A 55,545-nucleotide genomic window follows, 5' to 3' on the forward strand; every position below is an offset into this window, starting at 1 on the left:
TTCACTTCGCGGAACAGCTGCTGCTTGGCCAGCTCGTACCCGGTTGTCCGGTCGCCGCCGATGCCCACGCCAATAAAGCCCGCGCTGCAGCCCTGTCCCTGGGCCTGGTAGACTGCGTGCAGGATGCACTTGCGGATGCCGTCAAGATCGCGTCCCGCTTTGCCGAGGCCCTCAAGCTCCATCGGCAGGCTGTACTGGATGTTCTTGTTCTCGCAGCCGCCGCCCTTCAGGATGAGCTTGATCTCCACATCGTCGCGCTCCCACTGCTCGAAGTGGATGACCGGGGTGCCCGGACCGAGGTTGTCCCCGCTGTTCGCGCCGGTCAGCGAATCCACCGAGTTCGGACGCAGCTTGGCGTCCTTGGTCGCCTGGCGGATCGCCTCGAGGATCTGCTTCTTCATCACAATCTGGTTGGCGCCGACCGGCGTATGCACGACGAACGTCGGCATGCCGGTATCCTGGCAAATCGGAGATACGTTGCACTCCGCCATTTCAATATTGTCAGCGATCGTCGACAGCGACAGCGCCGCGCGCGTCCCCTGGTCTTCTTTCTCGCGCGCCAGCTTCACAGCCTCCCGCACATCATTAGGCAAATTAGTCGACGTTTCGACGATCAGTTTGTAGACACTCTCCTGAAAATGCTGCATTTTCTAGGACTCCTCTCATTGTCATTCCGCCCTTGAACCCGTATAATTAGGACGTTGCTAGCAAACATTGCTAGATTCCTCCATGGGGAGAGTCGGATTTCCACTCCTCATTATAGCATAGAACAAGCAGGACGAGGTATCCGGAAAGCTCAACCGAAAGGATCCATTATGATTCGTATTCTTATCCGCAGCGCGCTGCTGGCCGTCATCGGCCTCACGCTGCTTATCTCCACTCTCAGCGCCTTCAAGCCCAAGGAGTATTACAGCGACCAGGTGGCGGTGCTGATGTACCACCATGTACACGACACGGATGAGAGCTCGGGGACGATTACGTCCAAGCTCTTTCGCGACCAGCTGACCTATTTGACAGACAAGGGCTACAACTTTATCAGCCTGGCTGAATTCAAGCGGTTCCTCGGCGGCGCGCCCGTACCGGACAACGCCGTCCTGGTCACCTTCGACGACGGATATGAGAGCTTCTACAAGAACGCCTATCCCATCCTGAAGGAAAAAACCATTCCGGCTGTCAACTTCATCATCACCAAGGATTTGGCCGATCCGCAGGCCAGCTACATTCCTTCGCTGTCGCGAGACGAAATCCGGCAGATGACGAGCGAATTCTCCGGCATCGATGCCCAGTGCCACACGAACGACCTGCACGAGAAGACCGACGGCAAAGCCCGCATGACCAACAAGCTGAAGACGGCAAACGGCACGCTGGAGACCGACGAGGAGTATCACCAGCGCATCGTGAACGACACCAAGGCATGCGTCGGAAGCCTTGACGGCCTGTACGACGCGCCGATCGACTCGCTGGCGTATCCGTTCGGCATCTTCAACGAACAGGCCGCGCAATATGTCCAGGAAGGCGGCATCAAGTACGCCTTCACGATTCTGCCCAAGATGGTCACCCGCGGCGCCAACCCGCTCAACCTTCCGCGGATCAACGCCGGCAGTCCGTACATCACGCCCGAGAGCCTGCACAATATGATCCTGCGGCGGGTCACCGTGACGAACCATCCGTACGAGAAGGTAAGCCTGCGTGACACGCTGGAGCAGATCGGCGGCGATTTGACCAAGGACCCGGCCGACGGCCGCCTGGTCATCGAGTACAACGGCAGCAGCTGGAAGCTTGAGCCGAACAGCCGGACCGTTGAATCGAACGGCGAGACGTTCGAGATCGAGAGGCCGCTCAAGGTTTCCCACAAGCGCACACAAATTTCGCTGACCGACCTGGAACGCATTTTGGGCGTAAGGATCAGCCTCGATCCCGTTACCAAGACGTTCACGACCCAGCTGCCGACGCACAGCGAGATCGGCAGCGACAAGATGAGCCAACCCGCAAGCCGGTCCGGCCCCTAGCGCCGGCCGGTCTTTTTTTGTCCCTTACCGCCTTTTCTTGTCCCTCATCCACCGCCATAAAGGAGGCTGGCAGAATGCACGCTCATTTCTTTGCCTATATGTATCGTCTCCGTTATATCGAAAGATGGAGCCTGATGCGCAATACCGTCCGGGAAAGCGTGGCGGAGCATTCGTTCCACGTCGCTCTGCTTACCCATGCGCTCTGCACGATCGGCAACGAGGTGTTCGGCCGGTCGCTGCCCGTGGACCGCGCCGTCTCGATGGCGCTGTTCCATGACGCCACGGAGGTGTTCACCGGCGACATTCCGACCCCGGTCAAGCACCAGAACGCCGACATTCTGTCTGCGTTCCGGGAGATCGAGCGGCTTGCCGGGGACAGGCTGCAGGGGACGCTGCCCCCCGCGCTCCAATCGGCCTACGCTCCGCTTCTCTCGGACGCGGACCCGGCCGATGCCGAGCTGCGGCGGATGATCAAGGCGGCCGATCTGCTCGACGCCTACATCAAATGCGCGACCGAGCTGTCGGCGGGCAATCGCGAGTTCGCCGTCGCCAAGACGCAGATCGGGCAGTCGCTCGCAGCGCTGGAATCGGACGAGGTCCGCTACTTTCTGGAGCATCTCGCTCCGAGCCTCGAGAAAACGCTGGACGAGCTGTCCGATTAGCGAGACAGGGCAGCAATAAAAAGGGAAGGCCCCGGCTTCGCGGGTCCTTCCCTTTGCAATATCTCGAACGGCTGTTACGAGCGAGCCTCCCAGGGAAAAGCTTGGGTTCGATAAAGTCTTACTAAACGTTGTCTGTTCTTCCTTCCAGGTTCTGTCGGCGCCAAGCTCCTCTTCCTATTGGCAGCTAGACCAGCTCGGTCCGCGTCGGCTCCACCGCCGCTGCCGATGCCTGCCGCCATTCGGCAAACTGCACTTGGAGCTTGTCCCAATCGCTCATATTCACGGGCTGTCCCAGCTCGGCCTGCGCCTTCCGGAATGCCTCCCATTCCTGCAGGTCGGCCGAGAGGGTGCTCCCCGTGCGACCGGATCGGCAGGATACTATCAAAGCCATAGCCTTTCACCTCATCGTTCGTGGTCTCCCGCTCAGCCGCTTTTGCAAGCCAGCCAGCTGGAGGGAGTTAAGTAATCTTTACCCCTTTACGGTTCCCCGTGAAACGAGCCGGCAACAAAAAAAGCTTCCCGTCCGAAAACGGGAAGCTTTTCGCTTATGAGGGGAACACAGCCGCGCTCCTCAGTCGAACGCGTTAGCCTTGCACCACTTTGATGACTTGGCGAACCGATTCCGCCGATTTGTCGAGAGCGGCCTTCTCTTCGCCGGTCAGCTCGAGCTCGAACACCTTCTCGATGCCGCCGCCGCCGAGCAGCGTCGGGACGCCCATGAAGAGGTTGTCGTAGCCGTACTCGCCTTCGAGAAGGGCGATGGCGGGGAGAACCCGCTTCTTGTCCTTCACGATCGCTTCGGTCATCTGGACGAGCGAAGCCGCCGGCGCGTAGTAGGCCGAGCCGTTGCCGAGCAGGTTGACGATCTCGCCGCCGCCCGTGCGCGTGCGCTGAACGATAGCCTCGATGCGGTCGGCCGGGATAAGCTTCTCGATCGGGATGCCGCCGACGTTGGAGTAACGGACGAGCGGAACCATGTCGTCGCCGTGGCCGCCGAGCACGAAGCCGCGGACGTCTTCTACCGAGACGTTCAGCTCCTGCGCGATGAAGGTGCAGTAGCGGGCGGTATCGAGCACGCCGGACTGGCCGATGACACGGTTTTTCGGGAAGCCGAGCGTCTGGTAGGCCACGTAGGTCATCGCGTCAACCGGGTTGCTGAGGATGAGGACGATGGCCTCCGGCGCTACCTGCTTCACGTTCTCGCAGACGCTCTTCATGATACCGGCGTTGGTGTTCACGAGGTCGTCGCGGCTCATGCCGGGCTTGCGGGCGATCCCTGCGGTGATGATGACGATGTCCGAATCTTTGGCGTCTTCATAGCTGGAGGTGCCGATGATGGTGGCATCGAAGCCCTGAACCGGGCTTGCCTCCATCATGTCTAACGCTTTGCCCTTTGTAGGGTTTTCGAGCTGCGGAATGTCGATCAGCACGACGTCCCCGAGCTCTTTTTGAGCGAGCATAAGAGCGGTGGTTGCTCCGGTGAAGCCTGCACCGACGACCGTCAACTTTTTACGACGAATAGCCATGATTGAACTTCCTCCTTGTATGTGTAGGTAGCCCGCATGCCGGTCGGCAATGGTACGAAGGACACTGCCCGATGGGCAGCGTCCTTCTCACATAGCAGCGTCCGTTTACAGGTGCTTAATGATTTCGTCGGCGAATTCGGAGCACTTCACTTGAGTGGCCCCTTCCATCAGACGGGCGAAATCGTAAGTAACTGTTTTGTTGTTGATCGCAGTGCTCATCCCTTTGTAGATGAGGTCAGCCGCTTCCTGCCAGCCGAGGTGCTCGAGCATCATGACGCCGGACAGAATAACGGAGCCCGGGTTCACGACGTCCTTGTCCGCATACTTCGGAGCAGTACCGTGCGTAGCTTCGAAGATCGCGTGGCCGGTCACGTAGTTGATGTTGGCACCAGGTGCGATGCCGATGCCGCCGACTTGGGCAGCCAGTGCGTCGGACAGGTAGTCGCCGTTCAGGTTCAGCGTCGCGATGACGTCGAAGTCCGTCGGGCGCGTCAGCACTTGCTGCAGCGCGATGTCGGCGATGGCGTCCTTCACGATGATCTTGCCTGCGTCTTCGGCAACCTTTTGCGCTTGGTTCGCCGCATCGGCTCCTTGCTCTTCCTTGATGCGGTCGTATTGCGCCCAAGTGAAGACCTTGTCGCCGAACTCTTGCTCGGCCAGCTCATAGCCCCAGTTTTTGAACGCACCCTCGGTGTATTTCATGATGTTGCCCTTGTGCACGAGCGTTACGCTCTTGCGTCCATGCTTGATCGCGTATTCGATCGCTGCACGGATCAGGCGGGTCGAGCCTTCGCGGGAAACCGGCTTGATGCCGATACCGGACGTTTCCGGGAAGCGGATTTTGTTCACGCCCATTTCGTTCTGCAGGAACTCGATCACTTTCTTCACTTCCGCAGAACCTTCCTGGTACTCGATGCCGGCATAGATGTCCTCTGTGTTCTCACGGAAGATAACCATGTCGACGAGCTCCGGACGCTTAACCGGCGACGGAACGCCGTCGAAGTAGCGAACCGGACGCAGGCAGGTGTACAGGTCGAGCTCCTGGCGAAGCGCCACGTTCAGGGAACGGATGCCGCCGCCTACCGGAGTGGTCAGCGGGCCTTTGATGGCGACGATGTACTCGCGGATGGCGGTCAGCGTGTCGCTCGGCAGCCAGTTGTTGAATTTATTGAAGGCTTTTTCGCCTGCGAACACTTCGTACCAGGCGATTTTCTTTTCGCCGTTGTAAGCTTTCTCGACAGCAGCATCCAGAACGCGCTTGGATGCCTTCCAGATATCGCGGCCGGTGCCGTCGCCTTCGATGAACGGAATCACCGGGTTGTTAGGAACCTGAAGCGCGCTGTCCTTAATCGTAATGCGCTCTCCCTCGGTCGGTTGTGCATATTGTTCGAATTGAGCCATGAATGAATCCTCCTCAATAGGGATTGGGATGCGGAAACCCGCATCGAATGCTATATGGATCCGCGCAAGAGCAAACGGGAAGCCGGAAGACCGGACCCGTTTGGCGGCTGGGCGGCAGGCGGAGCCTCGTCCGGCGGCCGGGTGATACTCGGGCCGGACAGAGGGACGCGTATGGGCCGGGTTGTCCGGCAGCCGGATTAACGCTTCTCGATCGGCACGTATGGAGCAGTAGCCGGACCGGTGTATTCGGCGCGAGGACGGATGAGACGGTTATTCTCATACTGCTCGAGAATATGGGCGGTCCATCCGGACATCCGGCTGATCGCGAAGATCGGTGTGAACAGGTCGCGCGGGATGCGGAGCGAAGTGTAGACGGAAGCGGAATAGAAGTCGACGTTCGGCTTCAGTCCCTTCTTGCTCGTCACGAGCTCTTCGATCTGGGTGGACATGTTGAACCAGTTCATGTTGCCCGTGATCTTGCCGAGCTCCTCGGACATCTTCATCAGATGCTTCGCGCGCGGGTCGCCGTTCTTGTAGACACGGTGGCCGAAGCCCATCAGCTTCTCCTTATTCTCGAGCTTGCGGTTGACGTAAGACTCGACATTGTCGGCCGTGCCGATTTCTTCGAGCATGGCCATAACCGCTTCGTTCGCGCCGCCGTGCAGCGGTCCCTTCAGGGCGCCGATGGCGGAAGTGATTCCCGAGTAAATGTCGGACAACGTCGCAACGGTTACGCGGGCCGCGAACGTAGAGGCGTTCAGCTCATGGTCGGCATGAAGCACGAGAGCCTTGTTCAATGCTTCTACCGCGATGTCCTCCGGCTGCTCGCCGGTCAGCATATAAAGGAAGTTATGGGCAAGAGATACGCCGCTCTTCGGAGCGATCGGCTCTTTGCCTTCGCGAATGCGCGCAAAGGCAGCTACGATCGTGCCGACCTGCGCCTGCAGACGGATCGCTTTGCGCACGTTCGCCTCCCTGCTCATCTCGTTAGCTTCCTTGTCGTACAGCGCCAGGCTCGAAATAGCGGTACGGAGTGCTGCCATCGAGTTGACGCCCTTCGGATACATCTTGAGCTGTTCGAGGATCTGGGAAGGAACTGCCGCGTTCTCCACGAGGTCCTTGTTCAGCTGATCGAGCTCGGATTGGGTCGGCAGCTTGCCGAACCACAGCAGGTAGACCACTTCTTCGAAGCTTGCCTGCTCCGCCAGATCATCGATGTTGATGCCGCGATATGTGAGTACACCGTCGATGATCGAGCTGATCGAGGACGTTGTGGCGACGATTCCTTCCAAACCTTTGGTTGCCGTCATCCTTCATCTCTCCTTTAACCTATAGTAAGCGAATTATAAATAACATTTATCACTTTCCTCTGTTAATCTTAAAGGATTTTGTCGAAGAAGTGAACTCCGCTCTCATAAAACTTCATTATCGGCTCATAAAGCATTTTTCGCACCAGAGGGGACTAGCGTATGTATCGACGCCGCCCCCCTAGAAGGTTTTGCCAAAGGGACGAAATTATTCTGGATTTCTGCAAATTTCCCCCAGAAAGGGAGCTTACACGCATCCTGTTGCTCTCGTCCCTTCACAAACTTGTCCGGCTTTCATCGGGCTCGTCCCTTCACAGACTTGTCCGGCAGGTCGGCGGTTCTATCTCGAAGCTAGTTCGGTACGGAAGACCCTGCGTCCGTTTTCGACGCCCGCCTTAGCGGCGGATGAAGATTCTCGCCTGGCCGCGCTCGAACAGCCTGCGCAGCAGAAGCAGCAGCCAAGCTTTGGCCAGCGGCCGCGTAAAGGGCAGAACAAGGAAGAGACCGATCAGGTCGCTTAGGAAGCCCGGCACGATGAGCAGCACGCCTCCCGCGAACAGGCACATGCCGTCCAGCAAAGCCTGTCCCGGCATCTGCCCGCTCGCCCATTGGAGCTTCGCGAACTGCCAGGCTTTGCGGGCTTCCCGTTTCACGAGCAGCGCTCCGGCAAGGGCCGATACGAGCAGCAGCACCAAGGTCGGCCATCCGCCGATCCAGCGGCCGACCAGGTACAGCACGACGAGCTCAAGCGCCGGAAAGAGCAGAAGCAGCAGGGGCAGCCGTCCAATGCGCCTCATTGGACTCCCTCGCTTCCGCTCAGTTTGCCGAGCAGGCCGAAGAGCTCCGGCTCCCGCTTATCCAGGCGAACCGGCTTCCACTCTGCGTTCACCCAGATATGCCGCGTTCGTCCGCTCACCAAGAGCTCACCCGCCGGCTCGTCTACCGGCTCGGAACGAAGCAAAGTGCCCGGCGTTTCCCCGGTTGCCCCTGCCGGATCGCCGGCACCGGTCTCGAGGCGAACCTGGGATTCAAATTCAAGCATCCGTCCGGTTGCCGCCGCCACCCGCGTATACAGGCTGACAATGTCGTCGTACCGGGCAGGCTTCCGAAACGCCTGCTCCGCCTCGATGAGCGGCAGCAGGAGTCCTCGCTCCTCAAACGTCCGGTACGGAACGCCCGCCGCCCGAATCAGCTCCGTTCTTCCGATCTCGAACCATGTCAGATAATTCGCGTGGTAGACGACGCCCATCTGGTCCGTCTCCTCATAACGCACCCGAATTTGGTGCTTGAACCACATTGCTCGCTCCTCCTTGCTGCCCTGTATCCTTTCCTAGCATACCATACATTGCCGGAAAGAAGAAAATGCTGGCGGACCGCCGCCGTCCTTCGCTAGGGTTCGTCAATAGCCCAAGAGTTATCCAGCCTCTTCTCTCCCCTAGCATGTCAGGTTATCTACGTTCCACAGAGGTGGCGGAAGGACCCGCAACCCGGATCGCTGTCCCGGCGGCTTCTTCTCGACTTGACGGCCGGCATTGGCTCCCTCCCGGGCGCCCCTGGACCAACCAAAAAACCGCCCCTACGGCGGCGCCTCCAAAGGTAGCTCGTGGCTAACGGTTGGGCCTCCGTTCCGATCGGGACGGTTCTCTATGCGGAATTTGATGAAAGGCCGGGAAGACGAAGCTCCCGCAGCCGGATTCCCTTACAAGACGTTCGCTTTGCCGGAATAGATGACCCCTTGCTCGGCGTAAACAGTCGCTTCCATACCGTCGGACAGCTTCTCGGTCGCCTTGTCGACGCCGATGACCACCGGGATGCCCAGGCTGAGGCAGACGACTGCCGCATGCGAAGTGATGCCGCCGGTCTCGGTGATGACCGCCGACGCCTTCTCGATCGCCGGCATGTATTCACGGTCCGTCGACACGGTGACGAGAATATCGCCCTGCTCCGTCTTCTCGACCGCTTCCTCCGGCGAATGGGCAACCACAACCTTGCCTGTCGCGCTCAGCGAGCCGATGCCCTGGCCTTGTGCGATGAGCTTGCCGACATGGTGGACCTTGATCAGGTTGGTAGCGCCCGACTGGCCGACCGGCACGCCGGCGGTCAGGATGACGAGGTCTCCGAGGCGGAACAAGTCCTGCCGGGTCCCTGCCTCAACTGCCATCTCGATCATTTCGTCGGTTGTCTTCGCTTCCTCGCCCTTCACCGGAATAACGCCCCATACCAGAGCCATCCGGCGCATAATCCGCTCGGAGCGGGTGTAGGCGATGATTGGTGCAGCAGGCCGATACTTGGAGACCATCCGGGCCGTATAGCCGCTCTCCGTCGGTGTGACAATCGCTTTGGCATGCAGGTCGAGCGCCGCGTTCGCTACCGCCTGGCTGATCGCTTCGGTAACGGTCGTCTGCTGGGCGTAGCTCTGCTTCAGGAAGATCTCCCGGTGCTGCAGCGCGGATTCCGCCCGCTCGGCGATGCGTGCCATCGTCTCTACCGATTCGACCGGGTATTTGCCCGCAGCCGTCTCGCCGGACAGCATGATCGCGTCGGTGCCGTCGAAGATCGCGTTGGCGACGTCGTTCGCTTCGGCGCGGGTCGGACGCGGATTGCGCTGCATCGAATCCAGCATTTGCGTAGCCGTGATAACCGGCTTGCCGAAATGGTTGCACTTGCTGATGATCGTCTTCTGAACGAGCGGCACTTCCTCCGCCGGAATCTCGACGCCGAGGTCGCCGCGGGCGACCATGAGGCCGTCGGAGACTTCGAGAATCTCGTCGAGGTTGTCCACGCCCTCTTGGTTCTCGATCTTGGAGATGATCTGGATGTGCGTCGCGTCATGCTTTTCGAGCAGCTCGCGGATCTCCAGAACGTCGCTAGCCTTGCGCACGAAGGAAGCGGCGATGAAATCGACGCCCTGCTCGATACCGAACACAATGTCGCTGGCGTCCTTCTCGGTAATCCCAGGAAGCGAGATCTTTACGCCCGGGACGTTGACACCCTTCTTGCTCTTGATCTGGCCGCCGTTTACGACGCGGCATTCGATCTCGGTGCCCTCCACCTTCAGCACCTTGAGGCCGATCAGGCCGTCATCGATCAGAATCGTCGAACCGGGCTCTACATCGCCCGGCAGTTCTTTATAGGTGACGGAGATGCGGGAACGGTCGCCCAGAATCTCTTCGGTCGTAAGAACGATCGTCTCGTCCTGGATGAGCTCGATCGGCTCTTGCTTCAGCTTGCCGGTCCGGATCTCCGGGCCTTTGGTGTCGAGCAGCAGCGCGATCGGCTTGTTCATCTCCTGGGACGCCTCTCGGATATTCCGGATGCGGCCGCCGTGCTCCTCATAGTCGCCGTGGGAAAAATTGAGGCGGGCGACGTTCATGCCCGCCTTCATCAGCTTGCGGAGCATGTCGGGCGATTCGCTGGCGGGCCCGATGGTACAGACAATCTTGGATTTGCGCATGGTTAGTCCTCCTGTATAGTCAAGCCGCGGAGGCCCGGGAACGAGCGGCCGCGGTTGGTCTTCCCTTTCTAGTTAAAACCAAATCAAGGCCGGTCAAACGTATAGGCGCCAATTGACCGGAATTTTTGGTACCGCTGCTCCTGCAGCTCGTCTCCACACAGGCCGAGCAGCTCCTGCAGATGCGTCCAAAGCGCGTCCTTGATAAAGGCCGCCTGCTCCTCCAGGCTCCGGTGCGAGCCGCCCCGCGGTTCCGGGATGATGCCGTCGATGACGCCGAGCTCCAGAATGTCTCTAGCCGTGATCTTCATCGTCTGCGCCGCCTGGAGAGACTTGCTCGCATCCTTGAACAGGATGGAGGCGGCCCCTTCCGGCGAGATAACGGAGTAGATCGCATTCTCAAGCATGAGGACGCGGTTCCCGACGCCGAGCGCGAGAGCGCCGCCGCTGCCGCCTTCGCCGATAATGACGCAGATAACCGGCACGCGGAAGCCCGCCATCTCAAGCAGGTTGCGGGCGATCGCCTCCGCCTGTCCCCGCTCCTCGGCAGAGCCGCCCGGGTAAGCGCCGGACGTGTCAATAAAGGTGACGATCGGCCGGTGGAACTTGTCCGCCTGCTTCATGAGACGCAGCGCCTTGCGGAAGCCCTCCGGGTGCGGCATCCCAAAGTTACGCGCGATGTTATCTTTGGTATCCTTGCCCTTCTGATGGCCGACGACAGTCACGGGGACGCCGTTCAGCCGCGCAATGCCGCCGACGATCGCGAGATCGTCTCCGTAGAGGCGGTCACCGTGCAGCTCAAGAAAGTCCGTGAAGACCGCCTGGATATAATCGAGCGTCGTAGGCCGCTGCGGAAACCGGGCGATCTGCATCCGGTGCTGCACCGTCAAATTGTCGTAGATCTCCTCTTCGAGCTTCTGGTACCTCTCCTCGAGCCGGAGAATCTCGTCCGCGAAGTCGATGTTCTTCTCGTTCCCGAACCGGCGAAGCTCCTCGATCTTGGCCCGCAGCTCGGCAAGAGGCTGTTCAAATGGCAAATCACCTGCCATCGGAGGCAACCCCCTTTACTGTGTGCATGTCTAAAATCCGGGTAAGCGTCGACCGCATCTCCTTGCGGTGTACCACCCGGTCCAACTGGCCGTGCGCCAAGTTAAACTCCGCCGTCTGGAAGTTGTCCGGCAGCTTCTGCCGGATGGTTTGTTCGATGACGCGCCGTCCCGCAAAGCCGATAATCGTCCCCGGTTCGGCCAGTATGTAGTCGCCGAGCATGGCGAAGCTTGCGCTGACGCCTCCGAGAGTCGGGTCCGTCAGCACGGAGATGTACAGCCCGCCGTTCTCCTGAAAGCGCCCCAAAACGGCGCTCGTTTTGGCCATCTGCATCAGGGCGAGGATGCTCTCCTGCATTCTCGCGCCGCCCGATGTCGAGAAGATGATGACTGGGTACTTCTTCTGCATAGCCACTTCGACGGCGCGGGCGATTTTCTCGCCGACCACGCTGCCGAGCGATCCGGTGAAAAATTCGAAGCTCATGACGCATACGACGACGGGGAAGCCGCCAATGGTGCCTTCTCCTGTCAGAACCGCGTCATTACTCCCGGTTTTCTCGCGCATTTTCTTGATTTTCTCGGGATAGCCGGGGAAGCCGAGCGGGTCGGCCGAGATCATGTCACTGTCGAATTCGAACAGCCGGCCGTCGTCCAGCGTCATGCGGACCCGTTCCAACCCGTTTAAAATAAAATGATACCCGCAGGAGGAACAAACCTTAAGGTTTTTGTCCAATTCCATGCTGAATTGGATCGTTCCGCACCGTGGGCATTTATTGGCAATCCCTTCGGGAATATCGCGCTTCGTCTTCTCAGACGGGATCGTGGCGTACTTCTTCTTCTTCTGGAAAATATCTTTAAGCACGTTTCCACCTCACAAGGCGTCAGTTAGCAGGCATTATCGATGAAGAATGGTATTTAACACTTCCTGGACCTCTTCCAGCTCCCCCTCGGGAACGAGGATCTCGAACTGGTTCTTCGTCATGCTGATCGCCCTTGTCTGCACAAGGAACCCTTCCTCTGTCAATGTTTGCTTGATGCGATCGGCAATCTTGACGGTCGGGGCAATGTAAATAACCGTCCACATGATAAGAACCCTCCTACCTGCTTCAAATGCCCATACAATGGAATAATGATAACACATGTCCACTTTTTATCGCAACACAGCATAGGGCTGCAGAATCAGGAAGAACCCGGTTCGCCAGAGCGAACCGGGTTCCGTCTACTTGACGCGCACGCATCCCCGGCCCAGCAGCTCCTCGATTTGCCGGAACAAATCGGGGGACGGCTTGACTCGGTACTGCTCGCTCAGCATGATCGTGCGCTGGTCTTTTTCGTAAAAGAGCACGACGGGCAGCGGTCCTCCGCTTCCTTTGAGGATCGCCTGCAGCTCGGACAGCGTGCCGCTGTTCTCGTGCTGCGCGTCCACCTTCACGTAGACGCGCTGCGCCGGTGCGCTCCCGCCGCGGGCTGCCGAGCTTGCGCTGCCGCTCCCGCGCTGCGCTGGTGCGCCTTCGCTGCGAGCCGCCGGGTTCGCGCCTCCGCTGCCGCGCTGCGCCGGTGCGCCTCTGCCGCGGGCCGCGGGCGGCCCGGCGTAGCCGCCGGCCGGGCGGCCGGAGCGGCGCTGCGCGGCGTGCCGGGCGGCCTCGCGCCAGCCCGCGTCGTCGCCGAGCGCATAGACTTGGCCGGCCAGCAGCTTGGCGCCATCCTCGTCCTGGTGCTGGAGGCGCGCCTTGACCAGCAGCAGCTTGCCTTTGTCGACCAGGCTGCCGTACTGCTTCCACGCCTCCGGGAACAAGACGACTTCGACCTTGTCGATGCGGTCCTCAAGCTCGGCGAATGCCATCTGCTGGCCCTTCTTGGTGACGATAAGCCGAACCGAGACGACCATGCCCGCGACGACTACCTCGGCGTTCTCCGGCAGCTCGGCCAGCTCGTGCAGTTGCTCCGTCTCCGCTTCCTTGAGTCGGTCCTCGTACGTGTCGAGCGGATGGCCGGACAGGTAGAGACCGAGCAGTTCCCGCTCCAGCTCAAGCAGCTGCATGCCGGAGAAGGGGCGGATCTCGGGATAGTCGATCGTCCAGTTGACCTCCTCGGTGAACCCGAACAGATGGAGCTGCAGATCCTCCCGCTCCTTCTTCCACTTCACGGCCGCCTCCACGGTCTCGTCGAGCACCGCGAGCAGCTGCGCCCGGTGCCCGCGCAGCGAGCCGAAGGCACCCGCCTGGATAAGCGATTCGATAACGCGTTTGTTGCAGACGCGCAGATCGACCCGGCGGCAAAAGTCGAGCAGATTATCGAACGGTCCTGCTTCCCTCGCCTTCAGAATCGCCTCGATCGCCTGCGTGCCGACGTTCTTGATCGCGGCCAGTCCAAAGCGGATGCTGCCGGGGGACGACGGCTCGGCCGTCCCCTCTTTTCCCGGTTTGCGCGCCGACGGCTCCCCGGTCCGACCCTCCGGATCAAGCAGGCTCGTACCGCCGGGGGACGTTCCGGTCGCCCCCTCTTCGGCATCTTCCGGTCGGGCCTCCCCGCCGGCAGATCCGACCGCAACCGGCGTGAAGTAGACGCCGCTCTCGTTGACGTCCGGCGGCAGGACGGCGATCCCGGTGCGCCGGCACTCGTCGACATATTCGGCCACCTTGCGATGGTTGCCCATGACGGAAGCGAGCATCGATGCCATGAACGGAACCGGGTAGTGGGCTTTGAGGTAGGCGGTCTGGTACGCCAGAACGCCGTAGGCCGTCGCATGGGCGCGCGGGAAGCCATAGTCGGCGAACCGGACGATCATATCGTAGACGCGGTTCGCTTCTTCCTCGGTATAGCCCTGCTTCAAGCTTCCCCCGACAAAATGGGCCCGCTGCTCGTCCAATACTTCCCGCTTCTTCTTGCTGACCGCTCTTCGCAGCAGGTCGGCCTCGCCGAGGCTGAAGCCGGCCATCGCGGCCGCGATTTGCATGATCTGCTCCTGGTAGACGATGATGCCGTACGTATCCTCCAGAATCGGCACGAGCGAGGGATGGGGGTATTCGACCTCGACCTGCCCGTGCTTGCCCTGGATATACTTGGGGATGAATTCCATCGGTCCCGGACGGTACAGCGCCACTACCGAGATGACGTCCTCGAACTGGCTCGGCTTCAGCTCCTTCAGCACACGCCGCATGCCGGCCGACTCGAGCTGAAAAATACCGGTCGTGTCGCCGCGGCTCATCAGCTCGTAAGTCTTAAGATCGTCGTATTCGGCGTTTTCGAACGCGATCTCCACGCCGTACTGCTCCTTCACCGACCGGATCGTCCGCTCGATAATGGAGAGCGTGCGCAAGCCGAGGAAGTCCATCTTCAGCAGCCCGATCGCTTCCAGATGCTCCATCGCGTATTGGGTGAGCGGCGTTCCCTCCGCCCCCTCCTGCAGCGGCACATAGTGGGTCAGCGGTTCCCGGGAGATGACGACCCCGGCGGCATGCGTCGAGGCGTGCCGAGGCATGCCCTCGACCTTGCGGGCCATCTCGAGCAGCTCGGCCGTCTTCGGATGCCCGGCGGCCAGCTTCTTGAGCTCGGGACTCGTCTCGATCGCCCGGTCGAGCGAGATGCCGAGCGCATGCGGGATCAGCTTGGCCGCCCGGTCCACCTCGTAGTACGGCATGTTCAGCACGCGCCCGACGTCCCGGACGGCCCCGCGGGCGGCCATCGTGCCGAAGGTGATGATCTGGGCGACCCGGTCCGCCCCGTACTTGCGGACGACGTAGTCAATTACCTCTTCGCGGCGGATGTCGCTGAAGTCGATGTCGATATCGGGCATCGTCACCCGCTCCGGATTGAGGAAGCGCTCGAACAGCAGCCGGTATCGAATCGGGTCGACGTTCGTGATGCCGAGCGTGTAGGCGACGAGACTGCCCGCCGACGAGCCCCGGCCCGGACCGACGGCAATTCCCTGCTCATGCGCGAACCGGATGAAATCCCAGACGACCAGGAAATAATCCGAGAAGCCCATGCTGTCGATCACGCCCAGCTCGTATTCGAGCCTCGCCTCCACCGTTCGCCGAAATTCACCGTCCGGCCAATCTTCGCGGGTTCCGTAGCGCCGCTTGAGCCCCTCCCCACACAATTCGCGAAGATACTCTCCAGCCGACATTCCACGCGGAATCGGCTCGAACCGAGGCAGCACCGATTCGTCAAATTTCAGTTCAAGCCGGCATTTGTCGGCAACGGCAGCCGTATTCGCGAGCGCCTCGGGCGCATGCGCGAACAGTCTCGCCATCTCCTCGCCGCTCTTCAGATAGAGCTGGTTCGTGTCCATCTTGAACCGTTCGGGGTCGTCCATCGATTTGCCGGTCCCGATGCAGAGCAGAATGTCCTGGACGGCGCTGTCCTCCGGCCGGACATAATGCACGTCGTTCGTCGCTACGAGCGGAATGCCGGTCTCCTCCGCCAGCCCCAGCATCGCATGCATGACCTTCTTCTGATCCAGCATGCCGTGGTCCTGCAGCTCCAGGTAATAATCGTCTCCGAATACGCTCCGGAACCATTCGGCGGAACGCTTCGCCTCCTCGTACCGGCCGTGAAGCAGATGCTGCGAAATTTCGCTGCCGAGACACGAGCTGAGGCAGACGAGTCCCTCGGCGTGGCGGGCGAGGTGCTCCTTGTCGATGCGGGGCCGGTAATGGAACCCCTCCAAATGCCCGATCGAGCACAGCTTCATCAGATTGCGGTAGCCCGTCTCGTTCTTGGCCAGCAGGATCAAATGGTAGATCGGCTGCTCCTGCCGCGTCCCCTTCGTATGCAGCGAGCCTTCCGTAATGTAGACCTCGCAGCCAAGGATCGGGCGGATGCCGCGCTTCACGCATGCCTTATAGAACGGGATCGCTCCGTACATGACTCCGTGATCCGTCAGGGCTAAGGACCGCATGCCGAGCTCCGCCGCCCGATCGACCAGCTCTCCGATCCGCGCCGCCCCGTCGAGCAGACTATATTCGCTGTGTACATGCAGATGGACAAACTCCGTCATCGCTCACGCTACCTCGCTTTCTTCTCCTTCCAGTTTACCATAGAACAGGCGGGCAGGCGAACCCATATTCGCCTTTTGCTCATAGGACTTCCCCTGCTTAAGGGCTTTGTGTCTCCCGCCCGGGCCCGGCAAAATCTCCTTCTAACTTGTCCGTCCCTCTCATATCCATAAGCATACAATCCTTGACGGAGGAAGGGACGCTCTATGGCGCAATTTCTGACGAAGCTATCCATCGATTTTTTCGTGGCGTTCGGCATCGTACTCGGCGGGAGTCTGCTGGGCGGCATCGGCGCCACTATCATTCTCCAGCCGCCAGCAATCTATATGGAACGGATCGCAGGCAATATCAAGATATGGGCGATGGTGGCCGCGGTCGGCGGCACGATCGACCCCCTCCGGGTCATTGAGTTCAACATAACGGAAGGCTATCTCTCCCCCGCAATCAAGCAGATTCTTTACTTCATCGGAGCCTTCATCGGGGCTCAGATGGGCTTTCATCTCGTGCAGTGGATTTGCAGAGGCAGCGGGCAGCCATGAGGGTCCCCCCGTTCGAACGCTACACCCGATGGATGGCGGGATTCGGGCTTTTCCTGTGCGGCATGATTGTTGGCAGCGCCGTCTTCATGGCCATCTTCCAGCAGACGTCCACTATTCTCTCGGTTCGGAACAAAGAGCTTAGCAAGCAGGTTGAGGAGCTGAAGACCAATCTGGATACGGTGAACAAAAACCGGACCAAGCAAGCCTATATCGGGGCGATCACGGTTCATCTCGTGCGTGAGGACGCAGCCGGGGGAGACAGCCTCGACGAGCAGACCGCCATCGAGCTGGAGAAGCGGGTCTCCCGCGACCTGAAGCCGATCAGCGGCAAGCCTGTGGCCGAGCTGCGCAAAGATCCGCTGCTGTACATGCGGCTCATTGAAGATAAGCTGTACCCCGGCGTGTTCGACCGAGACTATCAGGTACACGTCAAATCGCTCGCGATCGTCCAATCGGACCTGACCGTCTGGGTAACCGCAAGCGCCTGGAAAAGAAATTGATTTTCCCCTCCAAACTCAGTAGAGTTAAGGGGACGACCTATTCAAAAGGATGATGACCCGCCATGCTTTGGTATAACTATGTTCTCTTCGCGGCGGTTTGTGTGTCCGCCCTCTTCTCCGTCATCTACAGCTTCCGGTACAGGAGGAGAAGCGATCCTCGCCAGCGCGGCCTGGACGCTTCGCGGATGAACATCAGCATGGGCTTTATGCTCGTGCTGCTCGCCGTTACCCAAGTGTTCACGTATGAATTCTCCATCGCCCGCTCCCTCGTCGGAGCCGTGTTCTTCGTACTCGGGCTCTTCAATCTGTTCGCGGGCTACAAGAACCGCGCCATCTTCCGCAAACAGGGCTGACGAGAAGCACGCAAGCCAAACAGCCTGCCCCGGATGGGACAGGCTGCCGGATCCCGCAAGGGATCTTTTTTTATGAGGAGATTGCTAGAGTTGAATGCCGGTAACGCTATATTTAATAGAAGCAACAGGTTGACCGGTGGTGTCAGGATTCCCCCAACGCCTGTCCGCGCTGCCGTCTCGCGGACCCCCGTACGTTCTCCTCCGCCGCTTCTTCCTCCTCTTCCGCTTCGTCCTCTGCACGCTTTACGGATTTGGCACGTTTCGGTCCCGGCACGCCGCTCTCCGTCTTCAGCGCCTTGAGCAGCGAGACGCACATGCCGACCAGAATGATTGCGAACGGAAGCGCCGCTACGATCGAGGCGGTTTGCAGCCCGTTCAGCCCACCGCTGATGAGCAGCACGACCGCGATGGCCGACTGCACGACTCCCCATGTGATCTTGACGCGGTTCGACGGGTTCAGACGGCCGTCCGAGGACAGCATGCCGAGCACGAACGTAGCCGAATCGGCGGACGTGACGAAGAACATAACGATGAGCAGGGTCGCCAGCGCCGCGATGATCGTACCAAGCGGCAGCTGTTCCAGCGTCAGGAACAGAGCCGAGGTGACATCCTGCTGAACCGCCTCCGCGAGAGGGAGCTGGTCCAGAATCTGGAGCTTGAGGCCGGTGCCGCCGAAGATGGCGAACCAGAGGAACCCGAACAGGCTCGGGACGAGCAATACGCCGAGCACGAATTCCTTGATCGTCCGGCCTCTCGACACGCGGGCGATGAACGTGCCGACGAACGGCGCCCAGGCGATCCACCATGCCCAGTAGAACAGCGTCCATGCGCCGATCCAGCTTCCCTGCGAGAACGGAGTCAGCCGCAGGCTCATCTGAATGATATTCTGCAGATAGCCCCCGACCGTAACCGTGAACGTATCCAGAATGAAGGACGTCGGTCCCATCACGAACACGAACAGCATAAGGATAACCGCGATGACAAGGTTCGTATTGCTGAGCAGCTTGATCCCTTTGTCGAGCCCCGTCGTAGCGGACACGATGAACAGCACCGTCACGACGGCGATGATGACTACCTGCGAGCTGTTTCCGGCGGGAATGCCGAACAGATGGGTCAGCCCCCCGTTGATCTGCAGCGCCCCCAGTCCGAGCGAGGTCGCTACCCCGAACACCGTCGCGATAATGGCCAGAATGTCGATCGCCTTGCCGATCGGTCCGTTGACGCGGTCTCCGAGCAGCGGAACGAACGTGGCGCTGATCAGGCCCTTATGGCCTTTGCGGTATTGGAAGTAGGCGAGCGCCAGCGCGATGACCGTATAGACCGCCCACGGATGCAGCCCCCAATGGAAGAACGAGTACCGCATCGCCAGCCTGGCCGCTTCCGGCGTGCCTCCCGCCGCTCCCTCGGGCGGCGTCAAATAATGGGACAGAGGCTCGGCGACTCCCCAGAAGACGAGCCCGATGCCCATCCCCGCGCTGAAGAGCATCGCGAACCAAGTGATTCTTGAATACTTCGGCTTCTCGTCATCGGCCCCCAGCTTGATATGACCGTATTTGCTGAACGCCAGGTACAGCGAGAACAGCAGGAAGCCGAACGTCGCGAGCAGATAGAACCAGCCGAACTTCTCGATCGTGAACGCAAACAACGCATCGGCGGCAGCCGTCAGCTGTCCGGGCGCCAGCGCTCCCCACAGAACGAACAGTCCGATAATCGTCAATGAAATGATAAACACCATGCCAATGCATCTCCTCCAAATGTCAGATTAAAACGGCCGGACGATAAGAAAAGCATCCCCTTTCCTCCCCGTTCGGCATACAAAAAACGCAAAAAGGAGCTTAGCGGCAGCTCCTTTTAATTCCGAGTAGATCACTCGTACATTTTGCTATTGTAACAAAAACCGCCAGGCATTTCAAAGAAAAGCAAGAATGTTCTGAATATGGGCGGCGGCTCACGGCGCCGAACCAGCAGTAAAACCGGCCCTGCAAGCAGTGGATTCTCCCGGCAGGAAGCCGCTATTGATCGAACACTTGCGCCGTGAGCATCGCCTTGCCGGCCAGCCGGTCGCCGTCGTAAACCTCGATGTCGATCTTGCCGAATTTGCGGCTGACCTCAATAAGGCGGGGCCGGATGACAATCTCCCTCTCCATCTGTACCGGATGCAGGAAATAGGTCGTGACATTATCGATCACGAGGTCGCCCTTGCGGTAATCCTGAATGAGCCGGTAGGCCGCCTGGGTCATGAGCATGGTCAGCACACCGGAGGAGACGGAGCCGAGCCGGTTCGTCATTTGGGGCGTGACCGTTCCGCGCATGCACAGGGCGCCCGTCTCGTCGCGGCACTCCTCGAAGCCGGACCAGATCAAATCCTCGAACGTCTCGCCGATCTGGGGCTGCCGGGAGATATACTGCATGACCTTCAGCACGTCCTTGCGGCTGATGACGCCAATCATCTTGCGATTCTGGTCGACGACAGGCAACAGCTCAATGCCCTCCCACACCATCAAATGCGCGGCCGAGGCGACCGAGGCGTGCTGGTGAATCGTAATGGGGTTGCGGGTCATCAGCTTGTCGATCGTCTGCTCCTGCCGGGCATCGACCATATCCTTGGACGTCACCATGCCGACGACGCGGTTCCACTCGTCGACGACCGGGAAGCGGTTATGGCCGGTCTCCTCGATCAGCTTGCGCCAATCCTTGACCCGGCTCCCGTACTTCAGCGCGTAAACGACGCTCTCCGGCGACAGAATGTCCTGCACGAGCATGATCTTCTTCTTGATCAGCCGGTCGTAAATGGCGCGGTTGATCATCGAAGCGACCGTGAACGTGTCGTAGCTGCTCGAGATAATCGGCAGCGCCAGCTCATCCGCCAGCTTCACCACCTCGTCGCTCGCCGAGAATCCGCCCGTAATCAGGACGGCGGCTCCTTGCTCCAGCGCGCACAGATGGGCCTTGTCCCGGTTGCCCACGATTAGCAGATTGCCCGGCTCGATGTAGCGGAGCATCGCCTCCTGCTGCATTGCGCCGATAACGAATTTGCTCAGCGTCTTGTCCAATCCCTCCGACCCGCCGAGTACTTCTCCGTCAACGATATTGGCGACCTCCGCAAAGGTCAGCTTGTCTATGTTATGCCGTTCCTTCTTCTCGATCCGAACCGAGCCGATCCGTTCCTTCGTGCTGATCAGCCCCAGCGTCTCGGCTTCCTTGATGGCCCGGTAGGCGGTTCCTTCCGAGACCTCCATCTCCCGGGCGATCTGGCGGACGGAGATCTTCGTGCCGACCTTGAGCCCCTCGATATGACGAAGAATCCATTCGTGCTTCGTCAGAGCCTCGTCCTTATCTTGGATGTCCATATCCTGTCCGCTCCTTCCGCTATCTGTATCATTCTGTACTATCTCTATATTATAGAACAGAATGAACCCGAACAGCAACGTTCTCTTGGCAGCAGATAGCCTGCCCGCAGGAAACCTCCTCTCCTGTTCCCTCCCCTGCTCCCGCAGTCCCTCCCCTTCTTTTCCCCCATTGGGCATGGTATAATGAAGTGATTTGCTAATCTATCAATCTTCTGAAATGAGGACTAATCTATTGACCATCCGTATCATTACAGACGGCAGCTGCGATCTTCCTGCTTCCTTGACCGAGCGGCTCGGCATTTCCGTCGTTCCGCTCACCGTCCGTATCGATTCCGAGGAGATGGACTCGAGCGTAGATACCGAGTACTTTTACCGCCGGATGAAGGAGGCCGCCGAGCTTCCTCAAACCTCCAGCCCGAACCCGCATACGTTCCTGTCCCATTTTCGCGCCGCCGGCACCCGCGACATGCTGGTGCTCTGTCTCTCCTCCGCGCTGAGCAGCACGTATCGTCATGCGGAGATGGCCAAGGAGATGTTTGTGGAAGAGGGCTTTGAAGGCCGCATCGAGGTGCTCGACGCGAAGACGACGTCGCTCGGTCTCGGCGTGCTCGCTGTCCGCGCGGCGAAGCTGGCGCAGGAGAGGACGTCCTTCTCGGACCTGTATCAGTCCATGGTCCAGCGTATCAAGGACACGCGAACCGAGTTTACGCTCGATACGCTCGAAAACGTTATCAAAGGCGGCCGGCTGGACCGTGTCCGGGGCGCCGTCGCCAGCTTCCTGAACATCAAGCTCCTCATGCAGGCGAGCGGGGAAGGAACGATCGAGGTGGTCGACAAGGTCCGCGGCTCGCAGAATGCGATGAAGCGGCTCTTGGACAAGATCGGGGAGACGTTCCCGGCCACCGGCTCCGACCTGATCGGCATTGCCCACAGCAACTGTGAGGAAAAGGCCAAGGCCTTCGCCAAGCAAGTGCTCGATCGGTACCCGTTCCGCGATGTCGTCTTCTCGAACATGGGGCCGGTCATCGGCACCTATGCCGGTGAAGGCGGTCTGCTGGTCGCTTACTGAATGTACGGATTGCTGCATACAGAACAAGCCCGGAAGGCTTCGGCCTTCCGGGCTTTTCGTATAGCCAATCCTTCTGCTTCAGCATACCGGGCCCTTCAAGCAAGCCGCGGCTTCGCGCTTTAGTTCAGCTTGAGTGCATCCTTCGTCTTGGCGTAGATCTTCATATATTCGTCGACCCCCATCTTTTTGAGCGTCGCCTTGTAGTTGTCCCACTCGGTGAACGGCAGGTCGCCTTTGATGAATTTGGCCTGCGTCTCGGTAATATACGTGTTGATGTCGTTTTCTATGGCCCTCATCTTCTCGAGATCCTCTTCCGCATAGGTGAACGGCGGCCAGATGTCCTTGATCAGATACGGCTTGTATTTCTCGGCAGCCGCCACGGACTCCGGCAGACTTTCGGCTCCCTTGAACGTCTTTTGGCGAACGATGGACGGATACCCGCCGCCCGGCCAAGTGACGTACTTGACGAGCGCCTGCTCGAGCGTGAGCCCGTTCGGGTTTTTGGCGATCTCGTCGGTATATTCATAATTGCCGTCCGGCAGTTCCTTGTAGCTCTTGTCCTTGAACCCGAGGAAGAACATCTTGGCACCCTCTTCCCCATAGAAGTAATCGATCCAGCGGACCGTCGCCTCGGGGTTCTTGTTCTTGTCGGTAATGGCGAACGAGCCGAGCGTCGCCACCGGACTGCCGATTCCGGTAAACATCTGATCGCCTCTCGGCCCTTTGAGAACAGGCGTGCCCACGTAGGCCGTCTGCTTCATGAGCGTAACCGGACTGGAGACGGACATCGTCCCGTAGACCGTCTGGGCGCCCTTGGCGAAGAACTGGTTGTCGTTAATCGTGAAGATCTCCGGATCCAGCAGCCCTTCCTTGTAGAGCTTATTCACGAATTGCAGCTGCTCCTTGTACCGGTCGTCCGTCTTGATGAAGCGGAGCTGCTTCGTCGCCGGATCGATATCGACGTGCGCGTGGTTGCTCCCGCGCGTATTGAGGCCGAACGAGCCGTTCAAGAAGCTCAGCAGGCTCGCCACGCCCTTGGCGCCATAGCCGATCTCGTCGTTCTTGCCGTTCTTGTTGAGGTCCGTCGTTTTAACTGCTTTTAAATAAGCGTACAGCTCATCGGTCGTGGTGGGCTCCTTCATATTGAGCGCCGCCAGCCAATCCTTGTTGATCCACAGCTTGCCAACGCGGACGGAGGTAAACTCGGGATCAAAAAATTGGGGGAAGGTATAAATACCGCCGTCGGGCATCGTGATGCCTTTCTTCAAATCGGGGTACTGGTCCATCAGCTTCTTGAAGTTGGGGGCATACTTGTCGATCAGGTCGTTCAGCTTGATGAACGTGCCTTGGCTGCCGTACTTCTGCACGTCCTCCCGCGGGATGGCCGCCGTGTAGAACGCGTCCGGGTAATCGCCGCTCGCCAGCGCCAGATTGCGCTTCTCCGTCCTCGCATCGAACGGAATGAGCTGGAAGTCCACGTTGACGTTCGTCATCTTGGCGTATTCCTGCCAGAGCATCGTCTGGCTCCAATCGTTGGCGGTCGTCGCCGACTTGCCTGTGAAAAACTTCAGAGTAATCGGTTCCTTCACGATCGGAAATCCGGTCGCGTTCACATTGCCCTCCGCCTTGCCTTTTGCCTCCTTCTCGCCGCCTCCGCAGCCGGCCAAAAGCCCCCCAGCCATCGTGACGGTCATCGCTGCTGCAAACCATTTGTTCGCTTTCACATCTGCTTCCCCCTTACAGAGTTGATGGAGCTGCCGCAAACAGTCTTACAGAATTTCTATTTTTTAGAATCGAATAAATTATCTGAATTTTTGAAAGCGCTGTCAAGTTTTATTTACCAAAATTCACCGTTTTCTTTCGAACAAAAAAAGCCGTCCGGGTTTGTGCCCGGAGGCCTTTCTCGCGGCTGCGGCTTATTTGCGTGCCTGCAAAAGCGGAGAGCCGGCCAGCCGCCTGCGGATCTGGTTCCGCTTCATCCGCTGGATCCGCCGCAGCTGCTCCCGCTGCTCCTCTTTGACGCCGAGAATGTCGTGCAGGTGCGCCCCTATGATGAGCAGCGCGAACGACAGCCAGAGCGTTCCGAATACCGCCGGCGGCGTCCAGCCCCCGCCGACCGGCAGCCTCGGGACTGCATACAGCAGCATGGCCAGCGCCAAGCTGAGCCAAATGACATTCTTGAACCCTTTCATCTCCATCCGCCCCCTTCCCGCGTTGCTTGTACCTCCGCATTGTTCTTGCCTAGTACAAGATATGCGGCAGCAAGCCCCGTTAGAAGCAGCCTGTCAGAAGAAAGCTGCCCGTCCGCCGCCGCTGTCAGCCCGGGAACAGCTCTTGTCTTTTTAGCTTGGGAAAAGCTCCTGAAGCGGCTCCGCCATAATGCGCTGAATGTCCTCCACGATGACCGACAGCCTGCGCTCGGCATCGAACAGCTTACGGATGGACGCATTGAGGCTGATGACCTCGAACAGCTGCTCCATCTTCTTCAGCTCGTCCTCGGGCGGCATCTCGCCCCCCATCATCTTCTGCTGCAGCTCCATCTGGCGGCTGCGGAAGTCGTCCAGCATCCGCTTGCTTTCGGAATCGGCCTCCACCTCCTGCCTTGCGGCCATCATGTCCTTATATTCCGGGCATTCCCGAAGCGCGCGTACGAGCTCGTACGCCTTGTCATATACATTCATGCTTATCTCTCCTTTTGGGGGACTTCCTTTTCCCGGCGCTTCCCCCGAGATTCTGGCAGATGGCTTTCCCGGAAGTTGGGCGTTTCGCAAGCACCAAGAAAATTTCGTCCTCATATGATGAACTAGTCAAATGTAACGCCTACGTCAAGTAGGGCAGGAAGGGAGAACTATGGCCACGACAAAATTAGCGGTGCACGTACAATCCATCGGCCCCCTGGACAGCCATGTCATCCTGCTGCGTGACTCCTTGATGAAGCAGTGGAAGATCCCGGCGAACCGCCCCCTCTCCCTCCGGTTCGGCTCTTATCGAGCGGAGGTCCGGGTCATCGGCGGCTCCCGCAAAGCCACCCTGCGCATGAGCGAACCTCTCGCCCGCGAACTGGGCATCTCTGACGGGGCCCAGCTGGTGCTCTCGTACCGCAAGAACAGCCAGTCGCTCCAGCTCGGCCCGCTGATCGGGGTCCTGTTCAACCGCGCGGATGCCGCTTCCGCCGACCGTCCCTTCGGGGCGAACACCGGGTTTTGCCAGGAGCTGACGGCCGGCACCGGCAGTACCGGCGGCATCGTCTATTTCTTCACTCCAGCGGATCTGGACAGCGAGCCCCGCTCCGTACGCGGCTGGAGCTATGACGGAAAATGGACGCGGCGGACGTTCCCCGTTCCGGATGTCGTCTACAACCGGCTGACTAACCGGAACATTGAGAAGAACGACAAGGTCCAGACGTTCTTTCGCCAGGTCAAGGCGATGCACGGCGCTTCCGTCTTCAACGAGCGGTTTTTAAACAAGACCGAGGTGTTCCAGGCGCTGAAGCCCGTTGCGGAGGTGCAGGCCTACTTGCCGGAATCCTATCCGATGCGCAAGCTCGAGACGCTAAAGGCGATGTGCGCCAAATATGCGACCGTCTTCATCAAGCCGACGCTCGGCAGTCTAGGCAAGGGCATCATCCGCGTCAACCGGACGGAATCCGGCTATCACTGTCATTTTAACCAACCGAAGGGAACGAGTAAACAAAGTTTCTCTTCGCTTGCCAAACTGTACGCCGCCATCTCCCCCCGCGTCAAAAGAGCTCCCTACCAAATTCAGCAGGGGCTGAACCTGCTGGAGGCAGGCGGACGCCCGATGGACTTCCGCGCGGTGGTGCAGAAGAACGGCAAGGGCGAATGGAAGGTGACGTCCATCGTCGGCCGGATCGCCGGCCCCGGCAACTTCGTCTCCAATATCGCCCGCGGGGGCACGCTCGCCACCGTTCCCGACGCGATTGGCCGGTCGCGCCTGCCGGCGGGAATCCGCACCACTGTCCCGAAACGGCTGGATGAAGCCGCGACCGCGATAGCGGTGCATCTTGACCAGCAGCTGCCAGAGCACTTTGGCGAGATGGGAGTTGATCTCGCCGTAGACACGACCGGCCGCGTCTGGCTGCTCGAGGTCAACTCCAAGCCGTCGAAGGAAGACAACACGGCGCTTCAGCCCGATAAGATCCGTCCCTCGGTGCGGCGCGTGCTTCAATACGCCCAGTTCCTCACCTTCGGGGACCGGGGATCCGCATGACCGCCGCCGCCCGGCCTCTCGTCGGGATTCTTGTACTCGGCGCCGCCGGGAGTCCGCCCTTCGCGGACCGGACGTTTTACGCCCGGCTCACGACATGGGGCGCCCGCTTGGGGCTCACGGTGTGCGTGCTGCCGGCCCCGCTTGCGGCGGCCGCGGCAGGGGGCCGAGTCCAGGGCTACTCGCTGCGTCCGGATACCGGAGAATGGGAGGAAGGGAGCTTCCCCCTCCCCGACCTCGTCTATGACCGGACGTTCCCGTCCGGCCCCGGGGAGCGCCGCCTCCGCCGGCAGGCGCTGCTCGCGCTGGGCCGCTCCGGCCGCCCCGCCGCGCTGCTCGGCCGGCCCCTCCCCGGCAAGTGGGAGGTGTATCGTGCCCTCGCGGCGGAGCCCGAGCTGGCCCGATACCGGACGCCTACCGTCCGATACCGCAGCGGCCGCCAGCTGCTGCGCCTCTTGGCCCATCGGGGCGGCGCGTTCCTCAAGCCCGCCTCCGGCACCCACGGCCTCGGTGCACTTGCCATCCGCCGCGAAGCGGACGGCAAGTATGCCGCCGACGGCCGCTCGCTGGAGGGGGATCCCCTCGCGCTGCGCGGCTTGACCGCCGACGCGCTTGTTCGCTTCGCCGCCGGCTGGACCGGCGCGCGAACCTATTTGCTGCAGCCGCGGCTCGATCTCAAGAGCCGCTGCGGCGACGCCTACGACGTGCGCTCGCTTGTGCAGAAGGACGATACCGGCGGCTGGACCGTGACGGGGCTTGCGGTTCGCCGCGCCCCCGCCGGCAGCGTCACGTCCAATCTGCACGGCGGCGGCTCCGCGGAGGAGGCGGAACCGTTCCTTGCCGCCGAATTCGGCGTATCCCGCGCCGAAGAGCTGACGGCGGCCATTCGCCGGCTGTCTCTCTCCCTCGCGCCTGCGCTCGAACGAAGCTTCGGGCGGCTGGCCGAGCTGGGGCTGGACTTCGGCATCGAGCGATCCGGCAGAATCTGGCTCCTCGAGGCCAATTCCAAGCCGGGCCGGGCGGCCTTCCGCCGCATCGGCGGAGGCACGGCCCGTGCCCGGGCCGTACGCAGCCCGATGGCCTACGCCTCATATCTGCTCCGCTCCCGGCTAGGCCGGGCGGCACAAGGAACCGGCTTCCGCGACAACTCTAGGAGGGTGCTACCATGAGCTTGACAACTTGTTCGATTCTAATCTCGCAGCAGCCCGCCCGGGTCATCTCCGTCACCCGCTCCCTGGGGAGACTGCTTAATCTGCAGCCCGACCGGGCCGTGACCATCCGGCTTGGCTCCAAGGCGGTGACGCTTCCGGTCCGGCTGTTGAACCGCAAGGGCAGCTTCCTCATGCTGCCCCAGTCCGTCGCCTCGATTCTGCGCCTCCCCGTTTCCGTCAAATGCTCCGTCAAGAGCGACGGACGGGAGGTGCAGCTCGGTCCGCTGATCGGCATTCTGACCGCGACCGGACCGGATCCCAAGCTGCCGTTCGGCCCCCGCACCGGCTTCATCCGGGAGATTCTGAGCGCGGCCGGAGACCGGTCGGTCTGCTTTGCCTTCTCGCCCCGCAACGTCAACTGGGAAGAGGAGGTCGTGACCGGCTACTTCCTGGTCGAGGGGGGCCGCTGGGTCCGCCGGACCGTGCCGCTGCCCGACGTCGTCTACAACCGTCTCCCGAGCCGGACCGCGGAGAAGACCGAGTCGATGGCCCTATTCAAGGAGCGGTTCGTCCGCCGGCAGATCCCGCTGTTCAACTGGGGCTTCTTCGATAAGTCCGACATCTACGAGCTGCTAATTCCCGAGAAGGAAGCGTTCCGGCACGTTCCCGAATCGCATACGGAGCCAACCGCCGAACAAATCCGGGGAATGCTTCAGCGCCACCGGTTCGTCTATCTGAAGCCGACGGCGGGCAGCCTCGGCTTCGGCATCTACCGGATCACGTACAATCCGTCCTCCGGCTACTATGCCCGTTACCGCAAAAACGGCAGCAACATTCTGATGCGCTTCCCGAACTTCGACGGGCTGATGAAGTTTTTACGCGGGCAGCGGCTCCGCTTTTCTCATTATGTCCTCCAGCAAGGCATCCGGCTGGTTGAAATCGACGATTGCCCCATCGACTTCCGGTTCCACATGACCAAGAACGGAAGCAACGAGTGGGTGGTCTCCGGCATCGGTGCCAAAAAAGCGGGCAAGGGCAGCGTCACGACGCATATCCGGACCGGCGGCTCGCTCATGACGCCCGAGCAGGTGCTGAACCGGGTATTCGGCAGCCGCGGAGGAGCCGTGCTCAGCAGCGCCAAGGCGGTGGCGGTCCGGCTCGCGGAAGCCATCGAGCGGCAGAACCGGCATCCGCTCGGCGAGCTCGGCTTCGATCTCGGCATCGACCAGAGCGAGCATGTCTGGATGTTCGAAGCGAACGCCAAGCCCGGCCGCACGATCTTCAAACATCCTTCATTAAAAGCGCAAGGGAGGGCGTCGTTCGATAACATCGTGGAACACTGTCTGTACCTGAGCAAATTCGTGGATGAGGAGGGGTCCTAACGTGAACTTCTTCCTCCACGACATGCCTCAGCCGCAGCCCGTGCTCGCCATTCTGACGATGGACGATCAGACGCGGCCGTTCCGCGGCAATCACGTCAACTTCATCGATCTGATCAGGACCGGCCGCGAGATGGGCGTCTTCGTTGTCGTCGCCACCGTGCGCGACATCAAGCTCGCGAACCGGCGGATCAATTGCTATCTATACCATCCGGAGACCAAGACCTGGTCGCAGCGGCTCCTGCCGCTGCCACGCGTCTTCTACAACCGGATCCCCTCACGCAAGGATGAGCTCCAGCCCGAGGTTCAGCAGACGATCCGGTCACTGCTCCGCCATCCGCAGACGAACCTGTTCAACCCGTATTTCTTCAACAAGGTGTCGCTGTTCGAATGGATTACGAAAGCGAAGGAGACGCGCAAGTTCGTTCCGGCCACCAAAAAGCTCGATTCGCTGAAGGATTTGCAGACCGCACTGCGGAACCATGACACGATTTATTTGAAGCCCGCCCGGGGCAAGGCCGGCTCCGGGATCATGCGCATCGAGAAGACGAACACCGGCGGCAAGCCCTCCTTCCGAATCAGCATGCAGAACGACAACCGGGCGCTCGTCACCCAGCAGGGCACCCTTAGCGGCCTCTGGGAGCAGCTGAAGGAGACGATCAAGACCGAAGACTATATTCTGCAGCAGGGCATTGCGCTGGCGAGCCACCAGAACCGCCCGTTTGACCTGCGGGTGCTGATGCAGAAGAACGGGCAAGGCAACTGGACGCTGACCGGCATCGGGGCCAGAGTCGCCGGCAAGCGAAGCATCACGACCCACGTGCCCCGGGGAGGGTCGATCGACGAGCCCGGCAGGCTGCTGGCCGCCTCCTTCGGCAAGGACCAGGCGGCCGTGCTCCTGCGGAGGGTGAAGCGGGCGGCCGGCCGGATCGCCAAACAGATCGAGAAGGCGTCGGGCCACCCGCTTGGGGAGATGTCGATGGACCTCGGCATCGATACGGCCGGGCATATCTGGTTCTTCGAAGCCAACTCCCGTCCGATGAAGTTCGACGAGCCGGATATCCGGCAGCGGTCGCTCGAGCATATCATCCAGTACGCGCTCTATCTGAGCAGGCAACGCAAACCGTAAGGGGGGACCCAAGTTGAGCAAACCGCTTCTGGGCGTCATGGCTCTATACCTGAATGATAACCGTTTGATCGAGGAGCTGGACTTTTTTCGCAAACTGACCCTGCAGGGCAAGACGCTCGGTCTCCCCGTCGCGGTCTTTACGCCGGAGGATGTGGATACGGGCCGCAAGCAGGTCCGAGCGCTTGTCTATGACGACAACGAAAAGAAGTGGAAGCGGCAGAGCATGCCGCTTCCCACTCTCATCTACGACCGGTGCCGGTACCAAAAATCGCCCCGCTTCCAGCTGCTGCGCCAGTTCCGCACCCGTTATCCCGACCTGACCTATCTGAACCGCCCGATCCGTCACAAGTGGGGCGTCTACGAGCTGCTGTCCGGCAACAATGAGATTGCCCCTCACCTGCCGGAAACGGTCAAATACCGGACGCCGGCCGACCTGAGCCGGATGCTGAAGAGTTATCCGCTCATCATCCTCAAACCTGAGGACGGCACCGGAGGACGGGGCATTCTGAGCATCCGCCGGAGACCGGAGGGGCTCTACCTCGTGCGCGGCCGGGACCGCAAACGGAAGATTGTGCCGGCCCAGCAGCTCCAGGAGCGCCAGATTCCGATCCGCTTCGGGTCGTGGAACCTGAAGGAGCGCTACATGGTGCAGCAGGGCATCGACATCACCCTGCCCGACGGCCGGGTCCACGACTTCCGTCTTCTCATTCAGAAGAACGGGGAGGGCGAGTGGGAGGTGACCGGCTGCGCGGGGAGAATCGGGGCGCCCCGGAGCGTCACCTCCAACCTGCACGGCGGAGGCTCGGCGGCCAGAGCCGACGACCTGCTCAGGCAGCGGTTCTCCGCCTCCAAGACGGCGGAAATCCGTCAGAGCATGGACCGGCTGAGCCGGGCCGTCGCCCAGCAGCTGGAGAAGTCGTTCCGGCAGCTGTGCGAGCTGGCGCTCGATCTCGCCGTAGATCCCCGCGGGCACGTCTGGCTGCTCGAGGTGAATCCGAAGCCCGCCCGCGAGGTGTTCTCCCGGCTCGGTGAGCAGGAGGTGTACCGCACCGCCATCCGCCGGCCGCTGGAATACGCCCTCTACCTGTACCGCCAGACCAACAAGCAGCCATAGCGCCAAACGGCGGACAGCGCTGCCTCCGCCCGCTTTTCGAAGCGGCTCTACGGTCCGGCGGCTTCCCCGTCCGGTCCTCCTTCGTGCCGTGCGGCGGATCTTCATAGGCAGCGGCGGACAGCAAAAACCCGGGAGCGAGAACTCCCGGGTTTTTTGCGTCTGCGCCGGCGGCGCTTAGGCGTACAGCTTGCGAATCTCGCGGAAATCGCGAATCACCGTGTCCGATCCTTCCAGCTCGCCCTGCTTGCCGAACGTCGCGTAATCACAGCCGACGACGAACAGGCCGTTCTTCTTGCCGGCCTCGACGTCGGACGAGCGGTCGCCGACCATCCACGCCGACCTGATTCCGTGCTTGTCCATGAGGATCCGCACGAGATCGACCTTCGAGGCGGTTTGGTATTCTCCCGCGCTGTACAGGCCTTCGAACAGCGAAGCAATCTCCTTATGGTGCGTCACGAGCTTCACGTAATCCTCCATGCCGTTGCTCGCCACGAACAGCCGGATGCCGTCGTCCTTGAGCGCACGCAGCGTCTCCTCTACGCCTTCGTAGAGAAGGCCCTCTCCCTGCTCCAGATACAGCAGCTGGTGCTTCAGGAGCAAATCGTTAGCCCGCAGATGGACCTCCTCGGGCTCCTCCGGCATGACCCGCTGCCAAATTTGCGACAGCAGCATGCCAAGCCCGCCCAATAGCCGCTCCTCCGGCGGCGTCTCGTGCTTGAAGGTCCCCTCCTCGCGCATTTCTTGAAAGGCCGCATGATAGGCCGGAATCATTAGCGTCTCCGCCTGGAACAAGGTCCCGTCCAGGTCGAAAATCATCGCCTCCGGCTTCGCCGCTTGTGCCGTCATGTTGTGCAAACCCCTTCCTGTCCATCATTGACTGGTACGTTTTGACAATGCATTTATGTAACCATGAAAGACCGAGCTATGTCAATTCCCAAGTCCCAAAAAGGCTCCTTGTCCCGCCATGCGAAAAACCAAAAGGAGGGCGGCAGCACCGCCCTCCTTCATGTCGGCATAACCAAGATGATCTGCGCGATGCGGATAATGAAGACGGCATCCTTTTCATCGCGGACGATGATATGATCGGGCTTCACCTCGGCCAGCATCCCTCTCACCGCTCCGCGCGGCGTCTCGACGACTACCCGCTTGCCCATTACGGTCGTCAGCGTCTGTACGACGTATGGATCGACGTAAAAGAAGGATTGGGACTGCAGCATAGCCATACCCGGTCCCCCCTGCATGCCCGCGGCCGGCCCGGGCGTCCCTCCCGCCGGACCATGCGGACCCGGTGTGCCCGGGGCCATCGGCGCCGGACCGTGCGGACCCGGTGCGCCCGGAGTCATCGGTGCCGTTCCGCCCGGCGGCATGATGCCGTTCCGATACATGGCGATTCCTCCTGCTCTTTAAAAGATTTTTTGGGCTTCCTGGTCCGCCTTAAGAATCTCGACGGCTTCACGGAACCGTTGGGAATGGACCACCTCCCGCTCACGCAGAAACTTGAGGCCGTCCTGCAGTTCGACATCGTCCGTCAGATCGATGAGCCATTGGTAGGTCGCTCTCGCCTTTTCCTCCGCCGCGATGTCCTCGTACAAATCGGCGATCGGATCTCCTTTGGCCTGAATGTAAGTAGCCGTCCACGGCGCGCCGGCAGCATTCTGATAGTACAGCGCGCTGTCGTGGCTGACGTAATAATCGCCCAGGCCGGCCGCCTTTAGCTGCGCAGGCGTCGCGTCTTTGGTCAGCTTGTAGACCATCGTCGCGATCATCTCCAGATGGGCGAACTCCTCCGTGCCGATGTCGTTCAAGAGGCCGATCACCTTACCCGGAATCGTATAGCGCTGGTTCAGGTACCGCAGCGCGGCGGACAGCTCCCCGTCGGCTCCCCCGTATTGCTCGAGCAGCAGCCGAGCCATCATCGGATCGCATTTGCTGACGCGAACCGGGTATTGCAGTTTTTTCTCATAAATCCACATAGCGGTGCCCCTCCCGGACTTTCTTCCTCTCTAGTCTCGTCTGCCTGGCCGTAGAGCGGCCGTCCGTCAAACCTGCCAAGGCCAGGGCGATTCCGCCCACTGCCAGGGGTAGCGGCTGAAGCTGTGGCCGAATTGGAGCAGCGGCCCGTATTCCAGCTCGAACTGGCAGGCCAGCTGCTGGCGTTGCAGGGTCATCTGGTTGAACTGCTCGATCGCCTGGACGTCGTGCGGATGAGTGTCCAGATACAGCGTCAGTTCGACCAGCACAAAGTCGATCTCCTGCAGCTCCCGCAGCTGCCGGTAATAATGCTCGCTCAATTGCTCGGCCATCGGTCAGCACTCCTTTCTTTCATAGGGACTGTAGAGCACCGGCCAGAGTGTGCCGGCCATTAATGCTTCCGCTGGTGAGAACTGGGGCAGCCCCGGCGGCTGAAATCCCAGATACAGATTCGGCGGAGTGGAATAGCTCTTGATGAGGATCGGGTGGCAAGGATCGAACGGGCCGACGAACGGCCGGTAGGTCTTATAGGGGGTCGACAGATACACGGCGATCGGTTCCTCCTCGGGCAATCGGATTTGGGCTTCTCTCCCTTACCATATGACACTCGCCCATCCGGCGTATGGGCTCCCGCCCAGGCTGGCAGCGAAACCGTACGCAAAAAAGCCCGGCGCTGAGCGCCGGGCGGCAGGCGGCGGAAGCCGCCGCTATTCGAGCTTGATCTTGAACTGAAACAGACCGACCTTGCGCATCGCCTGGTAGAGAATGACGACGACCGGCCCAAGGAAGAGTCCGACCACGCCGACGAGCTGAAAGCCGACATACAGGCTGACCAGCGCCGACAGGGAGCTGATGCCGATTGCATTGCCGAGCACCTTGGGCTCGATAATCCGGCGGACGATCGTGACGAGGACGAACAGAAGAATGAGGCCGGTGCCGACGAACGTGTCGCCGACGACGAAGCAGTAGATCGCCCATGGGACGAGAACCGAACCGGTACCGAGCACGGGAAGCACGTCGACGATGACAATCAGGAGCGAAATTGCGAGCGGATACGGCGTTCCCAGAATGAACAGTCCGACGAGCATAATGATGTAGGTGATGGCGCTCAGGATGATTTGGGCCGAGAAGAAGCCGAAGATGGCCTGCCGGAGATTGTCCAGCACCGCGTCCATCTTGGCCCGGGAATGCTCCTCGAAAACGGAGAGGAACGCCTTCTTGATCCCCGGCAGGTTCATCGAGATCAGATACAGCGCGAGCAGGAAGACGAGGAAGGCGATGAACAGGGACGGAATGCCCGCTACGAAGGTCAATACGTAGCCTGACGCCGATTTCAAGACGCCGGACAGCGAATTGAACAGCGAGCCGACGGCCGCCTGCAGCTTCTCGGCGAAATGCGGGGCGAGCGATTCGAACAGCCGCTGGATGCGGGCGTTCAAATCCTCTAGGAGCAGGTTCGTATCGCCGAGCGAATCCGGCACCTTCCTGCTGAGCTGAACCAGCTCCGTGTAAATTTTCAGACCGAGACCGTACGAAATCGCCAGCAGCACGAGCGTGAACAGCGTGCAGACCATTCCGCTTGCCATCAGCCGGTTCATCCTCCCGGGTTTCATTGCGAGCAGGACGAGCGGCTCCAGGAAGATGGCTACGATCAGCGCGAACAGGAACGGGGCCCCTACGGTGAACAGAAGATACAGCAGGACAATCGCCGCCGTGCCGAACAGCAGACTCTTGATGGAAGGAGACATGGCAGTCCTCCTCGCGCGGAGTCGGCCGCCCGTCGCTGCGAACGGCCGCTTGTCCGGCCTATGCCGGGTTGTCGATCTTGTAGATGTTTACGCGTACGATGCGAAGCCGCTCCGTCTCGGCGACCTCAAACTTATGCCCGTCGTACTCCCATATCTTTCCTTTGGCCAGCACGCCCTCGAGCTGCTTGAACAGCCAGCCGCCGATCGAGTCGACCTCGTCGTCCTGGATGTTCAGATGCAGCAGGTTGTTGAGGTCCTCGATGAGCATGCGCCCGGAGACGGAGATGCAGTTCTCCTGCATCTCGAGCGGGGGGCGTTCGTTCTCGTCGAACTCGTCCTGCAGTTCGCCCACGATTTCCTCCAGGATATCCTCGCTCGTCAGCAGTCCGGCCGTGCCGCCGTACTCGTCGACGATGATCGCCATCTGCGACCGCTTCTTCTGCATGTGCCGGAGCACATCGCTGATCTCCATCGACTCGGGCACGGTCAGGAGCGGTCTGAGAAATTGCTGCAGCTCGTGCGGCTCATCCGGGTCGGCCGTCAGCAAATCCGTAATATGGACAAAGCCGATAATATTGTCCTTGTCCTCGCGCGCCACCGGATACCGGGTATGCTTGGTCCGGTACACTGTCTTCAGGTTCTCTTCGAAGGTCAGGTCCGTGTACAGGCACTCCATGTCGATGCGAGGGAGCATGATCTCTCTCGCGAGCCGGTCGGAGAAATCGAACACATTGTCGAACAGCAGCATTTCGTCCTTGTTGATGATGCCGCTCTTGGCGCTCTGGGTCATCAGGATCCGGATTTCGTCCTCCGTGTGCGCCGCCTCGTGCTCGCTTGCCGGCTCGATGCCGACCGCCTTCAGCAGCAGATTCGCCGCTCCGTTCAGCGTTGCGATGACCGGCAGGAACAGCTTGTAGAACAGCAGGAGCGGGCCGGCCAGCCAGAGCGACACCTTCTCCGACTTCTGAATCGCGAGCGACTTCGGTGCCAGCTCCCCGAGCACGATGTGCAGGAACGTGATAACCAGGAAGCCGATGATGAACGACAGGGTGTGGCTGAAGACGGTATCGTCCCAGTCGAGGCGGGCGAGCAGCGGATCGACGAGCAGCTTGGACACCGCGGGTTCGCCCAGCCAGCCGAGACCGAGCGAGGCGAGCGTAATGCCCAGCTGGGTCGCCGACAGGTAGGCATCAAGCCGCTTATTGATAGTCAGCGCGTAGCGCGCACTCTTGATGTTGTCGTTGGCCAGTTCCTGAAGCCGAGTCTGCCGGACCTTGACGAACGCGAATTCCGCGGCGACGAATACGCCGTTCAGGAACACGAGCAGCAGCACCAGAAACCCATTCAGCAGAATGCCTGGGATATCAAAATGTGGATTCAAGGGCAGGTTCTCCTTTGCTTCAGCATTGGGTGGAAAAGGGTAGGCTCGCCTTATAATTCCAAGTGACCGGCACTCTCATACCGGTCCTTTCCACGGATGGCGGGTTCCTATTCTTTTACCCAAGCCGAAACCACGATGAATCGCGGACAGCAAAGGGAGAACGGTCAGATAAGCGCGCGGCGCTGCTTGAAGTCCACTTCACGGTAATAGGCGTCCGCGACCAGCAGATTCGGCCCGCAGCACTTCGCGGCGGGGCAGTGGCAGTCGACCGTGCGGGCGAGCGGGTGCTCGAGCCAGCGGGCGAACACCTCGTCCAGACCGTCCCTCGCCACGTTGCCGAGCGCCGACACGTCGGCGAAGTCGGTGACGAAGACGTCGCCGTTGAAGGTATTCACGTTCAGCCGGTTCCGGCCGTCCGGATCGTTGCGCACCGTGACGTTCGGCTCGCTGCGCAGCCGGCTGACGAGAGCGCGGTCCTCCTCCGACGGGCTGCAGCTGAAGAACGGCAGCGTGCCGAACAGCATCCACAGGTCGGGATTGCGGCCGTCGAGCAGCTTCCCGATCGCTTCCCGGAACGTCTCGAGCGGCAGCTTGGGCAGCGACGCGGCGAACGCGCTCGGGTACATCGGATGCACCTCGTGCCGCCGGCAGCCCATCTCGTCGATCAGCCGGTGGATGCCGACCAGCTTGTCGTGCGTCCGGTAATTGATCATGGACTCCGCCGAGACGAACAGGCCGCCCCGGCTCAGCGCGACCGTATTCTCGACCATGCGCTCATAGAGCTTCGCCGCTGTCGCTTCGCTGACCGGACGGGCCGAGTTGACGAAGCCGACCTGGTGAAAATCCTCGGCGTTCAAATAATTGAAGGAGATATGAAGCACATCGAGATACGGGGCCATCGCCTCGTACCGTCCGAGATCCAGCGTCACGTTGGAGTTGAGCTGCGTCCGGATGCCCCGGTCATGGGCGTATTTCAGAATCGGGATCAAATACTCGCGCACCGTCTTCTCCTGGTAGGCGGGCTCTCCTCCCGTTATGCTGATCGTCTCCAGATGCTCGACCTCGTCCAGCAGGCGGAAGACGGTCGCAAGCGGCAGACGGTCCCCCTCCTTCATCACGAGCGCATCGCCGACGGCACAATGCTCGCAGCGCATATTGCACAGGTTCGTCACCGTCAGCTCGACGCTCGTCAGCACGTGGCGGCCGTACCGGCCGAGAGAACGGATCGGATCCCACGGATCGTATTGGGGGCTCATTTCCAGTCTATCTACAACTGCATTCATGCGGGTACACCTGTCTTTCCTTTGGTTCGCGGCTCTCGCCCTTGCCGGCGGAAGCCTGCCCTTTATTGTACCTGAACCGGGAGGAAAGATAAACAAACCGCGGCCGGCCGCGGCCTCTCGTACAGAGTATGCTTGGGCGTTCCGTTTCATGTCCTCCATGCGGCAAAGGGGAAGCGGCCGCGGGCGGCAAAAAAGCCATCCCTCTCGTCGTGAGAAGAAGGGATGGCTTTTGCGGAATGCGGGCGGATCGGCAGCTCAGCCGACGCCCAGCCGGTCCCGGCGGCCGGTGACCGAGACGATCGTGACGGCCAGCTGCTTGGACAGGTCCGTCTCGTAGTAAGGAGTCGTCTCTCTTCCTTCCGGGTCATACAAGATGCGGACGATCGGCCGGTGCGGCAGATTGCGGTTCAGGTCGACGACGACACCGACCTCTCCGGTGCTGAGCTCGACCGTCAGACCCAGCGGGTAGATGGCGATGTGGTCGCGGAACGTCTCCAGCTTGCTCGGCTCGAACAGAGTCCCGGCACCCGCGTACAGCAGCTCCACCGCCAGATGGGGCAGCACCGGAGCCCGGTAAGCCCGGTTCGTCGTAAGCGCATCGTATGTATCCACGATCCCGATCCACCGCGCATAGTCGTGGATATCGGTTCCCTTGAGACCGCGGGGGTAGCCGCTGCCGTCCAGCCGTTCATGATGCTGGAGCGCGCAGTGGGCGGACAAGAGAGACAGGTTCGGTTCGTTCCGCAGCAATTGAAACCCGTACTCTGCGTGCTTCTTCATCAGCTCGTACTCCTCGACCGTCAGCTTGTCCGGCTTGCTCAGGAGCGACAAAGGGATGCGGGTCTTGCCGACGTCATGCAGCAGCGCGCCCATTCCGAGCTGTGTCAGCTCCTCCCGTCCGTAGCCGTGCGCGATGCCGAGCATCGTCGAATAGACGCAGACGTTCAGCGAATGCTGGAACAGGTAATGATCCTTGACCTGCAGGTTGTTCATCATGATCATTGCCGACGGATGATTGCCGAGATCGTCGATAATCGAATCGAGCAGATCGCGGAAGTCTTTGGCGATAAAGGTTGCGAAAGCGGGCTTGCCCTGCGCCGATACGCCCATCATCCGGGAGAAGTGACTCCGGATCGTCCGAGTGGCCGCGAGCCGGGTTTCCGGCCGGATCATCTCGGGAACGTCCACGTCCTCGGTCGCCTTGTCGACAATATATAAGTAGGGGATGCCCCGGCCGGCGAGCCGGCCGATCAGCCCCTCGGTCAGCACCACATCCTTCGCCAGAAGGACGTGCCCCTCCTCATCGAGAATGGGCTTGCCGAGCCGCATTCCTTCCGTGCACAGTTGAATCGGTACAAAACGCATAGACAGCAACCACTTTCCTGTTCAACTTGAAATTTGAGTCTTCCTATACTGTATCGTCAGGAAAAGCGGTTGAGATTAGGTCTCCTGCCCTATTCTTCGTCAAAAACCGACAGCCAGCATGTAAATCAGCACGACGGCGGCCAAAGCGAACCGGTAATAGGAGAAGTAGGTCAGCTTCAGCTTCGACACCAGCTTGATGAACGACGCGACGGCAAGCAGCGCGACGATGAACGAGACGACGAAGCCGACCGCGAACGGAAGCAGATCGTCCGTAGTGAATGCCTTGTAGCTCTTAAGCAGGTCGTAGCCGGTGGCGCCGGCCATGATCGGGATCGCCATCAGGAAAGTGAAGTCGGCAGCCGCTCCCCGGCTCGTGCCGGCCAGCATGCCCGCGGCGATCGTGGATCCGGAACGCGAGAAGCCAGGCCACAGCGAGAGAATCTGGGCCACTCCGATGAAGAGAGCCTGCTTGTACGTAATGCTGTCCATGTCGGCAGCCGTCTCGGCCGGCCGCTGCTTCTCGCCGATGATCATGAAGATACCGCCGAGTACGAGGCCGAGCAGCACCGTCTCCGGCATGAACAGCATCTTGATGTATTTGTGCAGGAAGAAGCCCATCGCCATCGCCGGCACGATGCCGATCAGAATATGAATCAGATTCAGCTTGGGACCTGGCTTGAGCCTCGTCTCCGCATCCTGAATGCCGAATAGCCGCAGCACCCGCTTCCAATACAGCACGACCACCGACAAAATGGCGCCGAACTGGATGACAATCTCGAAGGTCGATGCTTTTTCGCCTTCGAATTTGATGAGATCCCCGACAAGAATCATATGGCCGGTCGAAGATACCGGCAAAAATTCCGTCAACCCTTCCACGATTCCGATAATAATCGCTTTCCACAGCTCCAGCATGTCTGCCTCCTTCAGTTTTCTCACACCGCTCCTATTGTACTTGCCAATGGAAGGGTACACAATCCCGAACTTTTTGGGGCAAGAGCCGGCTCCCTCGGAAGCGGACATGCCGGACGTCCGCATGAGGCGGCGATGCCGAGCCGCTCCTTGTTAGGAGCGGCCCTTCAGGGCGAACCAGTGCCGCTGCGTGTCCGCTACCCGCTCGCCGCCTTCGGCGAGGTCCGCCTCGAGCACGTCGCGGAGGAACTCCGGCAGGAAGTATTCCGTCTCCGTCCCTCTTCCGAGCGGAGAATAGCCTGCACCGAACGTGAACATATCGAGCGAACCCATCCGATACAGCCGCTCGGGATCGAGCGGCTCTCCCTGGATGGAGACGAAGCGGATGCGCTGCCCCTCCGGCAGCCCCGGCTCATACCGGACGTCGATGCCGTCCAGGCAGAGCGTGCCGAGCACCTTGCCCCGGAAGCCGAAGCCGGCCAGCGGCTTGTCGCGGTATTCGTCGGTGAGCGCCAGCTCCAGCGCTTCCTGCAGATCCGCTCCCTTCAGCCAATACCGGCACGGATTGACCGGAGACGGGCAAATGCGAAGCAGATCGCCCTTGGTCACGTCCCCCTCGGGAAGTCCCTCGAGCAGCTGCCCGGCATTCAGCACCGCCGCCTCCGCGCCGACCCAGCGCCGAAGCGCAGCGGCCAGCCGGTTGCCGAGCGGCGACTCCGTCCTCCAGCCGTTCCCGAGGGGCCTGTCGAGCCGGGCGACGACCCGGGAGAGCGACCGCTCCGCCACCTCCCGCCAGCCGGCGATGAGTTCCTCGACCGCCGGATCGGCCGGCAGCGTGTCCGCCGGCAGGCAGCCTCCCTCCACGCTGACGCTTCCCGCCTCCCGGTCGACCGTCACGACGAGGTGGCCCAGGTAGCCGCCGTACTTGCCGGCCGCCGCCAAATAGGTCCGGTTCACGAGAAGCGGTTCCTCCAGCAAGTGGTGGGTATGCGCGCCGATGATGAGATCGATCCCTTCCAGCTGTTCGGCCAGAAGACGATCCTTGGTAATGCCGAGATGGGAGAGGACGACGAGAACATCGACTTGTCCGCGCAGGCGCCGGACCTCCCGGGCGATCGCCTCGAGCGGCTCGTCAATCTGCCAGCCGAGCAAGCTGTAAAAGTCCGGATAAGCGGCGGTCGCTCCGATGAAACCGACACGCAGGCCGTCCACCTCGCGAATCGCGCTTGCCTGGAGCCAGGAGGGCGGCTCCTCCCGCCCCTCCATCGCCAGATTGCAGGCGAGGACGGTGAACGCGGCCTCCTGTCCGTAATTGCGGTCGAGTACCTCTAGCGGAAAGGTGAGGCCCTCGTTGTTGCCGGGGACATGCAGATCGCAGCCGACCGCGTTCAGAACGGCAATGTTGGCCAGCCCGTCCGTTCCGTCTGTGATCGGACTGACCCGGTCGGCGTGATCGCCGAGATCGACCGTCAGCACCCGCCCGGCCGGATATTGGCTGCGGAGCCGCCGGATGCCGCCGGCTAGCTTCGGCATCTGCTCGAAGTGGCTGTGAATGTCGTTGGTATGGAGAAGGACGAATTGCTGCGGATTCCCGGACACGCGGGTTCCCTCCTTTTGGCCTGGATGCGGCGCCGAGCGGCGGAGCCCCGGCTTAACGCCGACCGGCCTCGCCGCCAGTCTGTCATTTTCTCTGCTAGATTGATTATAATGGATGAACCGGACCGGATGCATCCGAAAGAAAGGCCATGTCCTACATTCGTATGCCCAAGCCGGCCAAGTTAGTCTTTGCTAAAAAGGAGAATGGTGTTCATGGAGCTGTCGATCCGATTGTTCGCGGGCCTCAGGGACCGCTTCGGCCGGCCCGAGCTGACGGTGGAGATCGAGCCGGCCGAGCTGCCGCTGACCGCGGACAGGCTGAGGCGTCTGCTAGCCGGGCGGTACCCCGAGGAAGCGTCCGCCATTCTGGCTGCATTCGTAGCCAAGAACCAGGCCTATGCCCCTCCACACGAGCCTGTCGAGGAAGGAGACGAGCTGGCGCTCATCCCCCCGGTATCCGGCGGCTCGGGCATGCAGCAGGAAGCAAATAGAGAACATTTGTTCACCTTGACGGACCTACCGATCGACGAAGGAGCGGTGACGGCCAAGGTGAAGCACCCGGATCACGGAGCCATCCTGACGTTCGCAGGGACAACCCGCGAATGGACGGAAGGCCGCCGTACGGTGCTGCTGGAATACGAAGCGTATGAAGAGATGGCGGTCGGCACGATGGCACAAATTGCCCGGGAAATGGAGGAGCGCTGGCCCGGCACACGCTGCGCGATTACCCACCGGCTCGGCAGCGTGCCGCCGGGAGAGACGAGCGTGGTGATCGCCGTGTCGGCGCCCCGCCGGGCGGCCTGCTACGAAGCGAGCCGGTACGCCATCGAGCGGCTGAAGCAGATCGTGCCGGTGTGGAAGAAGGAAGTTTGGGAGGATGGCAGCGCTTGGCAGGGGGCTGCGGACGGCCCCTGGAATCCGCTTGCCGAAGCGACGAACGGCCGCGGAGCGGGACAGCCATCGCCCACAGGGACATCTGACGCCCAGGGGACGGAATCGTGACGGCCCCCCTCTGGCCGGATGAGGTCCGCTACTCGCGGCAGATGCGTTTCGCCCCGATCAGCGAAGACGGGCAGCGGAGGCTCGCGGAGGCGCACGTCGCCATCGTCGGGCTCGGCGCGCTCGGCAGCGTGCTCGCGGATCTGCTCGCGCGGGCCGGCGTCGGCCGGCTTCGCCTCATCGACCGCGACTTCGTCGAGCCGAGCAACCTGCAGCGCCAGCCGCTCTATACGGAGCGCGACGCCGAGCAGTCGCTGCCCAAGGCGGTCGCCGCGGCCGCCGCCCTCGGCCGCGTGAACCGCTCTACGGCCGTCGAGCCCGTGACGGCCGACATCTCTGCACGGAATGCGGAGGCGCTGCTCGGCGGCGTGTCGCTCATCCTGGACGGGACGGATAACTTCCCGTCCCGGTTCCTCTTGAACGACGTCGCCGTCAAGCGCGGCATTCCGTGGATCTACGGAGGCGCAGTCGCCTCCCGCGGGGTCACGCTGCCCGTGATCCCCGGCGAGACGCCCTGCCTCCGGTGCCTCTATTTCGTGCCGCCGGAGCCCGGCACAGGCGAGACGTGCGACACGGCGGGCATTCTGGCGCCCGCTTCGCACGTCACCGCCTCCCGCCAGGCGGCCGAAGCGCTCAAGCTGCTCGCCGGCCGCCGGGAGGCGGTCAACCCTCGCATGGTCCACTTCGACCTGTGGACCGGCGAGCACGCCGAGCTCGACGTCTCCTCGGCGAGAAACCCTGACTGCCCCGCCTGCGGACGGCGGCAGTTCGAGTTTCTGCACGCCGGTGCGGACGGCGAGCGGACAGCGGCGCTGTGCGGACGGGACGCCGTGCAGATCGTCCCCTCCGCCCCGCTCCGCGTCGATCTCGGCGCTTGGGCTGCCCGCTGGGCCTCGCTCGGCCGCGTCGAGCGCAATCCCTTCCTCGTAAAGCTGCATCTGAGCGAGGAGCAGCGGCTCGTCCTGTTCCCCGACGGCCGTATGCTTGTGCAGGGCGTCTCGGACCCCGAGGACGGACTGCGGCTGTACCGTAGGTATTTCGGCGAATAGCCGGACGGCAGCAGCCCCCTTTTGGCAGGAAGTGACGGTCTGTGCTCCTGCCAGTCAGGGATGGACGCTCTGCCATCCTGCGTGCCGGCCATAAGCCGACAACCGCGCACGATAGGTACTCAAACAAAAGCGAAACGAGAAGGAAGCGCCAAGCAAAAGGCCGGTCACGGAGACCGGCCTTTTGCTTGGCGCGTACTTGGTTTCTCCTTGAGACATCGACGGTCACGCCTAAGCGAACAGGCTTTAGGCAGGCAGGCGCGCCGGGACGCAGGGACATAGACCCGGCGGTAACGTCGTAAGGAATGCGGCAGACCGGGAAGAGACCTCCCTGCCAATTCCGCTGCCATCTAAGAGCCGGCGGCTAACGAAGCTGCTCGGTCTTCAAGGTGCCGGCCGATCCCCGAGGGCTGCCGCACCGACCTTGCCTCGGCTTTTCCGCACGCGTCCATACTGGAAGGAATAAAGAACAAGGATCAGAAGGTCGATCAGCACGATCACCATGTAAATGTTGCTGTACACAAAGGAGCCGGGAACGGCATTCCACGAATTCCAGGTGAAGCCGGCGCCCATGTCGACAGCTCTTCCGAACAGGCCGGCCGCTATCGTGCCCGAGAGAAAATTCAGCATGGTGACCAGGCCCATCCCGACACCGGCCTGTTCCTTCGGCAGCGTCTTGGAGATCGTATTCGAGAGGGCGATTTGCAGCAGCAGCTGGCCGACCATGCCGAAGATCAGGAACACCCCGATCCAGATGTAGGGTAGGTCTGTGAACGCCGACAGCAGCGAATAGCAGAGCAGAAGGAGGAGGCAGGCGATACGAAAGAGAAAGGCGTCCCCTTTCGCATCCGCCAGCTTGCCGCCCCTGCGGCCGAGCAGAGCCGATGTAATGGCTGCGGGAAACATCACATAGCCGATGAGCTTCGGCGAGAGCTGATGAACGTCAACCAGCAGCTGCGGCGTCAGGAAGGGAATGGCGTAACCCGCACCTACCGCCAGCACGGCGATGACCAGCCCCCAAGAATACTGCCGGTTCCGGAACAAGCGCGGCTGGATGAACGGCTCCTCGGCGGTGCGCACGCGCAGCGCGAAGCACAAGAAGAGCAGCAGACTTCCCAGCATCAGCAGCCACGCTCCTTGCGTAACGGCCAGCACCAGCAGGGCGACGGCACCCGACAGCAGTCCGCCGCCCAGCCAGTCTATGCGGGCTGCGCGGCCGCTCTCGTGGTCCAGGTAGGTTCGGTAATAAGGAAGAGTCAGCAGCAGAATGACCGGCAGGCAGAACAGCCATCTCCAGTGCGCGAAGCTGACGATGAAGGATGACACGACAGGACCGATGGCCGTTCCAAGCGCCAGCCCCGTGGCGGAGATGCCGAGTGCGCGCCCCCGGCGTTCCACAGGAAAATAGCGCAGCGGAATGATCATTGCGGTCACGGGAATGACGGCGGCACCGGCGGCCTGAAACATCCGGCCGAGCAGCACCATCCAGAACGCCTGCGACACAAGCCCGACGACGGAGCCGAGGGACAGGAGAAGCACCCCGAACGTAAGCAGGTCCTTCAGCGCGAACCGGTCGGCCAGCTTGCCATAGAGAGCCGAGCCGACGGCATAGACAAGCGTATAGATCGACGTTACCCAGCCTACTTGCGCAAACGTCAGCCCAAACTCCTCTTTGATCTGAGGCAGGACGATATTAAACATTGTGGCGTTCATGACGGATACCACCAAGGTCACGGCCAAAATGCGGATCAGCCGATCCCCCCTTGTTTGCTGCATAGCGAGTTCCAAAACGTCCTCCCCCTTTTCTTTTGTTAAGAGGAATTCTACAATGAAGAAGTAATAATAAAAAATACATATTCAGACATAGAATCATACCTCTAGGTATATGAAAGAGAGGGATACGGATGGAGCTTCTTCAATTGCGTTATTTTAAGACGGTGGCCCGCTTGGAGCATATGACTAAAGCGGCGGAAGAGCTGCGGATCGCCCAGCCGGCTCTCAGCCGGACAATCGCCCGACTGGAGGAAGATCTGGGCGTGCCCTTGTTCGATCGGCAGAAGCGGCAGATCCGGCTTAACCAATACGGCCGCATCTTCTTGAAGCAAGCGGAGACGGCCCTGCAGGCGCTGGAGGAGGGACGCCGGGAGCTGCAGGACCGGGCGGGTCTGCAGCGGGGACGGATCGCGATAGCAACGAACTCGCTGCAGCGCCTCTCTCCTGCGCTCGGCGAATTTCGCGCGCTGCACCCCGATACCAGCTTCCGGATTCTCCAGCTGGCGCCGGGGGAAACAGACACGATGGTCCCGCTTCTGGAAAGCGGTGAGGTGGACCTGTGTTTCACGGCCGCCGCTTTGGCGCACGATAGAATCGTGGAGAGACCGGTGATGAGCTCCCAGGTTGCTCTCGCCGTGCCTCCCGGCCATTGGCTGGAAGGACGGCGTTCCGTCCGGCTGGACGAAGTGGCCGGGGAACCGTTCATCGAGTACAGGGCGGGACATCCGTTTCGCCGGCTGAACGAGGAGATTATCCGGACCGCCGGCATCGCAAGGACCGTCGTCTGCGAAGTGGAGGAGCCCGGGGCTTTGGGGAGTCTGGTGCTCGCCGGACTCGGGGTAGCGCTCGTGCCGACCTGCCGGGCGGATGACGTGCCTCCCTTCCCGGTCCTGCCGCTGGATCCCCCGGGCTTGACCCGCACCTTCAACATCGCTTACCTGGAGAACCGCTACCTGTCCCGCGCGGCGGCCGCCTTTTCCTGCTTTCTGGAAGCCCACTTTGCGCAACTGGAAGGCGGGGGCAGCCCGGAGAGCCAAGCGCTATAATGGCTCTCTTGTCCAGTCCTTCGCTCCCGATAGCCGGGGCTTGCTAACTAACTTTTGAACATTTTGTGAAAAACAGGATAGATTTTCCACCAAGTCGGACTTTTGACGGATTCATCCGGAGGGATTGTGTCTAATACAATACTGTAAAACTACCTAAAATCTGGAGGGTCACAGTATGAACAAACTTGCACGCACTCTGGTTGCACCTTTGGCGATCTCGGCCGCACTCTTCTCGTCGACAGCGCTTGCCGCCGATTCCCAGGATCTCCGCATCCCGGAATCCATTACGATCAATGAAAACATGACGCTGTTCGACGTTTCGAATTCCACCGTCATCGGTCCGTCCGGCTATGCGCTGGCCGCTCCCCAGAAGGTAACCGTCATCGGCGTAGGCTCAGCCAGCTCCTCGGATAAGTACTATGTCGTCGACACCTGGACGGGGCCCAAGGCAATCAACATTTCGAACCGGGACGTGACGCCGATCTTCAACGACTTCCTGCTGAACAAGACAGTGCAGATCAACGGTGTGGCCGCTCTGTATAACGGACCTTCCTACGATACGTACAGCGGCGCGTCGCTGAGCCCGCAGCGTGTCAAAGTCGTTGGCACGAACGGAAGCAATTACGTCCAGATCAACACCTGGATGGGACCGAAATGGATTGACAAGCGGAACGTATCCGAATAGGACCGTTTCGTCGTCTTGCACAAAGCACCCCTTGGAGAACCGCCGGAGCCCTGCTCCTGCCTCCTCTCCGAGGGGTGCTTTGTTTTTGGCCTGGCGCTTGGCCATGACGCGGAGCTCGTCCGACTGTCCCTAGCCGTTGTCCGCCACGGTCCGCTCATCTGCCAGCGCGACGAGCTTGCTGACGGTCCTCCAGTTGCGGACCGTTACGGGAACCCCCAGCTTGGCGAGGTTTGCCGACAGCTTCGAATCCCGGATGCTTTGCCGGAACAGCAGATAAACATCCTTCCCCACGATCCGGAATTCGTCTTTTCCCGACTCGCAAGCGTTCAGCCGTGCGATGCCCTCCGAGCCCGGTTCTTCGGGCAGGAACGCGGCATACAGGCGCTCTCCATCGGCCTGCGCCTCCGCCTCCGCAATCTCCGCTTCGGTGAACGGGCAGTTGGCCGCCGCATGTCTGAGCTCCTCAAACGTCCGCAGCACGACGGTCAGCGCGATGCCAAAGGCCTTCTCGATCTCCGCCTCCATCCGCTTGGCCGCCTCCCGCTCACTCAGCTCCGAATCGAGCAGGACGTTGCCGCTCTGGATATACGTCTGGACGTTCCGGAAACCAGCAGCTTCCAGCACGGCCTTCAGCTCGGCCATCTTGATCTTGTTCTTGCCGCCTACATTGATTCCCCTCAAGAGGGCGATATAAGAAGTCATACGGCATCTCTCCTTTCTTCTTCTCATGCTTGCTCCCTTAGAGCCGAGTCGATCCCCCCTAGCCATGCAAGGGGGGAACGATCTCTCGCTTGGGGAGAACAGGGTTGTCCTAGCGTACCCGACCGGCATTCGCTGCCCGCCATCCGAGGTAGAGCTTTAGTATAGAGGAAATCGCTTCCAAATGGTAGAACTCCCATCACCGCCAGGGCCGGGCGTTCAATCGGCTATGGGAACGACGAAACAGCCGCTTCCCGATTATGCTTCGGAAAGCGGCCGCCGTTCGTAATGTCCTATCTTCCCCCTAATGCCGGCTTATCCGGCCGCCAGTGGGGATGCGCCCCGGGGAACCATCAAAAGATGCTGTCAGACACGTAATAAATCTTCTGCGTGTTTTTCTTGTTCACCGGATCGGTCACGATCGTAAAATACACGTTCCCGTTTTTCGTCTGAACGCCTTCGATTTCATGGGTGCCGACATTGGTGATTTTCACAAGGGTTTTGTAGACGCCGGTGTTCGAGATGAGGGCGATTTGCGGCGTCTCGCCTTCCGCACCGCCGGACGTGTAGATTTCCGTGCTTCCGAGCATATCGAGCCCTTGGAAGGATCCGTTCGGACGGATAATGTCACTGCCCGACTGCGTAAAGCTGGCCACGCAGGCGCTGATTGCCGCGGCGCTATCCATCCGGACCTGGTCATTGCTGTCCAGAAGCTTATTCAGCGCTGCCGTATCATAAATGGACCAAGTGACGGTGCCTTCCTTGGTTTGCACGCGGAACACCGTGTGGGTGCTGTTGCCGCCGCCGTCCACCCGGTACGTCTCCCCTAACCGCGACCCGTTCTTGTTGGCGTAATTCATATAGGTGAACCGGGGGAGGTCGGTATAATCGTAGGTTTTGCCAGCCGAGTACTGGACTCTCGCGACTTGCAGCGACCAGTTATACGTAGTGGACGGGTCTGCCTTCGAGCTGAAATAAAAGTAATTCGCGCCGTTGTAGGTGTACATATCCAGCGTCTGGCAATGGCCCGTGTTCGTGATCGTCATTTCGTCCACGTATGTAGCGTCTTGCCCGTCGATGAGCAATCGGGAGAGATAGCAGGTCCCCCCGGACCGTTGGGTTACGTAAACGTACTTATCCGCGATGTATGCCTTTTGAACGGCTACGTTATGATTAAGTCCTTTTAGGTTATAAGCGAGAGTGGAGGAAGCGTTAACGGTTTTCTGTGGCGTGGCCGCCATGACGGGCAGCGCCGACATGACAAACAAAAGAAAGGCAATCAGTACGGATGTAAACAGTTTGCCTTTCCTTTTCCATAGGCTTCGCGCTTGCTTTTGACTCATCCTGACACCTCCGTTTTTTTGGAACCTTCCGAGGACAAGCTGGTAAGCGGTTTCAAATAAAGGTACACGTTCCCCTCCCTTCTCCCATCTTTAGACATCTTGGGCATGAGCGCCTCCTCTAGTGTATGCTGCTGCCTGGAGGCATTACATTTTTTTACACCTTCCCTCTTCCTTTGAAACGCCCGCCCGCAAAAAAGCAGCCCGCCGTCTCCGGCAGGCTGTTCATCTGGCAAGGGGTCCCGCTAAGGGTTTCGGGTACGAGCGATTATCCTAAGAAACGAATGGATGCCTTTGTTCTTCTTGCGAATTCGACAGGGTTCATGATCGATTCCCAATGAATGTACATCAACCGGGGGTTTTCATTGAGCCAGTGGTTATGCAGAGCCGTGACTTTGATCCCGTTTCTTTGCAGATTGCGATTGAGCCGGTTTGCCTGATTCTGGGTAGCCACCGTTTCCCCTAAACAAAGTGCGCGCCCGGAGCTATCGAGCTGTTCAAAGGAAAACAGCTGGTGCCGAACAAGGGGCGACTGTGTGCGTCTTCCTAAAATGGAAGCGTTCAGCGGCTTGGGGCGATTCACAAAACAGACGGGGCCCGGTTCAATGGTATGCATTCCGCCAAGAATGCTGGAAAATTGATTGCACAGTCTCCTAAAGCGGGGGGTTACTTTTACTGCCATGCTAACACCCTCCCCGCTGATGAGTTCCATGGCGCTCTCCTCTCCTCAAAATCAAAAGAAAAAGGACCTCGCATTGAGGCCCCTTCAAATTACTATTTGTACGCAACCGGCCCTTCCACAAAAGCGGAAGGGCCACCCAATCCATAAACGCAGGAAGTAGGCATTCCACATCAACATCTGTCTCTTTCCTCCCCATTTCGTCCAACATATTATGGTTACAAATGTTGGAAGGGGGACGATAATATATGGCAGTCGCTCACAATCACACCGTATCTAATCGGATCTTGCTGGCAACTTTTGATAAAAATTGGATAAGGCAAAGAGTGTCGGATGGGCATGTAGTTTACATTTCTACTGCGAACAAAGCAACTATTGAGCTCCTTGTCAGTGGTATGAAACAAACAATAAAAAGAACGTTCGCGAAAGGGTCAAGGATATTTGTCGTATATGGCACATTCCACTTTCCACCCCATATACGACTGTAGAGAGCGGCTTTCTTGAGAGTAATCATCAAGTTCACGGTAAACAAAAGCCAGCTTCCATTCGCCAAGAATGGAGTAACTGGCTTTTATTTGTTCCACTTCTCCGAGTCTGGCGCAAATATAAAATACGTGCCCGAGTGACTTGGGCACGCAAGCGTGAAAGTCACAGCGGACACGTATCTGCAGTTACAAAAGATTGAGGATGATGCGCTCGCCCTCTATGAGCGATACATCGAGAAATAATTGACCGGACAAAGACCGAACAAGGTCCTCCGAGAAGCCCGAAAACCTTTAAATTAAAGGGTTATCCGATGCTCCCTTCCATCTCGAACTTGATCATTTCTGGCTTTCAAATAATATCACAGAAACCGGAAAACCCTTGATTTATCAGGGTTTTCTTTGTTTTAAGCATCTTACCATATCACAGGGATTCATACTTGACCGGACAAAAAACGGACAAAGGTTAATCTCAACGTATATGCATTGTCCTAGTCCCCTTCGGGGTTGTCACTGTTACTTCTGCGGGCAATTCGATGCCGTTAGAGATCAATACTGCCTTCACTAACAATACAAGGAATTCCGATTCTTTACCCAAGGTAATCTCATGGACCTTCATGCCGCACCGCCTTTCTATGTAGTCCGTTCCAAAGTTTACCGATATGAAGTATTATGAAACATAGCCAGCCCTCTCCACGCCTCATGTTGAAAGGAGAATCTAATTTGCGCGTCTCCCGAGGGAGATGCTTGCTGCCGGATCTACTGAAACAAAATGGCTTAACTCAGGCGGAATATGCAAGAAGATCCGGACGATCAAAAAGAATGATCTCGTATTTTTGTAACAATGAGCGACCAATGCACCCCGAGGACCTTTACATCGCATCCAAGATCCTCGGCTGTAGATGGGATCAACTGTACGAGATGATCGAAGAGCAAGCTGGGACGGAATAGTCCGCTCCCCCTCGGGTCTTTCGGGAACTATTTGTTCCCATTTACTTTACAATAATATACAACGATTATCACTCCAAAAGGTGTCACATTTTGTCATGGAAGAAAAATCCATGTCGTATCTAAGCTTACTTTTTGCCTATAACCAACAGCTCCTCCACACTCTTGGTCTGGATCACCTTGAACGGCCGGTCAACCTGATACATTGCCTGGGTAATGATCCAGACGCGGGGGAACACCTTCCGATCAGTCGGCTGCCATGGCTCTGCATGCCAATCGTCCGAATAGAAATACCGCTCATACCGGTCAAGCTTCTCTTTCATGACACGGTCGCTGTATACTGAGCGCTGCAGCTCGATCCAGAACGGCGCGCCTTTCCAGATCGTGAAGATGTCGGGCTCAGGATGGCCTTTCCCGTATTTCGGTTCGATGGTGAACCACTTGGGCATGTCGTGCTTTCTGAGCTCCAGGAAGACGTCACAGAGGCCGAGATAGTGCTGCAGCTTGGAGCTGTCCTTCTTGATCGACGGCACGGGGAAATACACGTAGATCCTCCTCTCGGTGGAACAGGTGATAAGGCTATCCCGGCGCAGGCGCTTGAGGCAGAGGTTAGCATCCTTGGCCGGGTTGCGGCAGTGGGAGAAATGGAGCGCGGCGATCTGGTCCCGGGTCATGGCGCGGAACCGTTCGAGGTCTGAAATGATGGCTTTGTCGCGTATGATCATAGTGCATCGAACACTTCTTCTTGCGGCTGCGCTGCTTCCGGCGCGGCCTTTTTCTTTTTGTGCGGCTCTAGCAGCTTCCGGGCCTCCTGAAGATCAAGTAGCGGCGCCTGCACCTGCTGCAGCTCGCCGATCTTGAGCCACATGCGCCCCTTGTCGCGGAGGTGCGCCGCGTCCCCGCTACCGAGCGTTATCCGGCTGTTAATCTCGTCGCTGTGTTTGAAGGCCATCCGGACAGTCAGGTTGTTCTTGAGCTTGCCGTCCAGCACGTCCGCGTCTGGCCGCTGCATGGAGAGGATCAAGAACACGCCGAGCGCCCGGCCAATGGCGCTGATCTCTTCGATGGCCTCCATGCAGGCTTTCTCCTTCTTAAGCAGCGCCACCTCGTCTATCGCCAGAATGATGTATGCCGGCGGCTCCTCCAGCTCGTCGACGTGTGCGCAGCCGGCCGCATCCAGCAGATCGCCGCGCTGAACGAGCTCCTTATGGATGTGGGCCAGCATGCCGCGGAGTTTGCCGGAATCGACAACCACCTCTTGGACGTGCTCCACTCCTTTGAATAGATGAAACTCAGATCGCTTCAGATCGGCCATGTACAGCTGCAGCCGGTCCGGCGGCATCGTCAGGATCATGGTCGTGATGATCGACCGCAGAACCGTACTCTTTCCGCTGCCAGTCTCCCCGGCAATCAGGAGATGCGGATGCTCAGTCATGTCATAGATGACCGGTCCGCTCCGGGCGCTTCCGGCATACACCGGCAGGCCAATCCCCTCGGGAACGGACGGCACCCGGTAGCGGAAGGATTCCATGTTGCGACCGTAGATGGTCAGCGTGAACAGCTTAACGTCGCCAGAGAGCTCGCTGTGCTCGCCAAACTGCTGCTTGAACATCCATAGGTGCTTATAAACCTCGGCCGGATCCAGGCCGACCGGCAGCGTGAACGTCACCCGGACCGCGTCCCGGTAGATGCCGATGCGGCGGATGGTTGGATAAACCCTCAGCTCCTTACCCCCGGGCTTCTTAGTCTTGAGGCAGATTTCAGCGAGCCGAAACACCTGCCGCAGCTTGGCGCGCGTCTCCGTCTCCGGCATTGTCCGCCAGGTCGCCCACATTCCGGCAACGCTGGCCGCGAGCCCCACGCCTTTTGCTAAAGCCAATGCGCTCATTACCATTCGCGACCCTCCGTTTTAAACAAAATCCTTGTTCTGCTCCCCATCTGTTGTCCGTTTTGTACAACACGGGTTTCACTACCCCGGTCGATACCCGGGTAGATACCCGGGCAGCTACGACACGAACAAGCCCAGGATGCCGTGTGCTATCGCTCCGCTTAACCGCTCGTGGAACAACCAGCAAGCATAGGCCCCGAGAGCCCCTGATAACAGCACCAGCGACCATCCGGCCGCGTCTCGTTCGATCAACATTACACGCATGCTGTACCCCCTCAGAAGTAGACATTGAAGCTCGCCTGCACGTACCGGACCATCCTCCACCACGCCTCCCACGCGATATACGCACAGCCTGCGTAGGTCACGATCTTCACGAACATGGTCTTGTCACCATGGCCGGTGTACTCCATAAGGGCCGTGCCAAGGTGCGAGACGCCGACGACACCCAGCACTGCAAAGAGGCTGCCCATCCCCTGGACCATCATCGCCTATCCCCTCCTCGGCTGCGGTATGAAGACCTTGGGTACGCTGATCGGCCGCTCCTGGATCGTCTGCACCTTCTCCGTCCGGATCCCGAGCGCCAGACGTAGCCCGGTCCGGCAAAGCTCCGAGATTTCTTGCCCGTCCATGGCCTTAATCGCATCGTACAGGTCGTCATCGTACTGTTTGCGCAGCCGGAAGCCCACGAATCGCTTGTTGGTCATGCTGCAAACCCCTTTCTAACGGTTGATAACCCTACGATACGTCGGCCGGCTTGGGCGATATTCGCAGTTTTGCGAAAGATTGTGAATAAAAATGATGATCCTTGTCCATCCTTGCTGTTAAAGGAGATGAGGAGAATGTTCGGTAGAGGTGGGAAACCGCGCACGTCTTACGGCAGGTTCTTGGATAGGCATCAGGTTCAACAAGAGGACGTATGCAAAGCAACGGGGCTAAGCAGGAACACCGTTTCTGACGCATGCAGCAATCTAGACTATACCCCGCGAAGAAGCACCATGACCCTGCTGCTGCAGGCGGCCAAAAAGCTGACGGGGAAGACGATGAAACGAGAAGACTTTTGGATATAACTAAGCGCGAAAAAAAAAGGCCCTTCGGGAAGTAGATCCTTCCGTCTGGGCCGATCAGTTTTGGGATTTGTAGTTGTCAAAAGTTATACACATTTCTTAGCCATCTTTGTGGATATTGACGTAACAATAAGAGGCGATTCGTTCGGTTAATTCTGCTTTTATGTAATCCCACCTAAGGATCATTTGTCCTTGATACCCGCGGCAGAAGTGCTCAATCCTCAACTCTTCCTTTGTCTTTTCGGCAAGATGCACCTTAATCCCGCTTTTCCGGAGTTCTTTTCTCACCCCGGAAAAGTCGTGACTAATCATATTCATCACGTTATCCAGCAGCTGGGAATATACAGGGCCCATCTTGAGACTTGCCGCTTTCTGGATTGCAGATTTATCATGCTCTAGCACAGTGAGCGCGATCGGAAGCAAAGCGTATTCTTTGATTAACGCGAGCTCGACTTCCGATGCCCGAGGTGGTGTTGCCTTCATGAGTTCACTGACTCCTTCTCAGGTAATATTACCGTCAGAGTTCTTGGGCGAGCGTGTTCCCATTTTATTAATCCCCTAGACTTTAGTCTTTCCAGATATCCATGAATTGTGCTTATCGATTTGTAGCCGGTCAGCTCCATGAGTTCTCTGTTGGTTGGGGGATAACCGTGTTTGAGAGTGAACGAAATAATCGTGTCCAGCACTCGTTGCTGACTTGCCGAGATCTTTTTCAAGATGTTAGCCTCCCTTGTCGCGAGATAAAACAGAACATACGTTCCTGTTATTATATGCGAACAAAAGGGGAACAGCAACAGGAAAGAGCGGCTGATGGCAACGCAAAAAGAGCGCCTGGGATGCTTAAGCGCTCTTTCTGACCGGTGCTTCCGGATTTGTATGAGGCGATTGTAACATGGAAATTTATGGGTTGTCAATATCTCCCCCGTACCCATTCCACCACAAGACGATGACCACCGCCACGACGATTACGACAGCCGCGGTTTCTTTGAACCGTTTGGCTGATACGATACGGACCGCTTTCCCCATCGAGGCATCGAACGATGGGTTCTTCAACCGCACGCGATGCGTTACGTACGCGAATAGGAGGATTAATAAGCCGGCCAGAACGAACGGGCCGCCGTAGATGAGCAGAAACGACAGGTATTCCATTACCTCACTCCAATTTCCCGCTTGAGCTGCGGGATTATCTCCCCCGGGCGCTCTGATTTAGTCCAATACGTTTATACCCGCTTGCTCTTTTCAATTGCTCGGATAAGCTTCTCATTGCGCTTGTCAGCTTTATAAGAATGGACAACGAAGAACGCATGAATAACACCTGGCACATACGCGAAGCAAGTGAGGATGATATTCAGGAGCATTTGTCCAGGTTTTCCGCAGCTCAATATGGCCAATGGCGGAAGAAAACATAAAAAATAACGCATTTGTTCCAA

Annotated in this window: 57 protein-coding genes (1 of these 57 running past the window's edge); 16 read left to right on the top strand and 41 right to left on the bottom strand. The window is 59.7% G+C overall.

Translation table 11 applies throughout. The features are described from left to right. Positions 1 to 647, bottom strand: partial view of a fumarate hydratase gene (locus KJS47_RS07400; protein WP_213524074.1) — the beginning only. The gene continues 895 nt to the left of window position 1, outside the view; only the first 647 of its 1,542 coding nucleotides appear in the window; it begins with the start codon at positions 645 to 647; the stop codon falls past the left edge of the window. A gap of 168 nt (positions 648 to 815) precedes the next feature. Here KJS47_RS07400 and KJS47_RS07405 point away from each other — a divergent pair, with 168 nt between their 5' ends. Both KJS47_RS07405 and yfbR read left to right on the top strand, forming a co-directional pair. Further along, positions 816 to 2,009 carry a polysaccharide deacetylase family protein gene (locus tag KJS47_RS07405; RefSeq protein ID WP_213524076.1) on the top strand — a complete coding sequence of 398 codons (1,194 nt, stop codon included), beginning with the start codon at positions 816 to 818 and terminating at the stop codon, positions 2,007 to 2,009. 74 nt (positions 2,010 to 2,083) lie between these two features. Next, positions 2,084 to 2,671 carry a 5'-deoxynucleotidase gene (gene yfbR, locus KJS47_RS07410; RefSeq protein WP_213524078.1) on the top strand — a complete coding sequence of 196 codons (588 nt, stop codon included), beginning with the start codon at positions 2,084 to 2,086 and terminating at the stop codon, positions 2,669 to 2,671. 184 nt (positions 2,672 to 2,855) lie between these two features. On the opposite strand, the gene KJS47_RS07415 is transcribed toward yfbR, so the two are convergent. From KJS47_RS07415 to KJS47_RS07465, 11 genes are all read right to left on the bottom strand, one after another. Continuing rightward, positions 2,856 to 3,062, bottom strand: coding sequence for a hypothetical protein (locus KJS47_RS07415; protein ID WP_213524080.1), 207 nt, complete (start codon positions 3,060 to 3,062; stop codon positions 2,856 to 2,858). A 193-nt stretch (positions 3,063 to 3,255) separates the two neighbouring features. After that, positions 3,256 to 4,197 (bottom strand): malate dehydrogenase, encoded by a 942-nt coding sequence (gene mdh, locus KJS47_RS07420; protein WP_213524082.1) that lies wholly within the window; start codon positions 4,195 to 4,197, stop codon positions 3,256 to 3,258. A 105-nt stretch (positions 4,198 to 4,302) separates the two neighbouring features. Then, positions 4,303 to 5,598: an NADP-dependent isocitrate dehydrogenase gene (gene icd, locus KJS47_RS07425; RefSeq protein ID WP_213524084.1), complete on the bottom strand. Its 1,296-nt coding sequence runs from the start codon at positions 5,596 to 5,598 to the stop codon at positions 4,303 to 4,305. Between the two features lie 197 nt (positions 5,599 to 5,795). Then, positions 5,796 to 6,908, bottom strand: a complete 1,113-nt coding sequence (gene citZ / locus KJS47_RS07430; protein ID WP_213524086.1) for a citrate synthase — start codon at positions 6,906 to 6,908, stop codon at positions 5,796 to 5,798. Positions 6,909 to 7,300: 392 nt separating this feature from the next. After that, entirely contained in the window at positions 7,301 to 7,702 is a 402-nt protein-coding gene (locus KJS47_RS07435; protein ID WP_213524088.1) for an FxsA family protein, read from the bottom strand. Then, the gene (locus KJS47_RS07440; RefSeq protein ID WP_213524090.1) at positions 7,699 to 8,202 is read right to left on the bottom strand and encodes an acyl-CoA thioesterase; all 504 of its coding nucleotides are present in this window, start codon (positions 8,200 to 8,202) and stop codon (positions 7,699 to 7,701) included. Before KJS47_RS07440 ends, KJS47_RS07435 begins: the two co-directional genes overlap by 4 nt. A 402-nt stretch (positions 8,203 to 8,604) precedes the next feature. Then, a complete protein-coding gene (pyk, locus tag KJS47_RS07445; protein WP_213524092.1) occupies positions 8,605 to 10,359 on the bottom strand; it encodes a pyruvate kinase in 1,755 nt (584 codons plus the stop codon). An 83-nt stretch (positions 10,360 to 10,442) separates the two neighbouring features. Then, positions 10,443 to 11,405 carry an acetyl-CoA carboxylase carboxyl transferase subunit alpha gene (gene accA, locus KJS47_RS07450; protein ID WP_213524094.1) on the bottom strand — a complete coding sequence of 321 codons (963 nt, stop codon included), beginning with the start codon at positions 11,403 to 11,405 and terminating at the stop codon, positions 10,443 to 10,445. Further along, a complete protein-coding gene (gene accD / locus KJS47_RS07455) occupies positions 11,395 to 12,264 on the bottom strand; it encodes an acetyl-CoA carboxylase, carboxyltransferase subunit beta (RefSeq protein ID WP_213524096.1) in 870 nt (289 codons plus the stop codon). The genes accA and accD overlap by 11 nt, the downstream gene beginning before the upstream one ends. A 33-nt stretch (positions 12,265 to 12,297) precedes the next feature. Further along, entirely contained in the window at positions 12,298 to 12,486 is a 189-nt protein-coding gene (locus tag KJS47_RS07460; protein WP_213524098.1) for a glutamate decarboxylase, read from the bottom strand. A gap of 135 nt (positions 12,487 to 12,621) precedes the next feature. Continuing rightward, positions 12,622 to 16,404: a DNA polymerase III subunit alpha gene (locus KJS47_RS07465; RefSeq protein ID WP_213524101.1), complete on the bottom strand. Its 3,783-nt coding sequence runs from the start codon at positions 16,402 to 16,404 to the stop codon at positions 12,622 to 12,624. A 204-nt stretch (positions 16,405 to 16,608) separates the two neighbouring features. Between KJS47_RS07465 and KJS47_RS07470 the strand changes: the two genes are divergently transcribed. From KJS47_RS07470 to KJS47_RS07480, 3 genes are all read left to right on the top strand, one after another. Beyond that, the gene (locus tag KJS47_RS07470) at positions 16,609 to 16,941 is read left to right on the top strand and encodes a YtrH family sporulation protein (RefSeq protein ID WP_213524103.1); all 333 of its coding nucleotides are present in this window, start codon (positions 16,609 to 16,611) and stop codon (positions 16,939 to 16,941) included. Continuing rightward, a complete protein-coding gene (locus KJS47_RS07475; RefSeq protein ID WP_213524105.1) occupies positions 16,938 to 17,441 on the top strand; it encodes a sporulation membrane protein YtrI in 504 nt (167 codons plus the stop codon). Before KJS47_RS07470 ends, KJS47_RS07475 begins: the two co-directional genes overlap by 4 nt. A 62-nt stretch (positions 17,442 to 17,503) precedes the next feature. Beyond that, positions 17,504 to 17,794, top strand: coding sequence for a YtpI family protein (locus KJS47_RS07480; protein WP_213524107.1), 291 nt, complete (start codon positions 17,504 to 17,506; stop codon positions 17,792 to 17,794). A gap of 142 nt (positions 17,795 to 17,936) precedes the next feature. On the opposite strand, the gene KJS47_RS07485 is transcribed toward KJS47_RS07480, so the two are convergent. Then, positions 17,937 to 19,529: a glycine betaine uptake BCCT transporter gene (locus tag KJS47_RS07485; RefSeq protein ID WP_213524110.1), complete on the bottom strand. Its 1,593-nt coding sequence runs from the start codon at positions 19,527 to 19,529 to the stop codon at positions 17,937 to 17,939. Between the two features lie 277 nt (positions 19,530 to 19,806). Then, positions 19,807 to 21,144, bottom strand: a complete 1,338-nt coding sequence (locus tag KJS47_RS07490; RefSeq protein ID WP_213524112.1) for a DRTGG domain-containing protein — start codon at positions 21,142 to 21,144, stop codon at positions 19,807 to 19,809. Positions 21,145 to 21,376: 232 nt separating this feature from the next. Here KJS47_RS07490 and KJS47_RS07495 point away from each other — a divergent pair, with 232 nt between their 5' ends. After that, the gene (locus tag KJS47_RS07495) at positions 21,377 to 22,213 is read left to right on the top strand and encodes a DegV family protein (protein ID WP_213524114.1); all 837 of its coding nucleotides are present in this window, start codon (positions 21,377 to 21,379) and stop codon (positions 22,211 to 22,213) included. A gap of 119 nt (positions 22,214 to 22,332) precedes the next feature. Here KJS47_RS07495 and KJS47_RS07500 read toward each other — a convergent pair whose 3' ends face one another. The 3 genes from KJS47_RS07500 to KJS47_RS07510 all read right to left on the bottom strand — a co-directional run bounded on the left by KJS47_RS07500 (position 22,333) and on the right by KJS47_RS07510 (position 24,894). Further along, positions 22,333 to 23,937, bottom strand: coding sequence for a type 2 periplasmic-binding domain-containing protein (locus KJS47_RS07500; RefSeq protein WP_249716154.1), 1,605 nt, complete (start codon positions 23,935 to 23,937; stop codon positions 22,333 to 22,335). Positions 23,938 to 24,129: 192 nt separating this feature from the next. Continuing rightward, positions 24,130 to 24,405 carry a hypothetical protein gene (locus KJS47_RS07505; protein WP_213524116.1) on the bottom strand — a complete coding sequence of 92 codons (276 nt, stop codon included), beginning with the start codon at positions 24,403 to 24,405 and terminating at the stop codon, positions 24,130 to 24,132. A gap of 150 nt (positions 24,406 to 24,555) precedes the next feature. After that, positions 24,556 to 24,894, bottom strand: coding sequence for a YlbF/YmcA family competence regulator (locus KJS47_RS07510; RefSeq protein ID WP_213524118.1), 339 nt, complete (start codon positions 24,892 to 24,894; stop codon positions 24,556 to 24,558). Positions 24,895 to 25,063: 169 nt separating this feature from the next. On the opposite strand from KJS47_RS07510, the gene KJS47_RS07515 reads away from it, so the two are divergent. Genes KJS47_RS07515 through KJS47_RS07535 form a run of 5 tightly spaced genes read left to right on the top strand, consistent with a single transcriptional unit; the run spans position 25,064 to position 31,213 of the window. After that, positions 25,064 to 26,443 carry a YheC/YheD family endospore coat-associated protein gene (locus KJS47_RS07515; protein ID WP_213524120.1) on the top strand — a complete coding sequence of 460 codons (1,380 nt, stop codon included), beginning with the start codon at positions 25,064 to 25,066 and terminating at the stop codon, positions 26,441 to 26,443. Then, positions 26,440 to 27,609 (top strand): YheC/YheD family endospore coat-associated protein, encoded by a 1,170-nt coding sequence (locus KJS47_RS07520; RefSeq protein WP_213524122.1) that lies wholly within the window; start codon positions 26,440 to 26,442, stop codon positions 27,607 to 27,609. The genes KJS47_RS07515 and KJS47_RS07520 overlap by 4 nt, the downstream gene beginning before the upstream one ends. Then, entirely contained in the window at positions 27,606 to 28,973 is a 1,368-nt protein-coding gene (locus tag KJS47_RS07525; RefSeq protein WP_213524124.1) for a YheC/YheD family endospore coat-associated protein, read from the top strand. The genes KJS47_RS07520 and KJS47_RS07525 overlap by 4 nt, the downstream gene beginning before the upstream one ends. A gap of 1 nt (position 28,974) precedes the next feature. Further along, positions 28,975 to 30,099, top strand: coding sequence for a YheC/YheD family endospore coat-associated protein (locus KJS47_RS07530; RefSeq protein ID WP_249716156.1), 1,125 nt, complete (start codon positions 28,975 to 28,977; stop codon positions 30,097 to 30,099). Positions 30,100 to 30,112: 13 nt separating this feature from the next. After that, on the top strand, positions 30,113 to 31,213 hold the full coding sequence (locus KJS47_RS07535) for a YheC/YheD family endospore coat-associated protein (RefSeq protein WP_213524128.1): 1,101 nt from the start codon (positions 30,113 to 30,115) through the stop codon (positions 31,211 to 31,213). 174 nt (positions 31,214 to 31,387) lie between these two features. Here KJS47_RS07535 and KJS47_RS07540 read toward each other — a convergent pair whose 3' ends face one another. The 11 genes from KJS47_RS07540 to KJS47_RS07590 form a co-directional block, all read right to left on the bottom strand. Further along, positions 31,388 to 32,059, bottom strand: coding sequence for an HAD family hydrolase (locus tag KJS47_RS07540; RefSeq protein ID WP_213524130.1), 672 nt, complete (start codon positions 32,057 to 32,059; stop codon positions 31,388 to 31,390). Between the two features lie 158 nt (positions 32,060 to 32,217). Beyond that, positions 32,218 to 32,598, bottom strand: a complete 381-nt coding sequence (locus KJS47_RS24375) for a YuzF family protein (RefSeq protein WP_374706993.1) — start codon at positions 32,596 to 32,598, stop codon at positions 32,218 to 32,220. Positions 32,599 to 32,616: 18 nt separating this feature from the next. Continuing rightward, positions 32,617 to 33,186: a manganese catalase family protein gene (locus KJS47_RS07550; protein ID WP_213524132.1), complete on the bottom strand. Its 570-nt coding sequence runs from the start codon at positions 33,184 to 33,186 to the stop codon at positions 32,617 to 32,619. A 66-nt stretch (positions 33,187 to 33,252) separates the two neighbouring features. Beyond that, positions 33,253 to 33,516, bottom strand: a complete 264-nt coding sequence (locus KJS47_RS07555; RefSeq protein WP_213524134.1) for a spore coat protein CotJB — start codon at positions 33,514 to 33,516, stop codon at positions 33,253 to 33,255. A 3-nt stretch (positions 33,517 to 33,519) separates the two neighbouring features. Next, the gene (locus KJS47_RS07560; RefSeq protein ID WP_213525011.1) at positions 33,520 to 33,726 is read right to left on the bottom strand and encodes a spore coat associated protein CotJA; all 207 of its coding nucleotides are present in this window, start codon (positions 33,724 to 33,726) and stop codon (positions 33,520 to 33,522) included. A gap of 165 nt (positions 33,727 to 33,891) precedes the next feature. Then, positions 33,892 to 34,932, bottom strand: a complete 1,041-nt coding sequence (gene ytvI, locus KJS47_RS07565; protein WP_213524136.1) for a sporulation integral membrane protein YtvI — start codon at positions 34,930 to 34,932, stop codon at positions 33,892 to 33,894. A 58-nt stretch (positions 34,933 to 34,990) separates the two neighbouring features. Beyond that, positions 34,991 to 36,319 carry a hemolysin family protein gene (locus KJS47_RS07570; protein ID WP_374707020.1) on the bottom strand — a complete coding sequence of 443 codons (1,329 nt, stop codon included), beginning with the start codon at positions 36,317 to 36,319 and terminating at the stop codon, positions 34,991 to 34,993. A gap of 158 nt (positions 36,320 to 36,477) precedes the next feature. Further along, positions 36,478 to 37,596, bottom strand: a complete 1,119-nt coding sequence (gene yfkAB / locus KJS47_RS07575) for a radical SAM/CxCxxxxC motif protein YfkAB (protein ID WP_213524139.1) — start codon at positions 37,594 to 37,596, stop codon at positions 36,478 to 36,480. Between the two features lie 255 nt (positions 37,597 to 37,851). Next, positions 37,852 to 38,961, bottom strand: coding sequence for an HD-GYP domain-containing protein (locus tag KJS47_RS07580; RefSeq protein WP_213524141.1), 1,110 nt, complete (start codon positions 38,959 to 38,961; stop codon positions 37,852 to 37,854). A 99-nt stretch (positions 38,962 to 39,060) separates the two neighbouring features. Further along, entirely contained in the window at positions 39,061 to 39,873 is an 813-nt protein-coding gene (locus KJS47_RS07585; RefSeq protein WP_213524143.1) for an undecaprenyl-diphosphate phosphatase, read from the bottom strand. Positions 39,874 to 40,023: 150 nt separating this feature from the next. Continuing rightward, entirely contained in the window at positions 40,024 to 41,469 is a 1,446-nt protein-coding gene (locus KJS47_RS07590; protein WP_249716158.1) for a bifunctional metallophosphatase/5'-nucleotidase, read from the bottom strand. Positions 41,470 to 41,679: 210 nt separating this feature from the next. Between KJS47_RS07590 and KJS47_RS07595 the strand changes: the two genes are divergently transcribed. Both KJS47_RS07595 and KJS47_RS07600 read left to right on the top strand, forming a co-directional pair. Continuing rightward, positions 41,680 to 42,468 (top strand): molybdenum cofactor biosynthesis protein, encoded by a 789-nt coding sequence (locus KJS47_RS07595; protein ID WP_213524147.1) that lies wholly within the window; start codon positions 41,680 to 41,682, stop codon positions 42,466 to 42,468. A gap of 41 nt (positions 42,469 to 42,509) precedes the next feature. Continuing rightward, positions 42,510 to 43,514, top strand: coding sequence for a ThiF family adenylyltransferase (locus tag KJS47_RS07600; protein WP_213525013.1), 1,005 nt, complete (start codon positions 42,510 to 42,512; stop codon positions 43,512 to 43,514). A gap of 381 nt (positions 43,515 to 43,895) precedes the next feature. Here the strand turns inward: KJS47_RS07600 and KJS47_RS07605 are convergent, their stop codons facing one another. Further along, positions 43,896 to 45,299, bottom strand: coding sequence for an MFS transporter (locus KJS47_RS07605; RefSeq protein WP_374706996.1), 1,404 nt, complete (start codon positions 45,297 to 45,299; stop codon positions 43,896 to 43,898). Positions 45,300 to 45,415: 116 nt separating this feature from the next. Between KJS47_RS07605 and KJS47_RS07610 the strand changes: the two genes are divergently transcribed. After that, on the top strand, positions 45,416 to 46,330 hold the full coding sequence (locus KJS47_RS07610) for a LysR family transcriptional regulator (protein WP_213524149.1): 915 nt from the start codon (positions 45,416 to 45,418) through the stop codon (positions 46,328 to 46,330). A 175-nt stretch (positions 46,331 to 46,505) separates the two neighbouring features. Next, on the top strand, positions 46,506 to 47,015 hold the full coding sequence (locus tag KJS47_RS07615; RefSeq protein ID WP_213524151.1) for a hypothetical protein: 510 nt from the start codon (positions 46,506 to 46,508) through the stop codon (positions 47,013 to 47,015). Positions 47,016 to 47,144: 129 nt separating this feature from the next. Here the strand turns inward: KJS47_RS07615 and KJS47_RS07620 are convergent, their stop codons facing one another. From KJS47_RS07620 to KJS47_RS07630, 3 genes are all read right to left on the bottom strand, one after another. Next, positions 47,145 to 47,717: a DUF1697 domain-containing protein gene (locus tag KJS47_RS07620; protein ID WP_213524153.1), complete on the bottom strand. Its 573-nt coding sequence runs from the start codon at positions 47,715 to 47,717 to the stop codon at positions 47,145 to 47,147. A gap of 350 nt (positions 47,718 to 48,067) precedes the next feature. Then, entirely contained in the window at positions 48,068 to 49,057 is a 990-nt protein-coding gene (locus KJS47_RS07625; RefSeq protein ID WP_213524154.1) for a phage baseplate protein, read from the bottom strand. Between the two features lie 265 nt (positions 49,058 to 49,322). After that, positions 49,323 to 49,736 (bottom strand): DUF1259 domain-containing protein, encoded by a 414-nt coding sequence (locus KJS47_RS07630; RefSeq protein WP_213524156.1) that lies wholly within the window; start codon positions 49,734 to 49,736, stop codon positions 49,323 to 49,325. Positions 49,737 to 50,917: 1,181 nt separating this feature from the next. Here KJS47_RS07630 and KJS47_RS07635 point away from each other — a divergent pair. Next, positions 50,918 to 51,166: a helix-turn-helix domain-containing protein gene (locus tag KJS47_RS07635; protein ID WP_213525016.1), complete on the top strand. Its 249-nt coding sequence runs from the start codon at positions 50,918 to 50,920 to the stop codon at positions 51,164 to 51,166. A 125-nt stretch (positions 51,167 to 51,291) separates the two neighbouring features. Here the strand turns inward: KJS47_RS07635 and KJS47_RS07640 are convergent, their stop codons facing one another. The 9 genes from KJS47_RS07640 to KJS47_RS07680 all read right to left on the bottom strand — a co-directional run bounded on the left by KJS47_RS07640 (position 51,292) and on the right by KJS47_RS07680 (position 55,536). Then, entirely contained in the window at positions 51,292 to 51,888 is a 597-nt protein-coding gene (locus KJS47_RS07640) for a replication-relaxation family protein (protein ID WP_213524158.1), read from the bottom strand. After that, entirely contained in the window at positions 51,885 to 53,051 is a 1,167-nt protein-coding gene (locus KJS47_RS07645) for an FtsK/SpoIIIE domain-containing protein (RefSeq protein ID WP_213524160.1), read from the bottom strand. The genes KJS47_RS07640 and KJS47_RS07645 overlap by 4 nt, the downstream gene beginning before the upstream one ends. A 117-nt stretch (positions 53,052 to 53,168) precedes the next feature. After that, entirely contained in the window at positions 53,169 to 53,315 is a 147-nt protein-coding gene (locus tag KJS47_RS07650) for a hypothetical protein (RefSeq protein ID WP_213524162.1), read from the bottom strand. Between the two features lie 11 nt (positions 53,316 to 53,326). Continuing rightward, positions 53,327 to 53,536 carry a hypothetical protein gene (locus KJS47_RS07655; protein WP_213524163.1) on the bottom strand — a complete coding sequence of 70 codons (210 nt, stop codon included), beginning with the start codon at positions 53,534 to 53,536 and terminating at the stop codon, positions 53,327 to 53,329. A 3-nt stretch (positions 53,537 to 53,539) separates the two neighbouring features. Further along, the gene (locus KJS47_RS07660) at positions 53,540 to 53,755 is read right to left on the bottom strand and encodes a hypothetical protein (RefSeq protein ID WP_213524165.1); all 216 of its coding nucleotides are present in this window, start codon (positions 53,753 to 53,755) and stop codon (positions 53,540 to 53,542) included. 459 nt (positions 53,756 to 54,214) lie between these two features. Beyond that, positions 54,215 to 54,598, bottom strand: coding sequence for a YhjD family protein (locus tag KJS47_RS07665; RefSeq protein WP_213524167.1), 384 nt, complete (start codon positions 54,596 to 54,598; stop codon positions 54,215 to 54,217). After that, entirely contained in the window at positions 54,595 to 55,047 is a 453-nt protein-coding gene (locus KJS47_RS24380; RefSeq protein WP_374706999.1) for a LexA family protein, read from the bottom strand. The genes KJS47_RS07665 and KJS47_RS24380 overlap by 4 nt, the downstream gene beginning before the upstream one ends. Next, the gene (locus tag KJS47_RS07675; protein WP_213524171.1) at positions 55,016 to 55,264 is read right to left on the bottom strand and encodes a hypothetical protein; all 249 of its coding nucleotides are present in this window, start codon (positions 55,262 to 55,264) and stop codon (positions 55,016 to 55,018) included. Before KJS47_RS07675 ends, KJS47_RS24380 begins: the two co-directional genes overlap by 32 nt. 71 nt (positions 55,265 to 55,335) lie before the next feature. Next, positions 55,336 to 55,536 (bottom strand): YqaE/Pmp3 family membrane protein, encoded by a 201-nt coding sequence (locus KJS47_RS07680; RefSeq protein WP_213524173.1) that lies wholly within the window; start codon positions 55,534 to 55,536, stop codon positions 55,336 to 55,338. Between the last annotated feature and the right edge of the window lie 9 nt (positions 55,537 to 55,545).

Origin of the sequence: Paenibacillus sp. J31TS4 (genome assembly GCF_018403265.1) — a bacterium.
Lineage (GTDB): Bacteria > Bacillota > Bacilli > Paenibacillales > NBRC-103111 > J31TS4.

Bases quoted from the DNA above. Each gene is read 5' to 3' on its own strand.
- KJS47_RS24375 (WP_374706993.1), bottom strand. From the start codon at position 32,598: ATGTATCGGAACGGCATCATGCCGCCGGGCGGAACGGCACCGATGACT.
- KJS47_RS07665 (WP_213524167.1), bottom strand. From the start codon at position 54,598: ATGAAGGCAACACCACCTCGGGCATCGGAAGTCGAGCTCGCGTTAATC.
- pyk (WP_213524092.1), bottom strand. From the start codon at position 10,359: ATGCGCAAATCCAAGATTGTCTGTACCATCGGGCCCGCCAGCGAATCG.
- KJS47_RS07655 (WP_213524163.1), bottom strand. From the start codon at position 53,536: ATGATGGTCCAGGGGATGGGCAGCCTCTTTGCAGTGCTGGGTGTCGTC.
- KJS47_RS07675 (WP_213524171.1), bottom strand. From the start codon at position 55,264: ATGGAATACCTGTCGTTTCTGCTCATCTACGGCGGCCCGTTCGTTCTG.
- KJS47_RS07525 (WP_213524124.1), top strand. From the start codon at position 27,606: ATGAGCTTGACAACTTGTTCGATTCTAATCTCGCAGCAGCCCGCCCGG.
- ytvI (WP_213524136.1), bottom strand. From the start codon at position 34,932: ATGTCTCCTTCCATCAAGAGTCTGCTGTTCGGCACGGCGGCGATTGTC.
- KJS47_RS07485 (WP_213524110.1), bottom strand. From the start codon at position 19,529: ATGGTGTTTATCATTTCATTGACGATTATCGGACTGTTCGTTCTGTGG.
- yfbR (WP_213524078.1), top strand. From the start codon at position 2,084: ATGCACGCTCATTTCTTTGCCTATATGTATCGTCTCCGTTATATCGAA.
- KJS47_RS07615 (WP_213524151.1), top strand. From the start codon at position 46,506: ATGAACAAACTTGCACGCACTCTGGTTGCACCTTTGGCGATCTCGGCC.
- KJS47_RS07595 (WP_213524147.1), top strand. From the start codon at position 41,680: ATGGAGCTGTCGATCCGATTGTTCGCGGGCCTCAGGGACCGCTTCGGC.
- KJS47_RS07515 (WP_213524120.1), top strand. From the start codon at position 25,064: ATGGCCACGACAAAATTAGCGGTGCACGTACAATCCATCGGCCCCCTG.
- icd (WP_213524084.1), bottom strand. From the start codon at position 5,598: ATGGCTCAATTCGAACAATATGCACAACCGACCGAGGGAGAGCGCATT.
- KJS47_RS07610 (WP_213524149.1), top strand. From the start codon at position 45,416: ATGGAGCTTCTTCAATTGCGTTATTTTAAGACGGTGGCCCGCTTGGAG.
- KJS47_RS07475 (WP_213524105.1), top strand. From the start codon at position 16,938: ATGAGGGTCCCCCCGTTCGAACGCTACACCCGATGGATGGCGGGATTC.
- accA (WP_213524094.1), bottom strand. From the start codon at position 11,405: ATGGCAGGTGATTTGCCATTTGAACAGCCTCTTGCCGAGCTGCGGGCC.
- KJS47_RS07470 (WP_213524103.1), top strand. From the start codon at position 16,609: ATGGCGCAATTTCTGACGAAGCTATCCATCGATTTTTTCGTGGCGTTC.
- KJS47_RS07630 (WP_213524156.1), bottom strand. From the start codon at position 49,736: ATGGCAGTAAAAGTAACCCCCCGCTTTAGGAGACTGTGCAATCAATTT.
- KJS47_RS07480 (WP_213524107.1), top strand. From the start codon at position 17,504: ATGCTTTGGTATAACTATGTTCTCTTCGCGGCGGTTTGTGTGTCCGCC.
- KJS47_RS07585 (WP_213524143.1), bottom strand. From the start codon at position 39,873: ATGCTGGAGCTGTGGAAAGCGATTATTATCGGAATCGTGGAAGGGTTG.
- yfkAB (WP_213524139.1), bottom strand. From the start codon at position 37,596: ATGAATGCAGTTGTAGATAGACTGGAAATGAGCCCCCAATACGATCCG.
- KJS47_RS07600 (WP_213525013.1), top strand. From the start codon at position 42,510: ATGCGTTTCGCCCCGATCAGCGAAGACGGGCAGCGGAGGCTCGCGGAG.
- KJS47_RS07550 (WP_213524132.1), bottom strand. From the start codon at position 33,186: ATGTGGATTTATGAGAAAAAACTGCAATACCCGGTTCGCGTCAGCAAA.
- mdh (WP_213524082.1), bottom strand. From the start codon at position 4,197: ATGGCTATTCGTCGTAAAAAGTTGACGGTCGTCGGTGCAGGCTTCACC.
- KJS47_RS07435 (WP_213524088.1), bottom strand. From the start codon at position 7,702: ATGAGGCGCATTGGACGGCTGCCCCTGCTGCTTCTGCTCTTTCCGGCG.
- KJS47_RS07520 (WP_213524122.1), top strand. From the start codon at position 26,440: ATGACCGCCGCCGCCCGGCCTCTCGTCGGGATTCTTGTACTCGGCGCC.
- KJS47_RS07405 (WP_213524076.1), top strand. From the start codon at position 816: ATGATTCGTATTCTTATCCGCAGCGCGCTGCTGGCCGTCATCGGCCTC.
- KJS47_RS07415 (WP_213524080.1), bottom strand. From the start codon at position 3,062: ATGGCTTTGATAGTATCCTGCCGATCCGGTCGCACGGGGAGCACCCTC.
- KJS47_RS07465 (WP_213524101.1), bottom strand. From the start codon at position 16,404: ATGACGGAGTTTGTCCATCTGCATGTACACAGCGAATATAGTCTGCTC.
- KJS47_RS07640 (WP_213524158.1), bottom strand. From the start codon at position 51,888: ATGATCATACGCGACAAAGCCATCATTTCAGACCTCGAACGGTTCCGC.
- KJS47_RS07645 (WP_213524160.1), bottom strand. From the start codon at position 53,051: ATGAGCGCATTGGCTTTAGCAAAAGGCGTGGGGCTCGCGGCCAGCGTT.
- KJS47_RS07680 (WP_213524173.1), bottom strand. From the start codon at position 55,536: ATGCGTTATTTTTTATGTTTTCTTCCGCCATTGGCCATATTGAGCTGC.
- KJS47_RS07650 (WP_213524162.1), bottom strand. From the start codon at position 53,315: ATGCGTGTAATGTTGATCGAACGAGACGCGGCCGGATGGTCGCTGGTG.
- KJS47_RS07635 (WP_213525016.1), top strand. From the start codon at position 50,918: ATGTTGAAAGGAGAATCTAATTTGCGCGTCTCCCGAGGGAGATGCTTG.
- KJS47_RS24380 (WP_374706999.1), bottom strand. From the start codon at position 55,047: ATGGGTACGGGGGAGATATTGACAACCCATAAATTTCCATGTTACAAT.
- KJS47_RS07555 (WP_213524134.1), bottom strand. From the start codon at position 33,516: ATGGCCGAGCAATTGAGCGAGCATTATTACCGGCAGCTGCGGGAGCTG.
- KJS47_RS07505 (WP_213524116.1), bottom strand. From the start codon at position 24,405: ATGAAAGGGTTCAAGAATGTCATTTGGCTCAGCTTGGCGCTGGCCATG.
- KJS47_RS07460 (WP_213524098.1), bottom strand. From the start codon at position 12,486: ATGTGGACGGTTATTTACATTGCCCCGACCGTCAAGATTGCCGATCGC.
- KJS47_RS07660 (WP_213524165.1), bottom strand. From the start codon at position 53,755: ATGACCAACAAGCGATTCGTGGGCTTCCGGCTGCGCAAACAGTACGAT.
- KJS47_RS07580 (WP_213524141.1), bottom strand. From the start codon at position 38,961: ATGCGTTTTGTACCGATTCAACTGTGCACGGAAGGAATGCGGCTCGGC.
- KJS47_RS07540 (WP_213524130.1), bottom strand. From the start codon at position 32,059: ATGACGGCACAAGCGGCGAAGCCGGAGGCGATGATTTTCGACCTGGAC.
- citZ (WP_213524086.1), bottom strand. From the start codon at position 6,908: ATGACGGCAACCAAAGGTTTGGAAGGAATCGTCGCCACAACGTCCTCG.
- KJS47_RS07620 (WP_213524153.1), bottom strand. From the start codon at position 47,717: ATGACTTCTTATATCGCCCTCTTGAGGGGAATCAATGTAGGCGGCAAG.
- KJS47_RS07625 (WP_213524154.1), bottom strand. From the start codon at position 49,057: ATGAGTCAAAAGCAAGCGCGAAGCCTATGGAAAAGGAAAGGCAAACTG.
- KJS47_RS07490 (WP_213524112.1), bottom strand. From the start codon at position 21,144: ATGGACATCCAAGATAAGGACGAGGCTCTGACGAAGCACGAATGGATT.
- KJS47_RS07440 (WP_213524090.1), bottom strand. From the start codon at position 8,202: ATGTGGTTCAAGCACCAAATTCGGGTGCGTTATGAGGAGACGGACCAG.
- KJS47_RS07510 (WP_213524118.1), bottom strand. From the start codon at position 24,894: ATGAATGTATATGACAAGGCGTACGAGCTCGTACGCGCGCTTCGGGAA.